Here is a 57,671-nt window from a genome sequence, read left to right as displayed (position 1 = left end):
CGGACTTACGTGATGGTCCGCTGGTCACTGCTCGCGTTTGCTCATGGGGATTCCAATAATGAAAAACCCTTATGCTCCCGCTTTCTGGTGCGTGTTCTTCGCACTGGTGTTGCTATCGGCGACTTACTTCTACGGCATCATGCTGGCCCATCAAATCGACAAGGCCATGGTGTTCCTCGACAGCGCCAGCGCGCTGATCGCGGTGCTGTCCATCGGCGTGGTGGCCTGGGCCTCCTACCAGGGCCAGCGAATCAAGCGAAGACTGCTCGAACAAGGCAAGACCCGCGTGGCGATCTGGGACACCAAGGTTGCCCTGCGTCGGGTCGAGACAGTGTTCGACCGCTACTTCTGGGGCAGCTACTGGCAGCCGGGGCGCACCTTCCAGGAAGTCATGGGCGAACTGACCGGCACACCGCTGGAAAAAAGCCTCGAAGCCCTGAAAAAACAATGCGTGATGCTTGATCGGCAAGTCGCCGACGGACGGCATTGGCTGAATAACGCCCGGGAATTATCCGACGTGGCCACTGCGATGGCGCGGGAGCGTTACCAGCTGGATTTTTATGATCCCAAGTCGGATACGCCGGGCAATGCAGTGATTCACCGTGAGTTTGAGGTGCTGGTGTATACGTGGACGGCACGGCTGAAGAGCTTCGACCATCAACTTGATGAGATCGAAACCGAGTATTCCTGAAATCTGTGGTGTCTGTACTGACGCCTTCGCGAGCAAGCCCGCTCCCACATTCGATCGAGTTCCATCTTTGGAATGCAGTCGAATGTGGGAGCGGGCTTGCTCGCGAAGGCACTTTACCGTTCAGCGCTGAAGTCTGCGCCTATTGAAAAATTGGGCTGCATACGCCAGCCAATGCTAATCTTCCCCGGATTTCGGCGGGCTTGAGCCGACACCCTTCGGGGTTCAGGGAAGACAGCCCACTTCACAGGATTTGATCAGGTCACTACATGAATAAGCCAGCAGTCGTTCTCTTGGGTATCGTCGTCGCCATTGGTGCAATCAGCGCAGGCGGTGCCTGGTACACCGGCAAGCAACTGGAGCCGGTGCTGCAAACCGCCATCCAGGACGCCAACAAGGAACTGCAGACCTCCATGGCCGGTGTCGACGGCACTGTGACCCTCGAACTGGTCTCCCTCGACCGTCAGCTGTTCAGCAGCACCGCCCACTATCGCCTCAAGGCCCAGGGCGCGGTGTTCGGCGAAAATCATCAGGACACCGAACTGCTGTTCGTCGACCATATCGAACACGGCCCGCTGCCGTTCTCGCGCCTGGTGTCGCTGAAGTGGCTGCCGGTCATGGCCACCAGTCACTACGAACTCGAGAAAAACCCCACCACCGAAAAATGGTTCGCTGCCAGCAAGGACGTGTCGCCCCTCAAAGGCGTGGCCAACATCGGCTATGACCGCTCGGTGACCGGCAACGTTGAACTGCTGCCCCTGGAACTCAAGGACGACAAGTCGGCCGTGAGCTTCTCCGGCGCCAACCTCGACTTCGACTCCACCGCCGAAGGCAAGAAGGTCAAGGCCAGCGGCTACATGGACAGCCTCAAGGTCTCGGTCATCGATGCCAACAACGCCAAGCTGGATGCGGAGCTGAGCGGCCTGACCATCGCCAGCAACCTGGAAAAAACCACCTTCGGTTTCTACACCGGGCAAAACACCGTCGAGCTGACCAACACCAAGGTCACCTTCGGCCCGCAGCAAGCAGTGCTGACTCTCAAGAACTTTGAGCAGAAAGACAGCAGCGAAACCAAGGACAACAACCTGGCCGGCCGCGTCGACTACAAGATCGACGAGATCGGTTACCAGGGCAAGCCCGTGGGCTCGGCGGCCATGGCCGTCAGCATGAAGAACGTCGACATCCCGTCGATGCTGGTACTGACCAAGCTCTACCAGGAAAAAGTACAGCCGGCCCAGGCCGCTGCCGCTGCTGGCCAGCCCGTGCCTGAGTTGCAACTGACCGAAGCCGAGCAGACCCTGGCCCAGGCCAACGTCGACCAACTGCTGGCTGCCAAGCCGCAAGTGGCGGTAGAAAACCTGTCGCTGAAAACCACCAATGGCGAGAGCCGCTTCAACCTGGTGGCGGACTTCGCCAAGCCGTCGAGCATGGACCTGCCGCCGGTTGAACTGGGCAAGCAAATCGTTGCGCTGCTGGACGCCAACCTGACCCTGTCCAAGCCGATGATCCAGGACGTTGCCGGCCTGCAGGCGCAGATCGGTGGTGTGACCGACCCGAAAGCCATCGAGCAGCAATCCCAGATGGCCAGCGAGATGATCAGCGGCATGGCCGTGGGTACTCAACTGGCGACCCTGGTGGGTACCGATATCGTGTCCAAGCTGCACTACGCCAACAATGAAGTGACCTTCAACGGCCAGAAAATGACCGTCGAGCAATTCATTGGTTTTGTGCTGGGCAAGTTCGGCGCGGTCAGCGGCGCTCAATAAGACTCGGCTCAAAATGATGTAGGCCAATTCTGAACAATTGTTCTGAATTGGCCTTTTTTGTACCCCCCTCAAGGATATTGCGCCCCGGGAAAGCTTGGCCGCGTCATCAGATGCCGGCCGCCTGGAGTGTCGTGCAGGTGAACTTATCGCTACAGCTTTCCCTGGTGAGGAAGCTGACGACATGTCGCGTAATATTCATCCGTTTATCCGCCTGGCCCTGTGCAGCCAACTGCTCTGGCCCGTCGTGGCATCGGCCGATGCGGCCTATGATTCGCTGATCAACCAGGCCCGCAGTGGCAACTATGGTCCGGCCCTCAACCTGTTGCGCCAAATGCCCGCCGAGCGCCAGACGCCGGGGCAGGTCAGCGATCACCTGTTGATTGCCAGCTGGGCGCGCCAGGACGCCGAGGTGCTGACGGTCTACGAGGCCCAGGGCCGCTCACGCACCCTCACCACCCAGGCGCTGGCCACCGTCGCCCGCACCTATCGCAACCAGCAGCGTTGGGAACCGGCGATTGCCGTGTATCGCCAGGCGTTGCTGCGCGAGCCGAATAACCCGGACCTGCAACTCGGCCTGGCCCTGACCCAGGCGGACGCCGGCCAGACCGCTGAAGCGGTGCAGCGCACCCGCGCCCTGGTGGCCGCCAAGCCCGACGACGCCGACCGCCGCATGGCCCTGGGTTACGCACTGACCCGTGCCGGTTCTACCTATGACGCGCTGTTCGAATTCGACCAGGCGTTCATGCGTGCCGGCAACAAACCTGAAGTCGCCCGCGAATACATCGTCGCCCTGCAACGTGCGCGCCTGCCGGAACCGGCCCTGCGCCTCGCTGCCCGGCGCCCTGGCCTGTTGGACCCGGTCACCCAACGCCGCCTCGAAGGCGACCTGGCCGCCGAGCGCGTGCGCATGGCCGAGTTCGCGACCCGCAGTGAAAAAGAGCGCTACGTCATCGCCGACCGTGCCCTCAAGGATTACGACCAACTGCTCACCACCTGGACACCGGATGCCAACGCCCATGACGACGTGGTGCGCTGGCGCATCGACCGTCTGGGCGCGCTGAAAGCCCGGGCGCGCACCGCCGAGGTGATCCGCGACTACGAAGTGCTGAAGGGCGAAGGCGTGCAACTGCCGACCTACGCCCTGCGCTGGGTCGCTGCCGCCTACCTCGACCAGCGCCAGCCGGAAAAGGCCGCGCCGCTGTATCGCCAGGCCCTGGCGGCAAGCGATGCGGACGCCGGCGATCACGTCGAAGACAGCACCGCGCTGTTCTACGCCCTGCTCGAAAACGATCAAGTGGTGGAAGCTCGCGAAGTCGCCGACAACCTGGCGAGCACCCAGAAACCCCGGGTCGAGCTCAAGGGCTTGCCCATCGGCAACCCCAACGACGCCTGGATGGACGCCCAACAATTGGCCGCCCAGGCCGGCACCTATGGCGCCGACCTGCCCGCCAGCGAAAAAGGCCTGGAAGCCCTGGTGCAACAGGCCCCGGGCAATATCGGCCTGCGCCTGGCCCAGGCCGATATGTACCGTGCCCGCGACTGGCCACGGCGCGCCGAAAACACCCTCAAGGAAACCGAAGCCCAGGCCCCGCGCGACATCGGCCTGGAGGTTTCCCAAGGCCACACTGCCCTCGATCTGCAGGAATGGCGTCAGCTCGATGCACTCACCGATGACGTGGTCGACCGCGCCCCGGACAACCGCCAGGTACAGCGCCTCAGCCGCCTGCGGGATGTGCACGACATGGCCGAATTGCGCGTCGAGGCCTACACCGGCAAAAGCAACGGCGGCGGCGATAACGGCGCGGGCGCGGTGTCCGGCAGCCGCGATTTCGGCATCGAAACCTTGCTCTACAGCCCGCCCATCGATGAAGACTGGCGCGTGTTTGGCGGGGCCGGCTACGCCACCGCCGATTTCGAAGAAGGCACCGGCCAACACCGTTGGCAGCGCCTCGGTGTAGAGCGGCGCACCCGCGACATGACCCTCGAAGCCGAGGTCTCCAACCACTCCTACGGCTTTGGCGACAAGCAGGGCGCACGCATCGCGATTGCCCGCGACATCAATGACCAATGGCAGTACGGCGGCAGTCTCGATTACCTCTCCGCGAGCACCCCGCTGCGGGCACTGAATGCCGACATTACTGCCAACGGCGGCAGCGGGTTTATCCGCTGGCGCGCCAACGAAAGCCGCGAATGGAAACTGGCCCTGAGCCCGTCCCACTTCAGCGACGGCAACAACCGCCTTGAAGCGCTGCTCACCGGTCGCCAGGGCGTGTACAGCTCGCCGGGGGTGCAAGTCGACCTGGGCCTGGAAGTCGGCACCAGCCGCAACACCAAGGAAGACACGCCGTACTTCAACCCGCGCTCGGACTTCAGCGTGCTGCCCACGGCCACCGTCAACCACGTGCTCTACCACCGCTACGAAACCCAGTGGAGCCAGCAGTTCCAGGTGGGGGCGGGCACCTACAGCCAGCGCGACTACGGTACCGGCGGCGTTGCACTGGTGGGCTACGGCCAGCGGTTTCGCTGGAACGACGTGCTCGAAACCGGCGCCAACCTCAGCTGGATCAGCCGACCTTATGACGGTGAGCGCGAAAGCGACCTGCGCCTGATCGTCGACCTCACCTACCGCTTCTAGAAGAGTCCGATCATGCCCGTCTTGTCCCGTTGCCTGTTGGCCCTGGGGTTAATGCTGAGCAGCGCTTGCGCCCAGCAACCCGCACCTTTCACCCCACCCGCCGAGCGGCTCAAGCCTGCCAGCGAAGCGGCGTGGCCGAAGAACCATTTCCTCGGTATCGCCTACCACGACATCGAGGACCGCGACCCCGATCAGGCTGTCGTGGCCGTGCGCACCGAACGTTTGATCGAGCAGTTGGCGTGGCTGCGGGAAAACGGCTACCAGCCCGTCACCGTCGACCAGATTTTGGCGGCCCGCAACGGCGGCCCGGAGTTGCCGGCGAAGGCGATCATGCTCAGCTTCGATGACGGCTACGCGAGCTTCTACACCCGTGTGATGCCGATCCTGCGCAGCTACAACTGGCACGCGCTGCTGGCGCCGGTGGGTTCGTGGGTGGATACGCCGCTGAACCAGCCGGTGGACTTCGCCGGTACACCTCGGCCGCGTTCGGACTTCCTGACCTGGCAGCAGGTGCGCGAAATCGCCCAGTCCGGCCTGGTGGAAATCGCCGCGCACACCGACGCCAATCACAAGGGCGTGCTGGCCAACCCACAGGGCAACCTGCAACCGGCCGCCACCACCCGACGCTTTGACCCGGCGACCCATCGCTACGAAACCGAAGCCCAGTTCCAGGCGCGGATGCGCACCGACGTGACGGCGATCTCCAACAAGATCCGCGCCGTCACCGGCAAGGCGCCGCGCGTGTGGGTGTGGCCTTACGGCGCTGCCGATGGCACCTCGCTGGCGGTGGTGGGCGAGCAGGGTTACCAGATGGCCCTGACCCTGGAAGACGGTCTCGACAGCCTCGGCAACCTGATGAGCAGCCCGCGCTTCCTGGTGGCCTCCGACCCGGACGGCGAACACTACGCCAACGCCATCGTCGCGACCCAGACTGAAGCCCCGCTGCGGGTGCTGCATGTGGACCTGGACAACGTCTACGACCCGGACCCGGAACAGCAGGTGCGCAACCTCGACAAACTGATCCAGCGCGTGGTCGACATGGGTGCCAGCACCGTGTTCCTGCAGGCTTTCGCCGACCCCAAGGGCGATGGCCTGGTGCGTTCGCTGTACTTCCCCAACCGCCATTTGCCGGTGCGCGCCGACCTGTTCAACCGCGTCACCTGGCAACTGCGCACCCGGGCCCACGTGAACGTATTTGCCTGGATGCCGGTGCTCAGTTTCGCCCTCGATTCGAAGCTGCCCCGCGTTACCCGTTGGGACCCGCAAACCGGCAAGGTCGCCATCGACCCGGACCAGTACCAGCGCCTGTCGCCGTTCGATCCGAAAGTGCGGCAGGTCATCGGTGAGATCTACGAAGACCTGGCGCGCACCAGTGCCATCGACGGCGTGCTGTTCCACGACGACGCGGTGCTGTCGGACTTCGAAGACGCCAGCCCGCTGGCGCTCAAGGCCTACGCCGCCAATGGCCTGCCGGACACCATCGAAGCCCTGCGCGCCGACCCTGCGGTGATGCACCGCTGGACGCGTTTCAAGAGCCGCTACCTGATCGACTTCACCCATGAGCTGACGGCCAAGGTCCGCAAGCTGCGCGGCCCGCAGGTGCAGACTGCACGCAATATCTTCGCCGAACCGATGCTCAACCCGGGCAGCGAAGCCTGGTTCGCGCAGAACCTCGACGACTTCCTCACCAGCTACGACTGGACTGCGCCGATGGCCATGCCGCTGATGGAAGGCCAGGACCTCAAGTGCTCCAACGCCTGGCTGGAAAAGCTCGTGGCCACCGTCAAGGCCCGCCCCGGCGCGCTGCAACGCACAGTCTTCGAGTTGCAAGCCAAGGACTGGCGTACCTCGGCCGCCCCCGATCTGGACGGTGCACAAATGGCCGAGTGGATGGGCGTGCTCAAGCGTCAGGGCGTGACCAGTTTTGGCTACTACCCCGACAACTTCCTGGAGAATTCGCCGGATCTGAAAACCGTGCGTCCGGCCCTTTCCAACCAGTGGAATCCTTGACTCATGTTCGACAGAATCCTCGCGCTTATCGTGTTGTCGCTGGTATTGGGTGTGCCCCTGGGCCTGATCTTTCTGGTCACCGGGCAGTTCCTGATGGACTTCGTCTTCTTCTATCCACTGTTCATGTCCGGCTTGTGGATCGCCGGCGGCCTGTACTTCTGGCTGCACTGGGAGCGCCACTGGCCGTGGGCGGATGACACGCCGACGCCGGTGCTGGCCGGTGAGCCGCTGATCTCGATCCTGATCCCTTGCTACAACGAAGGCGACAACGCCGCCGAGACCATCGGCGCCGCGTTGGCCCAGCAATACCGCAACATCGAAGTGATCGCGATCAACGATGGCTCCAGCGACAACACCGCCGCCGTGCTCGATGCGTTGGCCCTGAAAGAGCCGCGCCTGCGGGTGCTGCACCTGGCGCAAAACCAGGGCAAGGCCGTGGCCCTGCGCATGGGCGCAGTGGCGGCGCGCAGCGAATACCTGGTGTGCATCGACGGCGATGCGTTGCTCTCGCCGAACACCGCGGCGTACCTGGTGGCGCCGATGCTCGACAACCCGCGCCTGGGGGCGGTCACCGGCAACCCGCGGATTCGCACGCGCTCCACCTTGATCGGCCGGGTGCAGGTGGGCGAGTTCTCTTCGATCATCGGCTTGATCAAGCGCACCCAGCGGGTCTTCGGGCGGATCTTCACCGTCTCCGGCGTGGTGGTGGCGTTTCGGCGGGCGGCCCTGGACCGGGTCGACTACTGGAGCACCGACATGATCACCGAAGACATCGACGTGAGCTGGAAGCTGCAACTGGACCACTGGAGCATCTTCTACGAGCCCCGCGCGCTGTGCTGGATCCTGATGCCGGAAACCCTCGGCGGCCTGTGGAAGCAACGCCTGCGCTGGGCCCAGGGCGGCGCTGAAGTGCTGTTCAAAAATATTCGTGGCATCTGGCAATGGCGCCATCGCTACCTGTGGCCGCTGCTGTTCGAGTACTGCCTGTCCACCGGTTGGGCCTTCACCTTTTTGCTCTCGGTGATTTTCTGGGCGGTGGGCAAGGTGGTGACGCTGCCCGCCGCCATCGCCGTCGACTCGCTGATACCGCCGGCCTTCACCGGCCTGCTGCTGGCAGTGGTGTGCCTGGTGCAGTTCGCGGTGAGCATCATGATCGACCGGCGCTATGAAAAGGGCCTGTGGAAAACCCTGTTCTGGACCGTCTGGTACCCGCTGGTGTTCTGGTTGGTGAGCCTATTCACCACCCTGGTCAGCTTCCCCAAAGTGTTGTTCCGCCAACACCAGAAACGCGCGCGCTGGGTCAGCCCGGATCGCGGTATCAAAGCCCCCACTACGGATGTGCAGCCATGAACCTGATCCGAACCCAACAGCGCCCGGTGATGTGGGCCATCGACGTATTCCTGACCCTGCTGGCCTGGGCCGGGCTGATCATCCTGCTGGTGCGCGGGCTGGTGCCGATGCTCGACAGCCACGGCGGCCCGCGGATCGATGCGCCGATTTTCGCGGCGCTGGATACCTTGCAGATCTACCTGTGGATCGCCGTGTTCAACGCAGTCGTGCTGATCAGTTGGGCACGCTACCAGCAGCGACGTGGCAAGCACTTTGCCCAGCGGCGCTCGGCGGCCAAGGCCTTGAGCGACCAGCATTTGAGCGACAGCTTCAGCCTGGGGGAAGGTGACCTGGAGCAACTGCGCCGCCCGGGTGTGCTGGTGATTCATAACGACCACGAAGGGGGCGTGCAGGAAGTGACAGCCCATGTGTCCCGGCATGTGGAGCGGCCAGGGCTGAAGTTGGTAGCGGGGCAGGAGCGGACCAAGGAGGTTGGTTAACCGGGATATCGAAAAATGGGATCCAATTCACAAAATAACCGCGAACTTTTCTCATCTTTTGGCTACTAACCAGTCTTGATACCGCATTGATGGCCAAGTAATGGCAATTGTAAGCGCCACCATTAGAGGTGTATCAAAACTGTTACCGCTTGTCGGAATAAAAATTCCAATTGCAAGCAATTAAACGTTGCATGATTTATTTGTTGTTAATAATCAGCAACTTATATGCCTGTTAAACATAACTTCCCACTAAGCCAGAATCTTGGCCCACCGGAAGTTCGATGTTAGTTTGCCGGCCCCCGCTTTTTCGACGGATCGAACATGTCTTTATTATTGCCACGGACTCGGCTGCTGCTGGGCGTTTGCCTGCTGACTTGCTTCGCACTCAATAGTGCGGTGGCGGCGCCTACGCCTGGCGACCAGGACCTGATCCGCGACCGGCAAAACCGTCTGCTGGAAGAACAGCGCCGGCGCCTTGAAGACCTCAAGGAACTGCCCGGCAAAGAAGCCAAGCCCGAAGCGCCTGCCACCCCGGCCGACACCCGTTGCTTCCCGATCAAAGACATCGAACTCAAGGGTGCCGACAGCCTGCCTGCACCGGACCGCGAGCGCCTGCTCAAGCCGTATATCGGCCAGTGCCTGGGTGTCTCCCAGCTCAACCAAGTGCTCAAGTCGATCACCGACTACTACATCGACAAAGGCATGGTTACCAGCCGTGCTTACTTGCCGCAGCAGGACCTTTCCACCGGCCACCTCCAGGTGTTGGTGGTGGAAGGCAAGCTCGAAGGCTTGAAGGGCGCCGACGGCAGCAACCTGTCCCCGCGCGAGCTGGCCATGGCCTTTCCCGGCAAGGTCGGCGAGCAGCTCAACCTGCGGGAAATCGAGCAGTTGGTGGACCAGTTGAATCGCTTGCCGTCCAAGCAGGCGCAAATGGAACTGACCCCCGGCAGCCAGGTGGGCGGCAGTGAAGTGCAGGTCAAGAACGTCCCGCAAAAGCCCTGGCGCGCCAGCCTGTCGCGCAATAACGACGGCCAGAAAAGCACCGGCGAACAGCAGTGGGGCGCCGGCCTTGAGTGGGACAGCCCGCTGGGCCTGGCCGACCAGTTGGTGTTGCGCGGCGGCCACGATGCCGTCAGCGACCACCAGAAAACCTCGAAAAACAGCATGCTGTATTACAACGTGCCGTGGGGCTGGTGGAACTTCAGCTACACCTACAGCGAGAGTGATTACCGCACTTACGGCGTGACCGACGACTACAAATTCAAGCAGAACGGCGACAACGAAAACCATCAACTGCGCGCCGAGCGCGTGATCCATCGCGACGACGTCAGCAAGACCTCGGTCAACGTCGGCCTGGCCCATTTGCGCACCAACAACTACATCAACGACGCTCACCTCGAAACCAGCAGCAACCGCCTCAGCGAGCTGCAACTGGGCATCAACCACGGCCGCCGCATCGGCAATGCCTTCGTCAACCTCGACTTGGGCATGCAGAACGGCATCGGCGCCTTCGATGCCCAAGCTGAAAACGAGCGCGATCAGTACGGCAATCGCCTGCCCAACGCGCGCTACCGCAAATACACCGCCACCGTCAGCTACTTGCAGCCGTTCACTCTATGGGGTGAGTCGTTCAGTTTCTCCAGCCTGGCCACCGGCCAACGCAGTGAAGACATTCTGTTCAGCCCCCAACGCATGAGCCTCGGCGGCTCGGCCTCGGTGCGCGGTTTCAAAGACCAGCAGCTCACCGGCGACAGCGGCGGCTACTGGCGCAACGACGTGCGCTGGGCGCGCCCGGTGACCTGGGACTGGATGCGCCCGGCCTTTGCCGAATACGGCGCCAGCGTCGGCTACGACCAGGGTGTGATCAGCAATGGCCGCTACAACGACAACGTGCATGGCCGGGTCTCGAGCAACTCGTTGGAGCTGTTCGCCCGTGGCAAATACGTCAGCACCAGCGTGACCTTTGCCCATTCCCTGGAACGCCCGGCAGTGATGAGCGAGCGCGAAGCGCCGATCTACTTCCGCATGGATTTCTTCCTGTAATTCAACGCCCCGTTACATCGAGAATATGACAATGGATGTTCGCCACTTTGCCTTCCTGGCCCGCCAACCTTCTGCTGCGCTGAAACCGCGAGACTCGTTCTTCGGCCTGCCCAAGCGCGGTTTGGTGCTGATCCTGGCCAACGCGCTGTTCTGGCAGCCGCTGCTGGCCCAGGCCGAAGGCATTGTGGTCAGCGCGCCGGGCACCACCGTCGGCCAGGCCGGCAATGGCGTACCGGTGGTGAACATCGCCACCCCCAATGGCAGTGGCTTGTCCCATAACCAATTCAAGGACTACAACGTCGGCCCCAACGGCGTGATCCTCAACAACGCCAACGGCCCCATGACGAACACCCAGCTGGGTGGCTACATCGTCGGCAACCCCAACCTCAAGGGCGGCGCGGCCAGCGTCATCCTCAACGAAGTCAACGGCGGCAGCCCCAGCCAGTTGCGCGGCTACACCGAAGTGGCGGGCCAGTCGGCCAAGGTCATCGTCGCCAACCCGTACGGCGTCACGTGCAGCGGTTGCGGCTTTATCAACACCCCCAACGTGACCCTCACCACCGGCAAACCGGTGCTCGACGCCAGCGGCCAGTTGCAGCGCTACCAGGTTGACAGCGGCGCCGTGACCATTGACGGCGAAGGCTTGAATGCCAGCAACGTCGACCGCTTCGAAATCATCACCCGCTCGGCCAAGATCAATGCGCAGATCAACGCACGAGAATTGACCGTCATTGCCGGGCGTAACGACGTCGATGCCAAAAGCCTGAAAGCCACCGCGCGCGCCGATGACGGCAGCGCAAAGCCCGAGCTGGCCATCGATTCCTCGGCATTGGGCGGCATGTACGCCGGTGCGATCAAACTGGTGGGCACCGAGGCCGGCGTAGGGGTGAAACTCGACGGTACGCTGGCCGCCAGTGGCGGCGATATCCAGCTGGATGCCAACGGGCGCCTGAGCATGGCGCAGACGGCGACCACCGGTAACCTCAAGGTCACCGCGCAGAACGTGAACCTGACCGACAAGGTCTACGCCGCCGGCAATGTGCAGGTGAGCAGTGCTGAAGAACTGGTCAACCAGAAGAGCCTGGCCGCTGGCCAACGCATCGAACTCAACGCCACCACCGTCACCAACCCGGGCATCATCGAAGCAGGCGTGCAGGCCGATAACAGCCGCAATGCTACCGGCGATGTGGTGGTGAATACGCAAACCCTGAACACCAGCGGCAACGTCCTGGCCAGCCGCTCGCTGAGCGCCACGGCCACCCGGGAACTGAACAACCAGGGCGCAGTGATCCAGGGTAAAACCGTCACGCTGAACAGTGCCAGACTGACCAACCAGGGCGCCACCGCGCGGGTGTATGGCGAGCAAGCGCTGGCGATCAACGCGCCGGCCATCGTCAACCTCGGCGGGCTGATTCGCTTCGGTGCCGATCAGGCGGCAACGCTGCAAACCGATTCGCTGGATAACCGCCAGGGCCATATCCAGGTCGCGGGCGGCAGCTTGACGCTCAACAGCGGCACGCTGAATAACACCGGCGGGCAGATTGTCGCGGGCAACCTCGGTGTAACAGCGGACACAATCAACAACCAGAACGGTTTCCTGGTTGCCGACGCCGTGACGGTCAACGCCGCCCGCCTCGACAACAGTGCCAAGGGCTTGATCAGTGCCGAGAAAGGCGCGCTCAACCTCACCGTCACCAACACCTTCAACAACAGCCAGGGTCATGCCCAGGCTGGCACTGACTTGAACCTGCGCGCCGGTGACGTCGCCAACCAGGACGGCAAGCTGGTGGGTGGTCAACTCACCGCTACCCTCGGCAGCCTCAGCAACAACGACGCAGGTGTACTCAGCGCGGATGCCGGCAAGTTGACCTTGACCGTCGCCCAACAGTTGAACAACGCCAAAGGTCACTTGCAGGCCGCCCAGGGCGACATCGAACTGCACGCCGCGAGCCTGGATAACCAGGGCGGCGCCATCATCGGCAAGCAGTTGCTGCTGGATGCGCGAAGCGGGCAGATCGACAACCGCGCCGGGCGTATCGTCGGTGACCAACTGGACGTCCGCGCCGGCAGCCTCGACAACCGCAGTGCCGGGTTGCTGGCCGGTGGTGTGCCGGGTGTGAGCGTGGTGCTGAACGACCAATTGCTCAACACCCAGGGCCGTATTCAAAGTGAGGGTGACCTGCTGCTGACCGGCAAGCGCCTGGGCAACAGCGCCGGGATCCTGCTCGGCAAGGCCCTCACTGTCACCGCGCAAGACCTCGACAACAGCAGCAAGGGCGCGCTGGTCAGCAATGACGGCGACATCACCCTCAACATCAGCAACCTGCTGACCAACACCAACGGCGTGATCGACGCCGCCGAACGCAGTGTGCTGGTCAAGGCCTTGACCACCCTCGACAACCAGGGCGGCACCTTGCGGGGCAAGCGCCTGGATATCGCGGCGCAAACCCTCGACAACGACCAGGGCCAACTCCTGGCCGGCAATCAGGGCGTGAGCTACCGCGGCCAGGACCTGAGCAATCGCCAGGGCATGATCCTCAGCGGTGGTGCGGCGGTCGACCTGACGCTGGGCACCTTGAACAACCAGGGCGGCACCGTGCAAGGCGACAGCTTGACGGTGACAGCCGACAGCGTCGACAACAGCCAAGACGGTACCAAGGCCGGCGCGTTGACCGCCTTGAAGAGCGACCTGCAACTGACGGTCGAGGCCTTGACCAACCGGGGCGGCAAACTGTTCGGCAAGGAGCACGTCACCGTCTCCGGCGCCACCCTGGACAACAGCGCCAACGGCCAGATCAGCGGCAATCAGCTCAGCCTGACCTCGCGTACCCAACTGACCAACCAAGGCGGCCTGATTGAGTCCAACCAGGGCCTGACCTTCAATGGCGGCAACCTCGACAACAGCGCGGGCGGCCAACTGCGGGCGATGGAAGGCGCCAGCAGCACGCTGACGGTCACCGACCAACTGAATAACCAGAACGGCATTCTTGAATTCGGCAGCCAGGCCTTCAGCCTCAGCGCCGGGCATCTGAATAACCAGGCCGGGCAACTGCAGCACGCTGGCACCGGCGTGTTCAGCCTCAATACCAGCAGCCTCAGCGGCAGCCAGGGCAGCATCAATGGCCTGGGCACCGCCGACTGGTCGTTCGGCCGGGTCGATGGCCTCGGCCGTGTGCAACTCAATGAAGCCTTGCACTACACCAGCACCCAGGGCCTGAGCCTCAAGGCCGGCGACCGCCTGGCCAGCGCCAAGGGTCTGACCCTGGATATCGCCAGCCTGGATAACGCGGGCGAGTTGCTCAGCGACGGTGACCTGAGTGTCAACCTGACCGGCGACATGACCAACAGTGGCCGCCTTTCGGCCCAGCAAAAACTGAGCGTGGTCGCCAACAACCTCAGCCAGAACGGCGGGCGTTTGGCCGGCGGCACCACCACCCGCATCACCCTGGGCGGTACGCTGGATAACCTCGGCTACCTCACCGCACGCCAGCAACTCGACATTGCCGCCGCACACATCAACAACCGCGGCACCCTCGGTTCACAAGGCAACGTCAACCTCAGCGCCAGCAATGGCATCAGCAATAGCGCCGACACGCTGCTGTTCAGCGGCGGCGATCTGACCCTGCGCGGGAACAGCTTCAGCAACCTGTACGGCGACGTCTACAGCAAGGGCAACCTGAGTTTCGCGGCGCTCGATGGCGGCATGGCGGCGGGCTTCAGCAACCTTTCCGGTACGGTTGAAAGCGAAGGCAATATCGGCATCAGTGCGCGGAATGTGGAAAACGCCAAGGCTGAATTCGAGTTGGGCCAGACCATCACCACCGGCAGCCTCAATTGGCAGTGCGGCCAGCACTGCGGCGGGCACGACTCGTTCAAGCGCGGTCAAATCACCATCAACCAGACCTACCTTGAATCCGCGATCAAGGACTCGGCCTCTGCGCGCCTGGTGGCGGGCAAAGACCTGCTGATCCAGGGCGACAACGTCCAGAACCGCTATAGCCTGCTGGCGGCGAATGGCAACCTGAGCATCACCGCCAACGACCTGCTCAACCAGGGCGCCGCGACTCGCACCGGGCAGAACACCATCGTCATCGGCACCCCGCAGCGCATCGACACCGATGAGTGGGACCGGATGGAATACATCGACGTACCCGCCTTCAACGCAGCAGTGGCAGCGGGTAATTTCGATGAAGCACGCTTTGAGGTGCTCAAGGCCCGGTCGAGCGACTGGCGTTTCTCCGAGCAAAGCAACGTCACCACCTGGACCGACAACGGCGGCCCAGGCTACACCGCGACGATACAGGCCGGTGGCGCGGTCAACCTCAACGTTGCGCGCACCCTGCAAAATGGCACGTTGCACACCAACACCCTGGAGCAACTGACCGGCACCCTCGGTGACGACCAGACCGGCATCCCCGTCGGCGGCATCAACATCAACCTGAGCAAGCACGTCAACGACGCCACCGCCCAGGCGCCGAGCAGCGTATTGCCGGTGACCAGCATCGCGCCCGACGGCCGCTACGTACCCGTGGACTACACCGGCGAGTCCTTCACCCCGGTCGACCCCACCACCGCGCCCGGCTTCCAGTTGCCCAAGGGCGACTACGGCCTGTTCATCAAAAACGCCGACCCCACCAGTCACTACCTGATCGAGACCAACCCGAACCTCACCACTGTGGCGGGCTTCTTCAGCTCCGACTACATGCTCGGCAAGCTCGGCTACAGCCCCGACAACGCCTGGCGTCGCCTGGGTGACGGGCAATACGAGTCACGGCTGATCCGCGATGCGGTGCTGGCGCAAACCGGGCAACGCTTCCTCGCCGGTGGCCTGACCAGCGACTACGACCAGTTCCGCTACCTGATGGACAACGCCCTGGCCAGCAAGGACGCCTTGCGCCTGAGCGTCGGCGTATCCCTCACTGACCAGCAAGTCGGCGCCCTGACCCACGACATCGTGTGGATGGAAAACCGCGTGGTCGACGGCCAGACCGTGCTCGTGCCGGTGCTCTACCTGGCCCAGGCCGACTCCCGCAACGTGCGCGGCAACAGCCTGATCCAGGGCCGCGACCTCAACCTGATGACCGGCGGCGACCTGATCAACGTCGGCACCCTGCGCGCCAGCAACAACCTCTCAGTGGCCAGCAGCGGCAGCCTCTACACCGGCGGCCTGATCGAGGCCGGCAACAACCTCAGCCTGCTGGCCCAGGACAGCATCCGCAATTCCATGGCTGGCGAGATACGCGGCACCCAGGTCAGCCTCACCACCCTGAAGGGCGACATCACCAACGACAACACCGCCATCCAGGTGCGCCAGGGTGCCGGCATGCGCACCCTCACCGACAGCAGCGCCGGCACCATCACCGCCCGCGAAAACCTGGCCATCGACGCTGGCCGCGACCTCACCAACCACGGTGCACTCACCGCCGGCGGCGATGCCGACCTGAAAGCCGGGCGCGACCTCAACCTGATCGCCGTCAGCGACACCAGCGAGATCCACGCCTTCAGCGACGGCGGGCACAAATCCAGCATCACCACCGACGTGAAAAACCAAGCGGCCACGGTCACGGCCGGTGGCAACCTGAGCATGGTGGCGGGGCAAGACGTCAACATCATCGGCAGCAACGCCACCGCGGGTAAGGACCTGAACATTCAGGCCGGGCGCGATTTCAACGTGGCGTCTGTCAGCGATGTGCACAACGTCGAAGGCAAGGAAAAAGACGGCAAGAAACGCATTAAGACCGCGGATGAGCAGACCACGCAGTTAGCCAGTGTGCTGACGGCGGGCAGGGACTTTACGAGCCAGGCCGGGCGCGACACCACGCTGGTGGCGAGCAAGATCAGTGCGGGGAATGAGGCTTATCTGTATAGCGGGGATAAGTTGAATTTGCTGGCGGCGCAGAACAGTACTCATACGTTGTATGACATGAAGGAGAACGGTGGCTGGGGCGCGAAGAAAGAGCAGCGAGACGAAGTAACCCGCACCACGAACGTTGGGACCGAGATCAAGACTGGCGGCAACCTCACGTTGATCAGCGAAGGTGACCAGCGTTACCAGGTCGCGAAGCTTGATAGTGGTAATGACATCATTCTTAACAGTGGCGGGGCCATCGTCTTTGAAGGCGTCAAAGACCTTCATGACGAGAGCCATACCAAGAGCAAGGGTGACCTCGCTTGGTTCAGCGCCAAAGGTAAAGGCAACACTGACGAAACGCTGCGCCAGAGTGAAATGATCGCTCAAGGGCAGGTCGTTATCAAAGCTGTCGACGGATTGAAGATTGATGTCAGGCAGATCGATCAGCAAACCGTTAGTCAGACCATCGATACCATGGTCAAAGCCGATCCGAATCTGGCTTGGCTCAAGGATGCTGAAAAGCGCGGTGACGTGGACTGGCGCCAAGTCAAAGAGATCCACGATAGCTTCAAATACAGTAACTCCGGTTTAGGTGCGGGCTCGCAGATTGTAATAGCAATTCTGATGGCCGCATTTGTCGGGCCGTTGGCAATGACTGCGGCTGCAGGTGCTGGAGCAGGCGTCGCTGTCGCGGCAGGTGCGGGAGCCGTAGCGGCAGGCGCTGCGACCAATGCGACGGTTAGTGTCGTTAATAATCGTGGCAACTTAGGGGCGGTGTTCAAGGATGTCACCTCTTCGGATGCTTTGAAGGGGTATACGATTTCCGGTGTGACCGCTGGATTGACCGCAGCTTATTTTGATGGCTGGACCGGAACTCATACTGATCAGGCGACTAAGCAAATAACGGGGCCACAGCTCAACACATGGACTGGTGTAGGGCAGTTTGCCGCGAACCAGACATTGCAAGGCGGTACTTCAACGCTGTTGAGTAAAGCATTGGGGCAGGGCGGCAGTGGGAGTGAGGCGCTGAAAACTGCGCTATTCAATACCCTGGCAGCGGCCAGCTTCAATGCCGTCGGCGACTACACGAAAAAGTGGAACATCGAAAACGGTTCAATTCCCAAGATCGCGATTCATGCGATGGTCGGTGGCCTCTTGGCCGAAGCAACGGGTGGAGATTTCCGTACAGGCGCATTGGCAGCCGGCGCCAATGAGGCACTGGTCGTACAGCTTAACGACATCGTGAAGGGCGACAAGACATTGTTGTCCATGAGTTCTCAACTGGTCGGTGTTTTAGCTGCGGCCACACAAAAAGATGCAGATGCTAGCAAATTGGAGAAGGGTGGCTGGGTGGCGAAAAATGCCACGCAGTACAACCACCAGCTTCACAAGTCTCAAGCCGATGCGTTGGATGAACAGCGACGGTTCCATCCGGAAAAGGCTGATCGTTTGAATGCGGCGGCCTGCGCTTTGGTTAGTTGCGCAGAGTCGATCCCGACCAACGATGAAACCTATAAGGACTTCAAGGCACTTCAGGATCGCGGCGCCACTTTTAGTGAGGAGATCGCGTTACTTGAGGCGACCGGCCAGTTTGGTGGCCGTAGTTGGCAGGATTGGAGCGACGATACGCTCAATGCTCACGGCAAGGCGGTGCAGGTCGTTGGAGCAAGCAAAGACACTGCCCTTGGCCTAGTCGGAGGGGCTACTGCATATACCGGGATGGTGATGTCGTCACCCGCATGTGTTGGCGTTGTTACCTGTGCCTTACCCATCGGCTTAGGAGCGCTTGGCACCACCTCGATGGTGGGGGCATGGGATTCTGCTAGCCGGATTACGGCGGATTTTAAATCCAATGAGCCCGACCGAGTGCTAGCTTCTTTCTTTCCGGAAACCTTTCCAGGAGAGTCGAGCGTAACGTCTGACCTGGCATGGAGCACGGCGAAATCCGCAGCTCAGGCGGCTCTGTTTGGCGGCGCGAGTAAATACTTTAATGGTAAGTTAGCTGGAGAGCTTGCCAGTGGTGCAAAAGGGCTAGGTTCTGCTGGTACGGGCACGACGGCGGGTAGTAATGTTGCAAGTACGACGCCTAAAGTTGATGTTTTTTGGAATAAAACAACAGTTCTAGATAGGACTGTTTATCAACGTAACGACCTCTTTGACCCAGAGGCCCTATCGACCTGGAGAGTACGAGGTAAAACTGTTGAAGGCTCAAACCTTGAGAGGATGGCCTCGGGTCGAGCACCAATTGGGTATGATGGGAAATCAGTTGAGTTACATCATCTCTCGCAAACTGAAGTTAATGGATTCGCTGGTACTCGTGGTTCACTTGCAGAAGTTGGTTCTGTTTTCCATAGCCAGAATAGCAGTGTTCTTCATGTCCCATCCAATGCCGCTCAAAGCTTTAGGTATACTCGTTACAAAGACTCTGCAGAATACAGAAACCCTACGACTGACTATGTTTCAGTTCCTACGGATTTGAATGCAAAAACATTGACAAAGCAGGCTAAAGAGTTTAACTCTTATCAGTCGGATTATTGGAAGTTGCGGGCTCGGAGCGGGGAGTAATTAGGCGTGGATTATTCGAGAATAATTAATCTTATTAAAGAGTCGGATTACGTTGAGTTTGCTGATTATGGTGACGGGATTGCTGATGAGTGGATTTATAAAGCTGAAGCTCGTCTTGGGTTGAAGTTGCCTGATAGCTATAAATGGTGGCTGAAGTGTTATTCTGGCGGGGAAATATCTGGGGAGGAGATTTATAGTATCTACGAAATGGATTTTGATAGTGTAAGGGGGGGGGATATCGTTTATATGTCAATCGTTAACGGTCGAAATGGGTTGTGTGGGAAGGAGAGGCTATTTATCTGCGAACCGCCGGGTGCAGGGGAATCATTTTATTTTGCCACGGACGATGGTCTTAATGATGGAGAGTATCCTGTTTATAGGCTTGAACTTTCTGATCAAACTTCTAGTTTGTATGCGAAAAACTTTATCGATTTCTTAGAAAAAAGAATAATGTCTTTCAGTTGAATAACGATTCTGCGTTTAAAAAATGGTTGAGAAAGGCTCGGTGCAAAAGCGACAGGAGAATTAGCTAGTTCTGGTGGGAAACCCACTGTTGAGTTATTTGGTGGGAAGAATGCTCAAACTCCTGGTGCTATAAACGTGGATGTCCGAGCAGATATTCAGTCTGGTATTCGAGCGGACGCAACGAAACTTCCTTTCAAGGATAGTTCGGTGGGAGAGATTGTTGCTAGTAACCCATTCATTCCCAAGAGTGCAGGTGGTACTAACTCAATGATGGATTTTCTTCCGGAAGCTACTCGCGTGGTTGAGCCTGGTGGAAAGATATTTGTCAACGCAAATGCTGCGAACCCTTACGGAAAAATACCAAGTGCGTAAAGGGGACGGATTTATTTAAATATTTAAAAATCCAGATGAGTTGATTAAATAAATCCGTCCCCTTTGACCCAATGTGGTGAGTTTGAAAACGATTGATACCCGAGGTAAAGGGTGGTCTTATGACATGAGAACCCATATGGACACCTTGCAAAGTTCAAAAATTACCGTGGATGGCGTACCGGCAACGAAAATTTTGGACATCCGAGTTCAACCGGGCGGAATGGCTGACGCGAGCAAGCTTATAGAGTATGGAAAGCAACGTAATATTACTGTGATTATTAAAGAGTTCGGTGGCTAATCATATGGCTGAAATTGAAATTGTCTTTAGCGAGAGGCTACATGATGGCGCTTCAGTTGTATGGGGGCGGCTAATACAACAGCTCAAAAACTTTAATGAGGATACCGTCATTGATGGCTTTACCGGCAAGAAAATAGGGTTGGCGGACGTTTCGAATTACTTGGAGAAAAACAAGTGTCAGAGTTTTTTTATTGAGCTGGCAAACGGTTCTGTCGAGTTTTCGTATGTGGCAGATAAAGCGTTTTATCGGCTTGATATGAAACACCTGGCGAATTCGATTGAAGTTGCACAGACCTTGATTGAAGCTTTAATCGATGAGCCCGGCTTTGTTCAGGCTCGAATTTACGACGCCGAGTATGATCGATGGCAAAATGCCGAGAGTCTTACGCTCTTTGAAGTTGAGCGCGTCGAACACGCTCATCTGCCCAAGAAAAGTAATGGGCTGCCTTTTCCGCTGACCCAAGAGGTCGTAGATATATCAAAAAATCCTGGGCGTTGGGTTTTAAGAAACGGCTACATTGAGGCGGTTGGCGCTTTCATGTGGGTAAGCAAATCCTTGCTTCAGTTAGTGGGTGTCGACGAAAAGAAGTTAATGGATATCGACTGCTTTGCAGTAGAAGATTTGGGCGGCGTTTTGAAGATTGCTGCCTATAATCAGTGCTTCACTGCAGCCGTAGGGGCTCAGGCAGAGAGGCAGGACTTGCTGAGAGAAGTTTTGTTTAACGCGTGAATTAGAGCGAGAATCGGGCGCGGGAAATAGGGTTCAGGCCACGGTTTTCTAATTAAAGTATTAATAGTGGTCTGACCCCCTATTTCTCGGTCGATGATATAACAGCGTAAAGGGGGCGGATTTATTTAAATATTAAAAATTTCTTATGAGTTAATTAAATAAATCCGTCCCCTTTAACCAAATGCAAGTGGTATCTGTAATAAGTGTAGTGCAGGTTTGACGGGTAATAGTGACCTGAATGGGGTGGTTAAACAATTCAGTCAGCGCTATCCTACTCTTCTGCTAAGAGTTACCGCTGAGGGAGGGGCAGCAATGCCAAATCGTCTAACAGTCCTAGTTAAAGATGGGAGAATAGTTAATGGACAATGAAGAAGCGCTTAAAGTCATTGACAGTATGATGTGGGTAAAGAAAGCCTCAATTTTCCTTCTGTTGCTTGATTATGCTCTACGTAACCTTGACTCGGCGAGTGATACGCAAAAAAAATGTCAGGAGGCAGTTGATAAGTGTTGGCGATGGTTGTCTGATCGAGGGCTCAGTGCTGATGAATATAGCATATTATCTAGACTCCGATGATATGCAGAGCGGACCGCTGGCAGAAGGAAATTTTGCATCTGAAAGCGTAGAACAAAATAGTTTAATTTTAATATTGTTGGTGATCGGTTTTTTTGCCAATAAGGCCTATAAGATTGTAGGGCTACAAGAGCAAATGTCTGAGCCGGTATGTGAGGCGGACGAGAGCTCTGCTGTATATATTGTTGCTTATATTGAACGGATAGGCTTGTCTGATAAGTTGAGTGTTTATCTATCTGCACACGTTTTGGAAAATAGGGGGCAATCCACGTTTTAATGCTGGCAGAGTTGCTCTTTAACGTAAAGGGCAAGGATTTATTTAGGACGTAAAAGTGACGGATTTGTTTAAATATTAGATTTAAAAACTCCAGCTAGGTCAATTAAATAAATCCGTCCCCTTTGCCCAGAGTGAGTATAAAAAATGGAAAACTTGGAACTCTCCGAGTTAAAATTTCCGAGTATGAGAGAGGAGCTGGTTTCCTATCTGGCAGGTTTGTCGGACTCAGATTACCAGTTCCGTGCCTGGGTAGAACGTTCATCGCCGAATTTAGCTTATGATGAACTTGATTACACAATACATTTTTTATATGACGATACAGGGCTCGCTGAAAATGCATACACTTGGATAGGGCTAGTTTTGAAAAATGATCAGGAAGCTAGAGCCATCGAGGACGTGGTTCAAGCTATTGACGCGCTTTTTGATAAGTATGGTCCTGATCTTTCTGATAAAGAGTATTTGGAAAAAGAAGAGTGGGCACGCATAGTGTGCGTTTCTAAAGATGCTTTAAAAGTTTTGCTTCATGGTAAGTGAGGTTGTTTAACCGAGTTAAATGGGCGGCACCCAGGCCGCCCGGCTTTTACTCAGGATGGATCGGTATTGAGTCTGCGACTGATGACATCCAGCAAATCACACCCATCGCGCAGCGGAATCGCCAGCAATTGGGCGAAGTCTTGAAGCACCACAGCATCGCTGCTGAGTTGGTCGCGGAAGGCCAGGTTTTCCAGCAGTTGGGTGACGGCGCGAATCCGGTACACGGCGGCGTCGTGGAGGACATCGAGGGGCGCATGGGTGTCGATAAGCAGGGCGGGGACGGTGCAGTCGTGGCCCGTGAGGGGCATGTATCGATTCATTGTCAGTACTCTGTTGGTGGATTAAGCCACCACTCATTCGTCGCCAAACGAATGGGTGGCGGCCGTACGCAGGTTGGCGAACCGGCAACAGAGAAAACCGGCAGACCCGAAGGTCTCCCGCGCACAGCCGCCATATCATGCACAGCTTTGCGGGTGCAAAAACACCTGCATAGAAGCGGGATGCTTTTGCGCTCTGTTGTCAGGTCGCCAAACCTGAATCGCCATGTGGGCGACGGCCCGGACTATAAGCCCGCACCCAAACCCACGCAAGGCAGCAAAGTACTGGCCCACTCCCAATGCCTCATGTCTTCACCCCCATTGCCGACACCCTGGCGATGATTAAACGCATCCACCCACCACCAACATTAAAGGACTGATGTGAAAAACCTTCTCCTGATTCTCCTCTCCACCCTCATCCTCGGCGGCTGCGTCAGCCAGCCCCTCACGCCCGAGCATCGCGCACAGGTCAAGACGGTCAAAGTGCTGCCCGTAAAGTGGGAAAAGAACATGGTCTACATGGGCCGTGAACAAGCCTGGGGTGCGGCCCTGGGCGCCGGGCTTGGTGCGGGCGTCGGCATGGCCAGCGGCGCGTCCAAGCTGGGCACGGCGGCCTTGAGCGGCGCGGGGTTTGCCGCCGGCATGAAGGCAGGGCAACTGGCCGAGATGTCGACGCCGGCCGCGATCCTCACGGTGATGGACGCCGAAAATATCGACTTGGGCGTGTTGCTCAAGCAGGCCTTTATCGATGCCTTGGGTAAGACGTCATCGCTCAAAGTGGTGGGTGACGACGAGCCGGCCGATGCGCAGATTCAACTGACGGTAGGCGAGTGGGGCTTTCGCCTGACCCAGGGTTTCAGCAGCGTGGTCTACCCGACGCTAACCGTGGTGGCGCGCATGGACCGTGGCGACGAGATGCTCTGGCGCACGGTGGAGTCGATCACGCCGTTCAATGGCCAGAATGTCTACGGTTACACGCCGCTCACTTATCGCACTGATCCTGAGGCGTTGCGCCGCGCGTTGATGGGTATCACGCAGATCTCCGGGAGTTATCTGGTGAAGGAGCTCAAGTAGACCAGCGAGAGGTCGCCGCGTGGCTTGCGGTGGCTGATCCTGACGCGAGCAGTTTGATAGAACCCGCCGAGCACCTTGAACATTTTGTATATCCCAGTGTCTTTACCCCGCCCACCCGCAACCGGTCGGGCTGCATGGACTGCAGCGTTTTCAAATGACATTAAGGATTAATGTGAACCTCGCCCCCCAAGCCTCTTTTCTGTCACCGCCCGCTGTGGTGCACAGGCGCGCGCCTGCGTTTCAGGAAGGCACCCTGGGGGAATGCATTCGGATCAATTGATCCCTCGCTTAGTACACCTACTGCCGCCGGGCCTATTGGCGGCTTTTAATGTAGTTCATGGAGTTTGAAATGAAGCGTAAGCAGTTCCAGAAAAGCCTGTTGGCACTCATGGTCGGCGCAATCAGTTCGCAAGCGCTGGCGGTGGAATTCGACCTGGGGCAGGGCAAGAACATTTGGGTCGGCGAGACCTTTAATGAGTCATTGATTATCAACGGGACGTTCTCCGAAGTAGTGGTGCCGACCACCACCAACCCTGCCGGACTGGGTGTGGCCAACACCACTATCCAGGGTTCGTTGATCAACCGTGCCGACATCACTCTGGATTCCCAGGGCGCCGCCATCCGTGCGATTGCCCTGGACCCGCTGTTCTGGTCGGGCCCGCAGAACCTGAGCCCGGGAACTGTCACCGGGGACGTGGTCCAGGCGGGCAACATTCTTATGAAAAATGGGGGTTACGAGGGGCTTGAGATCGGCGCGACGACCATCGGTGGAAGTGTCATCAACTCCGGCACCATCCGTTCCACGCTGCCCCTGAGCCCGCCGGCTTCACCTTCCTACGTGGATGGCGGTGAAGGCATTTACCTGCATGGCACCACCATCGCCGGCGACGTCTCGAACACCGGTGTGATCGACATGAACGGTGATTACGCCATCGGCCTGATCCTCGACCGCCAGAACAATCTGGGGACCACTGTCGGCGGCAAAATCCTCAACGCCGGCACGCTCAAGGCGACGGGCGAGGGCGCCTGGGGCATCGAGGTGGAAACCGACACCAACCCTCTGCGCATCGAAAACAGCGGCCTGCTTTCTGCCAACGGCAATGACGCCAAGACGGTGATGTTTCTAAACGGTTCGGTCGACTACATCCTCAACACCGGCACCGTCGAGGCCACGGGCACCAACGCCAATGCCTTCGAGTTTGCCGGGGCAACCTTTGCCCAGAACAGCGCGACCGGCGCGCGCGGCATCGTTAACCGCGGCACGATCAGCGCCGATGGCACAGCCATTCATGTAGATGCCGCGGACCAGACCTCGGCGTTCGAGATCAACCAGCAAGCCGGCGAGATCCGCAGTAACGCCGGCATCGCCATCGACGCCGCCAACCTTGCCACGCTGAATTGGACCGGCGGCAAAATCACCGGCGACCTGCTCAACTTGAGCGCGGTGAATGTCGCAGGCCAGGCCGATTTCACCGGCAGCCGCATCATCGCGCCGGTATCGGTCAACTCGGGCTCGCTGAACCTGTCGGCGCCCGGTACTGCGATCACTGGCAACCTCAACGTTGCTAGCGGCGCAGGTATTGATATCCACCTGGCCGACAGCGTAGTGCCGACCACGCCGTACCTGACCGTCAACGGTGCAGCGAATTTCGCCCAGGCTTCGAAGCTGACCGTGAGCGCCAAGCCGGGCGACTTCGCCAGCACCAACAACGGCACTCAGTACACCCTGTTGCAAGCCACCAGCGTGCAAGACAATGGCCTGTCTGTGGCCAGCTCGTCCTCTCTGCTGAACGTGCTGAGCTACTCGGCCGACGCGCAAACGGTCAAGGCCGTGGTGGCGGTTAAAGACAACCAGCAAGTGCAGCAGGAGCTCGCCGCGGTGGGCGCCGGCGCTGCGTCAGCGACGGCGGTGAACACCTTTAAAAACGACGTACTGAGCGGACTCAATCAGAACGACCCAGTGTTCCAAACCCTGGCTGACGCCGGCACAGCACAGCAGCTTGCTCAGGTCAGCGAACAACTCAAGCCGGACGTCAATCGCGGCGCCCTGGACGTGGCGTTGTCGGGCCAGACCGTGGTCAACGGCGCGATCTTCAACCGCCTCACCGACCAGCGCGAAAGCCATCAAACCGGCGGCGTGTGGGTGCAGGGCCTGAGCAGCAACATGGACCAGGACGGGCGTGGCGGCAACAACGGCTACTCGGCCAACAGCAGCGGCATGGCCGTGGGTGTGGACGGGCGCTTGAACGACACCACCACGTTGGGCGTGGCGTACAGCTACCTTAACTCCAACATCCATTCCGACCTCGGCAACAAGACCGATGTGGAGGGCCATGCGCTGTCGCTGTACGGCAACTGGTCGCTGCAAAACTGGTTTGTCGACGGCAGCCTCAGCTATGGCCATAACGACAACGACAGCAAACGCCATATCGCCGGCACCACAGCCAAGGGCAGTTACGACAGCAATGTGCTGTCTGCCAGTGTGATCGGCGGCTACAGCTTCAAGCCGTCGCAGGCCGTGGTGATCGAGCCGCGCGTGGCAGCGCGTTACGCCAACGTGCGCATGGACGGTTTCAACGAGAAGGGCTCCTCGGCCGCGCTGAGCACCCAGTCGCAACGCTATGAAGTGGGCGAGCTGGGCGCTGGTGTGCGCTTGGCGGGCAACTTGCCCATGGGTGCCGGTAGCTTGCAGCCGGAAGCAACCTTGATGGCGTATCACGACCTGATGGGTGATCGCGTCGCACAAACCTCCAGCTATGTGCTCGGCGGTTCTGCGTTCACCGTCACCGGCGCTTCGGTGGCGCGTGACAGCTATGAAGCCAGTGTCGGCGTGAACTACCAGGTGTCGGACTTTACCGTGGGTGCCAGCTACACCCGCCAGGCCCGCAGTGGTTTTGATGCCGATGGGGTCATGCTCAAGGCGCGGTACGCGTTTTAAGTATTACGGCCGATAGAAAACGGCATCGGGCTGCGGTTCTCCCACGTAGCCCGAGCCAGACTTTTAAATGTGCTCAAGGAAGTAACCCATGAAAAAGACCTCACTCTTAATCCTCGCCCTGGTCTTGGCCGGCTGCCACTCCACTGCCAGGAACTCCTCGCCAAGCCTGCTGACGGACGGCGTCCAGTTGCAGCAGAAAAAGGTCGAGGTGGACGCCGAACACGCCAAGGTCATCATGAAGGCAACCGGTTTTACCTATCCGGTGCAGTTCTCCGTACGCCGTAGTTCCGATGCAGATCAGCGTCCGGAAATCCTCGGGACGGTGGTGGATTCCGGCCGTGGCAAGGTATTCGGCTGGATCGCCAAGATGAACGAAGTGGGCAACAGCGCCGTCGCCAAACGCTTCCCGCAGTTGGAAGTGCAGGCTGACCCGGGGCAGCCCTTTGAAGTGATCGGCGAGTCACGGGTCTACAACGCCAACTATGTCGGCCTCGTCAAAACCTATGTGTATGAGTGCGGCCCCATGAGTTCGACCTTCAAGCCTGAGAAGCAAAAGGTTTACCTGGTGGAATTCGTGATTATCGGGAAGGGCTGTGAGCAGCATGTGTATGACGTAACTGCGCCTAACGAGCGTGTCCCGGTGGCGACTGTGGCAGCGACGGGAAATATTCCGTCGCTCTAAGTTGCTTTAACCCGAATCGCCAGCCCCTTGCGTCTGACCTTGTGAACGGATCATTCATTCACGAGGTTCAGCCCATGTCCCGTCCTCTTCTGCTGTTACGCCCTGCCGCCCAAGGCTTCACCGTGACCCTGCTGGTGGCGCTTGCCGGGTGTGGGCTCTCTTCATCCCGTGACGTGGCCAAGCCCGCTGAGTCGGCGCCTGTCGTGGAGGTGCAAAGTGAGCCCGCCAGCGTCCAGGGGGCCATGGTCAAGCGGATGGTTGCGCCTGCACCGATGGCGTCGCGATTGGTCATGAACGACTCGATCGCCATGCAATACCAGACCGAGCCTCGGGAGCACTATCAGAACCTCCCGGACAACCCGATTCGCAGCGTTGCCGAAACACCGGTCTCCACCTTCAGCGTCGATGTCGACACCGGCAGCTATGCCAACGTACGACGCTTCCTCAATCAAGGCAGCCTGCCGCCCGAAGGTGCTGTGCGACTTGAGGAGATGGTCAATTACTTCCCTTATGACTACGCCTTGCCCACCGACGGCTCGCCCTTTGGCGTGACCACTGAAGTAGCACCGTCACCCTGGAACCCCCACACCCGACTGTTGCGCATCGGCATCAAGGCCTCGGACCGCGCGGTGGCAGACCTGGCACCGGCCAACCTGGTGTTCCTGGTGGACGTATCCGGCTCGATGAATCGCCGCGAAGGCCTGCCTCTGGTCAAGAGCACCCTGAAATTGCTGGTGGACCAACTGCGCGACCAGGACCGCGTCTCGCTGGTGGTCTACGCCGGCGAATCGCGGGTGGTGCTCAAGCCCACCTCGGGCCGCGACAAAACCACGATCCGCAATGCCATCGACCAACTTACCGCCGGCGGCTCCACCGCAGGCGCGTCGGGGATCGAAATGGCCTACCAAATGGCCCGCGAAGGGTTTATCGACAAAGGCATCAACCGCATCCTGCTGGCCACCGATGGCGACTTCAACGTGGGCGTCAGTGACTTCGACAGCCTCAAGCAAATGGCCGTCGACCAGCGCAAAAGCGGCGTGTCCCTGACCACCCTCGGCTTCGGTGTGGATAACTACAACGAACACCTGATGGAACAACTGGCCGATGCCGGTGATGGCAACTACGCCTATATCGACAACCTGCGCGAAGCCCGCAAAGTGCTGGTGGACCAGCTCAGCTCAACCCTCGCCGTGGTGGCCCGGGATGTGAAACTGCAAGTGGAATTCAATCCGGCACAGGTCAGTGAATACCGATTGCTGGGCTATGAAAACCGCGCCCTGAAGCGTGAGGATTTCAACAACGACAAGGTCGACGCCGGCGAAATCGGTGCAGGGCATACAGTGACCGCGTTGTATGAAATTGTCCCGAAGGGTGAACAGGGTTGGCTGGAGCCACTGCGCTACGCATCGGCGGCCAAGGCTGACGGTAAAACTGATGAGTTGGCGATGTTGCGGGTACGCTACAAACCAGCGGAAGGCGGCGATAGCCGACTGATCGAACACCCGATCAGCAACCAGCACAGCGGCAAACCCAGCGACGACCTGCGCTTCTCTGCCGCCGTGGCCGCCTTCGCCCAGCAACTCAAGGGTGATGGCCGCTACACTGGCAGCATGAGTATCAAGGACACGGCCGCACTGGCACGTTCCGCACGGGGCGACGACCCTTTTGGTTTGCGCGGCGAGTTTGTGCAACTGGTCGAATTGGCCCAGAGCCTCCAGGCCCCGGCCAGACACTGATCCACCTCAAAGGAGTGCGCCACCTGATGGATTCACCCAGCGACGAAGCCTTGCTGTCCCGCTACCGCAGCGGCGACGGTGCAGCGTTCGAGGCCCTGTACGCGCGGCATCGACAGGGCCTGTACCGTTTTCTCGTGTCCTTGAGCAACAAGGCCGAACTGGCCGAGGAAGTGTTCCAGGACACCTGGCTCAGCCTGATCCGCAGCACCAGCGAGCCACAGGGGCGGGCGAGTTTTCGCACCTGGCTGTTCCAGGTTGCCCGCAACCGCCTGATCGACCACTGGCGCAAGCACGGCATCCACAACCCGCTGCACGACAGCTACGATGAGCAGCTTCACGGCCAGCCCGACGACAGCGCCGGGCCTGAGCAACTGCTGAGCCTGAGCCGTGATCAGGCGCGCCTGGACAGCGCGTTGCAAGACTTGCCCGAAGACCAGCGCGAAGTGTTCCTGCTGCGCCTGCATGGCGAGCTGGAAGTGCCACAAATCGCCGCGCTCACCGGCGCCCCACTGGAAACGGTAAAAAGCCGCTTGCGTTACGCCCAGCAGAAACTGCGCCGACTGCTGGCCGAGGAGGTACCCGCATGACTGACCCCCGACATACCCAGGACTCGAACGACGAGCTGCTGATCGAGCATTTCCGTCAACACACCAGCGGCGAGCCGCCGGCTTCCCTGGACGCCTTCATCCTGGCCACCGCCCACCGTGAAGCACCGGTGCGGCAACCCGGCCTGTGGCAGCGTTGGTTACAGGCCTGCCAACGGCCGCGCTGGCAGATGGCGTTTGCCACCGTCGCGGGTGTGGCCCTGATGATTGGTTTGGTCACGCGCTCGCCGGTGCCGCAGCCGGAGTTATCCACAGGGACTTACGCGGCCGCCCCGCAGGTACTGGCCCGCCCGGCCCCGGCAGCCGCGCCGATGGCTCGATTCTCCGTGGCTCCGCAGGCCGATAGCGCACCGCAGGTGCAGGCAGAAGTCGCGGGCTCGCTGGCGGATGAGCCGGTGGCGAAGATGAGCAAGCGCTCGGCTGTTGTGCTGCCGCCATTGGAGCAAGGGCTGCAGGAAATCCTGCGGTTGCGGCAGGCGGGAGAGGCGAAGGCGGCGGATGAGAAGCTGCTGGAGTTGCATAAGCGCTTTCCCAAGGAAGACTTGCCGGCGCGGTTGGAGGCGTTGCAGAAACCCTGAATCGACGCCCACAAAAAAGCCCCAGGCCTTTCGACCTGGGGCTTTTTCATCTGTATCTGGTGCACCCGGCGGGATTCGAACCCACGACCCCTGCCTTCGGAGGGCAGTACTCTATCCAGCTGAGCTACGGATGCTTGTGCGGGCGACATCATACCCATGTCGACCTTGGGCGTCCATGCCGCTTTTCGCCCGGCCACCGGTAGGAATACGCGCCGCTGACGCCCTGTGCCGGGCATCTCGGCGCAATACGGTGGAACTCGCCCGAAACACGCTGATCAGAAAAATCGAGCAAATGCGCCGTTTTCGTTCTTTTTTTCGAACAGACTATTGCCCTGCACCCCCATTGATCCTAGGATTCGTTTGAGATTTCAAACGCTCCTGCCTGGGTGCTGAACCGCACATTTGTCCTTTCGTGCGCTATTTACGTGCTTGCGCCCAGTGAATGATTTCCCTGACGGCAGCCCTCAAGGCGCCTTTCAACAACTCTAATTCGCTCCGCGCGTGCGCGGTGCTGTTAAGGAAAGCCGACATGCAGCTCAAAGACACCCAGTTGTTCCGCCAGCAAGCCTTCATTGATGGCGCTTGGGTCGATGCGGACAACGGTCAAACGATCAAGGTCAACAACCCCGCTACCGGCGAAATCCTCGGTACCGTGCCAAAAATGGGCGCCGCCGAAACCCGTCGCGCCATTGAAGCAGCTGACAAGGCCCTGCCGGCCTGGCGTGCACTTACCGCCAAGGACCGCGCCAACAAGCTGCGCCGCTGGTTCGAGCTGATCATCGAGAACCAGGATGACCTGGCTCGCCTGATGACCCTGGAACAAGGCAAGCCGCTGGCCGAAGCCAAGGGCGAAATCGTTTACGCCGCTTCGTTCATCGAGTGGTTCGCCGAAGAAGCCAAGCGCGTCTACGGTGATGTGATTCCCGGCCACCAGCCGGACAAGCGCCTGATCGTGATCAAGCAACCAATCGGCGTTACCGCTGCCATCACGCCGTGGAACTTCCCGGCCGCGATGATCACCCGTAAAGCCGGCCCGGCCCTGGCTGCCGGTTGCACCATGGTGCTCAAGCCTGCGTCGCAAACCCCGTTCTCCGCGTTCGCCCTGGCTGAACTGGCCCAGCGTGCCGGGATTCCGAAAGGTGTGTTCAGCGTGGTCTCCGGCAGCGCCGGCGATATCGGCAGCGAGCTGACCAGCAACCCGATCGTGCGTAAGTTGTCCTTCACCGGCTCCACCGAAATCGGTCGCCAGCTGATGGCCGAATGCGCCAAGGACATCAAGAAGGTTTCCCTGGAACTGGGCGGCAACGCGCCGTTCATCGTGTTCGACGACGCAGACCTGGATAAGGCCGTCGAAGGCGCGATCATTTCCAAGTACCGCAACAACGGCCAGACCTGCGTCTGCGCCAACCGCCTGTACATCCAGGATTCGGTGTACGACGCGTTCGCCGAGAAACTGAAAGTGGCGGTGGCCAAGCTGAAGATCGGCAATGGTCTGGAAGAGGGCACCACCACCGGCCCGCTGATCGACGAGAAGGCCGTGGCCAAGGTTCAGGAGCACATCGCTGACGCCCTGAGCAAAGGCGCGACCCTGTTGGCTGGCGGCAAGGTGATGGAAGGCAACTTCTTCGAGCCGACCATCCTGGTCAACGTGCCGAAAGATGCTGCCGTGGCCAAGGAAGAAACCTTCGGCCCACTGGCGCCGCTGTTCCGCTTCAAAGACGAAGCCGAAGTGATCGCGATGTCCAACGACACCGAGTTCGGCCTGGCTTCCTACTTCTATGCCCGCGACCTGGGCCGTGTGTTCCGTGTGGCTGAAGCCCTGGAATACGGCATGGTCGGCGTCAACACCGGGTTGATCTCCAACGAAGTGGCGCCGTTCGGCGGCATCAAGGCTTCGGGCCTGGGCCGTGAAGGCTCCAAGTACGGGATCGAGGACTACCTGGAAATCAAATACCTCTGCCTGGGCATTTAAGCCCGGCAAGGCATTGTTGCAAACGCAAAGGGCACGAGAGCGCTGTCCCTTTGCGTGTTTCACCCCGTTATTCGTAGTGGCCGGGAAAGCTGTGGCAGTCGATCATCGCATGCTGCCGTAGTTGCCTCCCCGCCACGTATTCCTTGGACCACGCCACCCGATGAGTGGCGAATGAGGACTTTATGAGCAAGACCAACGCATCCCTGATGAAACGCCGCGAAGCCGCTGTACCACGCGGTGTTGGCCAGATTCACCCGATCTTCGCCGAGTCGGCGAAGAACGCCACCGTGACCGACGTTGAAGGTCGCGAGTTCATCGACTTCGCCGGCGGTATCGCCGTGCTGAACACCGGCCATGTGCACCCGAAAATCATCGCCGCCGTGACCGAACAGTTGAACAAGCTGACTCACACCTGCTTCCAGGTACTGGCCTACGAGCCGTACGTTGAGCTGTGCGAAAAAGTTAACGCCAAGGTGCCGGGTGATTTCGCCAAGAAAACCCTGCTGGTCACCACCGGTTCCGAAGCGGTAGAAAACGCCGTGAAGATTGCCCGTGCCGCCACTGGCCGTGCCGGCGTGATCGCGTTCACCGGCGCCTACCACGGTCGCACCATGATGACCCTGGGCCTCACCGGCAAAGTCGTGCCGTACTCGGCCGGCATGGGCCTGATGCCAGGCGGCGTGTTCCGCGCGCTGTTCCCGAACGAACTGCACGGTGTGAGCGATGACGACTCCATCGCCAGCATCGAACGCATCTTCAAGAACGATGCCGAGCCGCGTGATATCGCTGCCATCATCATCGAGCCGGTGCAGGGCGAAGGCGGTTTCTACGTCGCGCCTAAATCCTTCATGAAGCGCCTGCGCGAACTGTGCGACAAGCACGGCATCCTGCTGATCGCCGACGAAGTGCAAACCGGTGCCGGCCGTACCGGTACTTTCTTCGCCATGGAACAGATGGGCGTTGCCGCCGACCTGACCACCTTCGCCAAATCCATCGCAGGCGGCTTCCCGCTGGCCGGTGTATGCGGCAAGGCTGAATACATGGACGCCATTGCGCCAGGTGGCCTGGGCGGCACTTACGCTGGCAGCCCGATCGCTTGCGCCGCGGCCCTGGCCGTGATGGAAGTGTTCGAAGAAGAGCACCTGCTGGACCGCTGCAAGGCTGTGGGCGAGCGCCTGGTGACCGGTCTGAAAGCTATCCAGGCCAAGTACCCGGTGATCGGCGAAGTGCGTGCCCTGGGCGCAATGATTGCGGTCGAGCTGTTCGAAGATGGCGACAGCCATAAGCCGAACGCCGCTGCTGTCGCTTCCGTGGTGGCCAAGGCGCGTGACAAGGGCTTGATCCTGCTGTCCTGCGGCACCTACGGCAACGTGTTGCGCGTGCTGGTTCCGCTGACTTCGCCGGACGAGCAGTTGGACAAAGGCCTGGCGATCATCGAAGAGTGCTTCTCCGAGCTGTGATCAAAAGTTGACCTGATCGACAAAAAACCCGCTTAGGCGGGTTTTTTTGTGCCCGATGAACGGTATTCAGCCGTTGTTCATTGTACGCAGGCGGCTCCTTTGTCTAAGGTGCTGGTATTGCCGATGGAGCGTGCTGGATGACTGCTGTTGATTTACCGGCTGTACCCCGTGTGTTGATTGCCGAGGCCGACCCTTGGTCCCGAGATCTGCTCAAGCAGGTGTTGCTGAATGTGCGCTGTGACGCACGGCTGGATGTGTGTGCCGATGGCCAGCGGGCCACCGAGTTGCTGCGTGACAAACCCTATGACCTGATCATTGCCGATTGGGAGCTGCCCGGCGTCGATGGCCTGAGCCTGCTGCGCAGCGTGCGCCTGCAACGGCGTACGCCGCTGTTGCCGTTTATCCTGCTGAGTACCCGCAACGACAGCGCCAGTGTGCGCGAAGCCTTGCCGCTGGCACCGACCGCGTACCTGACCAAACCCCTGAACATGGAAAGCCTGACCCAGCGCCTGCAGGACTTGCTGCTGAACGAAGGTGAGACGGTGTATTGCGAAGTCCCGGCCCTGGCGCCGGGCATGACCTTGCCGGTGTTTCTGGAGCGCCGCCGGGAAGCCTCCGACGGCGCGCCGCTGCGGGTCGACGTGCAGGCTGCGGTGCAACATAGCCTGGAGCCGGAGGGCCTGGACCTCAAGCGCCTGGAAGAGCAGGTGCGCATGGACCCGCAGATTACTGCCGTGTTGATCGCCGCCGCCAACAGCGCCGGCCATCACGGTTCGCCGGTACAGACCCTGGGCATGGCCCTGCACAAGCTGGCGGCGGGGCAGAGCATGAACCTGATCCTGGGGCTCGCCCTCAAGCACAACGTGGTACTGAGCGACCCGAGCCTTGTGGATTACGCCGAGCGTCATTGGCAGCTGTCCCAGCGCACCGCCGACTACGCCCGCAGCCTGGCGCGCATGCTCGACCTGGATCACGAGCGCTGCTACAGCGCCGGCATCCTCCATCGCCTTGGCGACCTGGCCTTGCTGCGGTGCCTGCAAGACTGGCTGCTGGGCGGTGGCGAATTGGATGACGAAGCGATTGGCGAGTCCCTCTACACCTTCGGTGCGGCCTATGGCTCGGCACTGCGCACACGCTGGCGCCTGCCGCTGGAGTTGCGCCAGTTGATCGCGGCGATTTATTCGCTGGAGGGCGGGGTGTATTCCCGCGAAGCGCTGGTGATGAACCTGGCGGCGCAACTGGCGCGGCTGACCGAGCATGAAGGCGTCGAGGCATTGGCGAAAGGCAAGACGGCACGCTTGCTCAAGGTGGGTTTGCCGGAATTGACGCGTATGCGCAAAACCTAGCAGGCGATGCGTGCCAGTGTGGGAGCTGGCTTGCCTGCGATAGCATCATCCCGGTACAACCGACATACCGAGGTGCCTGCATCGCGGGCAAGCCCGGCTCCCACAGGTCATCGTGTAGCATCAGCCGGAGAGCACGCGGTTTTTGCCCTGGCGCTTGGCCTCGTACATGGCCGCGTCAGCGCGGGCAAACAGGCTGTCCACATTGGCGTCCTCGGCGGTCAGGCTGGCCAGGCCCTGGCTGACGGTGACCGCGAAGCTCTCACCGTCGTGGCTGAAGCTCAGCTGCGCAATCTCGTGCCCCAGGCGTTCGGCCACCTGCATTGCCATCTCCGGGGCACAACCGGGCAGTATGGCGGCGAATTCTTCGCCGCCAATGCGCCCGAACAGGTCGCCACGGCGCAGAACTCCCCGACCGCTCTCGGCGATACGCTGCAACACCTGATCGCCTTCCAGGTGGCCGTAGGTGTCGTTCACCACCTTGAAGTCATCGATGTCCAGCAACAGGAACGCCAGGGGCGTGCCTTGCAGGCAGGCGCGTTCAAACTCGTGGTGGGCGCACTCGAAGAAATGCCGGCGGTTGCTGCTGCGGGTCAGCACATCGGTGGTGGCCAGGCGGTGCAGCTCGAGTTCCAGCTGCTTCTTTTCGGTGATGTCTTCGGCTATGCCTACCACGATCACCGGCTGGCCGGGCTCGGCCTGCTGGTTGATGTAACACTTGTCGCTGAGCCAGCGGATCTGCCCGTCGGCGGTGATGATGCGGTACTCGCGGTCTTCCACGGCGCCGCTGTGCAGCACCTGGGCCAGGCTGTGCTCGGCGTAGTCGAGGTCTTCGGGGTGGATGCTGTTGCGCCATTCCCGATAGTCGGTCAACAACATGCCCGCCGTACGTCCGAAAACCCGCTCATAGGCCGGGCTGACGTACAGCACGCGGCGAGTGTCCCACTCGATTGCCCAGAGCACGGCATTCACACTGACCAACAGCGAACTCAGCAGTTGCTCGCGTTCACTCAGCCGTTCCACTTCGCCCTGAGCATGCATCAGGGCCAGCAACGTAGCGGCGGCTGCCGGTCGTAGGTGTTCGAGGACGGGGGTGTCGGTGAAGGTCTTTTCGTGGACCATCGGCACAACTCTCTCTGGGCATGCCGCGGGGTTGGGCAGCGGTCACAACAAGGGCCGCCGGGATGGCGAAGTGTTGATTGAGAGGGGGAATTTGCTGCGAAGTTCCTTTATCAGCGCCGATTAGAGGCGACCAAGAAATGGCGCCAGAAACATGTAGGAGCGAGTTTGTTGGGGGGAGGGGCTTGCTGTGGGGAAGGAGCTGCTATGGGGAGGGAGCTTGTTGTGGCGAGGGAGCTTGCTCCCGCTGGGCTGCGTAGCGGCCCCAAAATCTTGGGAGCGCTGCGCACTCCAGCGGGAGCAAGCTCCCTCGCCACAGAAGCTCCCCTGCCACAAAAAATCGGCTCGCTACAGCCGTATCAGGCCGCGGCAGGCCGCAGCGAATAGGTCTTCAGCTGATGGGCAAAGTCCCGCAGTGATTGAATCCCGCTCGCCTCGGCCTCGTGCACCCATTCCTTGATCGCCGCCAGCATGTCGTGGCCGTTGGTGCTGGTTTTCAGCCAGATCTGTTGCAGCGCCAGGCGCTTCTCGTAGATCACTTTCAAAGCCTGGCTGTGTTCCAGCATGCCCTGGATGCGCACGTGGTGGCGGTCATCCAGCAGGCTGGTTTCCCGCGACAGCAGGCGCTTGGCGCGATGGAATTGGTGGCGCACCGAGTGATCGACCTTTTCCAGTTCCTGCTTGACCAGCGGGCCAATCACCAACTTGCGGTACTGGGCCATGATCTGGAAGCGGTTGTTGAGGATCGCCATCGCGGTGTCCATGTCCAGGCTGCCCTTGCCTTCGACCCGGTGGGCGATCGGCGCGACCCGTTGCACCTTGGCCAGGCGCAGGAAGCTGAACACTTTGATCCAGGCCCAGCCCAGGTCGAACTCCCACTTCTTCACCGACAGCTTGGCGGAGTTGGGGTAGGTGTGGTGGTTGTTATGCAGTTCTTCGCCACCCACGATGATGCCCCAGGGAATCAGGTTGGTCGCCGCGTCGCGGCATTCGAAGTTGCGGTAGCCGATGGCGTGACCCAGGCCGTTGATTACGCCGGCAGCCCAGAACGGGATCCACATCATCTGGATGGCCCAGATGGTGATGCCGATGGTGCCGAACAGCAGCAGGTCGATCACGCCCATGATCGCCACGCCCAGCAGCGGGTACGGGGTGTAGAGCTTGCGCTCGATCCAGTCTTCCGGGCAGTTCTTGCCGTAGATGCGCAGGGTCTCGGGGTTCTCGGCTTCGGCGCGATACAGCTCGGCGCCTTTGCGCAGCACGGTGGACAGGCCCTTGATCACCGGGCTGTGAGGATCGTCGACGGTTTCGCACTTGGCGTGGTGTTTGCGGTGGATAGCGGTCCACTCGCGGGTGTTCTGCGCCGTGGTGAGCCACAGCCAGAAGCGGAAGAAGTGTTTCAGGCCAGCATTGAGCTCCAGGGAGCGGTGGGCTGAATAGCGGTGCAGATAGACCGTGACCCCGACAATGGTCACGTGGGTCATCAACAGAGTGACTGCCACCAGTTGCCAGGCCGACAAGTCAAGAAAACCGTTGTACCACATAGGCTGTATGGCCCTCAGATAAAGAAAAAACCAGCTTGCGCATTATCACTAAGCCTACAGATAAAACCAGCCGCCCTTTCAGATAGGAGTGACTGGATGTTTCTTATTCTATAATCCGTAACCTTTGTAGGGCGAATCTGGTTTTTTAGTAAGGATTACTGAACATATGCTGTTTTCATACCGAGGTGCCCTGCGTGCCGGGCTGATGTACCTGCTGGTTTCGATTGTGTGGATTCAGCTCAGCCATCAGGTATTGATCAACTTTATCGATGAACCCGTGGAGCTGGGCCGCTGGCTTCAGATACGCGGTTACCTGTGGGTCAGCCTCAGTGCCCTGGCGATCTACCTGCTCTGCGCGCACTTTGCCCGGGCGAACCTGATCCAGCAGCCACTGAAGGAAAACCGCGAGCGCCTGCGCCAGGCCGCCGCCGTGTTCGATTGCACCCGCGAAGGAGTGCTGGTCACCGATGCCCTGGGGCTGATTGTTCACGTCAACCGGGCCTTTATCGAAATCACCGGCTACCAGTGCGAAGACGTGCTGGGGCACCAGCCGAGCCTGTTCAAGTCCGGGCGCCACTCGGCCAGTTTCTACCAGGCGATGTTCGAGACGCTGGAACGTGACGGTGAATGGAGCGGTGAAATCTGGAACCGCCGTAAAAGCGGCGAAATCTACCCACAGTGGCAGACCATCCGGGTGATCCGTGATGAGCAGGGCCATATCAGCCACTACGTCGCGGTGTTCTCCGATATCAGCGCCATCAAGCACTCCGAGAGCGAGTTGGCGCACCTGGCCCATCACGACCCGCTGACCGACCTGCCCAACCGCCTGCTGTTCACCGACCGTGCCGAACAGGCCCTGGCCTCCGCGCAGATCCATAAACGTGGCTGCGCCTTGCTGCTGCTCGACCTCGACCATTTCAAGATCATCAACGACAGCCTCGGCCATAACGTCGGCGACCAGTTGCTCAAGGCCGTCGGCGAGCGCCTGCAAGGCCTGTTCGGCCCCGGCGTGACCCTGGCGCGCCTGGGCGGTGACGAGTTCGCAGTGCTGGCGGAAAGTTGTCCACAGGTGGGCCAGGCCGCCGCCCTGGCGCAACGTATTCTCGACGCGATGAAAGAACCGGTCATCTTCGACGGCCATCAACTGTTTATCAGCGTGAGCATCGGGATCAGCCTGTTCCCCAGCGACGCGCTGAGCGCCGAGCAACTGCTGCGCAACGCCGACTCCGCGTTGTTCAAGGCCAAGAGCGCCGGCCGCGAAGGCTACGCCTTGTACACCGAAGAGCTTACTGCCCACGCCCAGCACCGCGTGGAAATGGCCGGTGAACTGCGCCGCGCGCTGGATCAGCAGGAGCTGCGGGTTTACTACCAGCCAGTGCACGACCTGCAAGACAGCCGAATGATCGGCGTCGAAGCCCTGGTGCGCTGGCAGCACCCGGAGCGCGGGCTGGTGCCGCCGGGGGAATTCATCCCGATTGCCGAGCGCACCGGGCTGATTGCCGACATCGACGCCTGGGTCATGGACCAGGCCTGCCGCCAGATGTGCCAGTGGCTGGCAGACGGTGCACCGTTGACGTTTCTCGCGGTGAATGTGTCCAGCCGCCTGTTTGCCCGGCGGGAGCTGTATGAGCAAGTAGCCAAGGTGCTGCACGACACGGGGCTGGATCCGGCGCTTTTAGAGCTGGAAGTCACCGAAAGCGCGGTGATGGAAGACCCGGAAGTCGCCCTTGAGCAAATGCATCGCCTGCGTGAGCTCGGCTTGCGCCTGGCTATCGACGACTTTGGCACCGGTTATTCATCGCTGCTGCGGCTCAAGCGCTTGCCGGTGCAGAAGCTCAAGATCGACCAGGGTTTTGTCGCCGGGTTGCCATGGGATGAGGACGATGCGGCGATCGTGCGGGTAGTGATCGCGTTGGCGCAGAGCATGGGCATGCAGGTGCATGCCGAAGGTATCGAGCAGGTTGAGCAGGCGCGGTTTCTATTGGAACAGCGCTGTGACCTTGGCCAGGGGTACTGGTTTGGTCGGCCGATGCCGGCCAGTGAGCTGGATTGGGCGAGGGCGCCGACAATTCGTTAACCACTGCCTGTCCTGATTTGAAACAGGGCCAAAATGTGGGAGCGGGATTGCTCGCGAAGGCGGTGTGTCAGTCAGCAAATCTGTCACTGACCCACCGCCTTCGCGAGCAAGCCCGCTCCCACATTTGGATCTCCACACGGCTTTATTTCACGGGTCGTCCCGCAAAACCCCTCGCAACCCCTCGTCCCATCAGAAAATTCTTTCTGGTTATATAAACATTCTTAAATAGTATTTTTAAGAATATCCGCGCTTATCTACTATCGCCCTCACGCCGCAAGCAGTGCCGCCACTGCGAGGCACTTCTCATTTCAGGAGCACGACCATGAGCGCATCTCTACGTAGCGTTGACGGCCAGGACGAAGCAGCCATTTTGCGCGAGATCCAGAGCGCCCTGCGCGATCTGCGGTTTGGCGCGGTGGAAATCACTGTGCACAACGCCCAGGTAGTACAAATCGAACGCAAAGAGAAATTCCGTTTGCAGAACCCGGGCAACAAACCGAGCTGAGCAACACCGGCGATTCGATTGCAAGACCCGCAACTATAAGAAAAAAGCCAACACCCAAGAATTTCAGGAGCCTTCTATGTCGTCGATTCGCCGTTATGCCCTGGCAGCACTGGCCAGTGCCGTGTTTGCCGGTTCCGCTGTTGCCAAGGATTACGAACTGCTCAACGTGTCTTACGACCCCACCCGCGAGCTCTACCAGGACTACAACGCTGAATTCACCAGCTTCTGGAAGCAGTCGCACCCGGGTGACAACGTCAAGATCCAGCAATCCCACGGTGGTTCGGGCAAGCAGGGCCGCGCGGTAATCGACGGCCTGCGCGCCGACGTCGTGACCCTGGCCCTGGCCGGCGACATCGACGAAATCGCAAAACTGGGCAAGACCCTGCCGGAAAACTGGCAAACCCGCCTGCCGGACGCCAGCACCCCGTACACCTCGACCATCGTGTTCCTGGTACGCAAGGGCAACCCTAAAGGCATCAAGGATTGGGGCGACCTGATCAAGAAAGACGTGTCGGTGATCACCCCGAACCCGAAAACCTCCGGCGGCGCCCGCTGGAACTTCCTAGCCGCCTGGGCCTACGGCCTGAAAGCCGGTGGCAGCGAAGCCAAGGCCCAGGAATACGTGAAAGAGCTGTTCAAGCACGTGCCGATCCTCGACACCGGCGCGCGCGGTTCGACCATCACCTTCGTCAACAACGGTCAGGGTGACGTGTTGCTGGCCTGGGAAAACGAAGCCTTCCTGGCCCTGAAGGAAGACGGCGGCGCCGACAAGTTCGACATCGTTGTACCTTCGCTGTCGATCCTCGCCGAGCCGCCAGTGGCCGTGGTCGACAAGAACGCCGAGAAAAAGGGCAATACCGAGATCGCCACCGAGTACCTCAAGCACCTGTACAGCCCGGCTGGACAGGAGATTGCGGCGAAGAACTTCTACCGCCCACGCGATGAGAAAGTCGCCGCCAAATACGCCCAGCAGTTCCCGAAACTGGACCTGGTGACTATCGACAAAGACTTCGGCGGCTGGAAAACTGCCCAACCGAAATTCTTCAATGACGGTGGCGTGTTCGACCAGATCTACTCGGCGCAGTAAGCAAAATCAAACTGTAGGAGCCAGCTTTCTGTGGGAGCCGGGCTTGCCCGCGATAGCATCACCTCGGTGTAACTGATACACCGAGGTGCCGGCATCGCAGGCAAGCCAGCTCCCACAGAAGCTCGCTCCTACAGTGGTATCTACCCGCTAACCAAGGACTCTTATGTCGCGTCGTATCTCCCCCGTCATACCCGGCTTCGGGCTGACGCTGGGCTACACCGTGGTGTACCTCAGCCTGATCGTACTCATCCCCCTTGCGGCGATGTTTGTACATGCCGCTCAACTCACCTGGGATCAGTTCTGGAACATCATCTCCGCACCGCGTGTGCTGGCGGCGTTGAAACTGAGCTTCGGCACTGCGTTGTATGCCGCGATCATCAACGGCGTGATCGGTACCCTGCTGGCATGGGTACTGGTGCGCTACACCTTCCCCGGGCGCAAGATCATCGATGCGATGATCGACTTGCCGTTCGCCCTGCCCACCGCCGTCGCCGGTATTGCACTCACCGCGCTGTACACGCCCACTGGCCTGGTAGGCCAGTTCGCCGCCGACCTGGGCTTCAAGATCGCCTACACCCCCCTGGGCATCACCCTCGCGCTGACCTTCGTCACGCTGCCATTCGTGGTGCGTACCGTGCAGCCGGTGTTGGCCGATATCCCCCGGGAAATCGAAGAAGCCGCCGCCTGTCTCGGCGCCAAGCCCCTGCAAGTGTTCCGCTACATCCTGGTACCGGCGCTGCTGCCTGCCTGGTTGACCGGCTTCGCCTTGGCGTTTGCACGAGGTGTCGGTGAGTACGGTTCGGTGATCTTCATCGCCGGCAACATGCCGATGAAAACCGAGATCCTGCCGTTGCTGATCATGGTCAAGCTCGACCAATACGACTACCACGGCGCCACGTCCATCGGTGTGCTGATGCTGGTGGTTTCCTTTGTCCTGCTGCTGCTGATCAACTTGCTGCAGCGGCGCATCGAACACCCATAAGGAGGCGCGGAACATGTCCCAATCGTCTATTTCCGCCGCGTCCTCGGCCAACGCTGCCCGTCGTGGCAGTGCGGTGTCCCGACGCATCCTGATCAGCCTTGGCTGGCTGGTGTTCTTCCTGTTTTTGTTGCTGCCGCTGTTTATCGTGGTGTCCCAGGGCCTGAAGAATGGCCTGGGTGCGTTCTTCACCGCGATCCTTGAGCCGGACGCGCTGTCGGCATTGAAACTCACGGTGATCGCCGTGGTGATTTCGGTACCGCTCAACGTGGTGTTCGGCGTCAGCGCCGCCTGGTGCGTGAGCAAGTACTCGTTCCGTGGCAAAAGTATCCTGGTGACCCTGATCGACCTGCCGTTCTCGGTATCGCCGGTGATCGCCGGCCTGGTCTACGTGTTGATGTTCGGCGCCCAGGGCTTCTTTGGCCCGTGGCTGCAAGACCATGACATCCAGATCGTGTTCGCCTTGCCGGGCATCGTGCTGGCGACCATCTTCGTCACCGTACCGTTCGTGGCCCGTGAGCTGATCCCGCTGATGCAGGAGCAGGGCACCCAGGAAGAAGAGGCCGCGCGCCTCCTGGGCGCCAACGGCTGGCAGATGTTCTGGCATGTCACCGTGCCGAACATCAAGTGGGGCCTGATCTACGGCGTGGTGCTGTGTACCGCGCGGGCCATGGGTGAGTTCGGTGCGGTGTCGGTGGTGTCCGGCCACATTCGCGGCGTGACCAACACCTTGCCGCTGCACGTCGAGATCCTCTACAACGAATACAACCACGTCGCCGCGTTTGCCGTCGCGAGCCTGTTGCTGATCCTGGCGCTCTTCATCCTGCTGCTCAAGCAGTGGAGCGAGAACCGTATCAACCGCCTGCGCAAAAGTGCTGGTGAGGAATAAGTCATGTCGATCGAAGTCCGTAATGTCAGCAAGAATTTCAACGCCTTCAAGGCCCTGAACAGCATCAATCTGGACATCCAGAGTGGCGAGCTGGTGGCGTTGCTGGGCCCGTCCGGCTGCGGCAAGACCACCCTGCTGCGGATCATCGCCGGTCTCGAAACCCCCGATGCCGGCAACATCGTGTTCCATGGTGAAGACGTCTCCGGCCACGACGTGCGTGATCGCAACGTCGGCTTTGTGTTCCAGCACTACGCGCTGTTCCGCCACATGACCGTGTTCGACAACGTCGCGTTCGGCCTGCGCATGAAACCGAAAAACCAGCGCCCCACCGAAAGCCAGATCGCCGTGAAAGTCCACGAGCTGCTGAACATGGTGCAGCTCGATTGGCTGTCGGATCGCTACCCGGAACAACTCTCCGGCGGCCAGCGCCAGCGTATCGCCCTGGCGCGCGCCCTGGCGGTAGAGCCGAAAGTGCTGCTGCTGGATGAACCCTTCGGCGCCCTCGATGCCAAGGTCCGTAAAGAACTGCGCCGCTGGCTGGCGCGCCTGCACGAAGACATCAACCTGACCTCGGTCTTCGTGACCCACGACCAGGAAGAAGCCATGGAAGTGGCGGACCGCATCGTGGTGATGAACAAGGGCGTGATCGAGCAGATTGGCTCACCGGGCGAAGTCTACGAAAACCCGGCCAGTGATTTTGTTTATCACTTCCTCGGCGACTCCAACCGCCTGCATTTGGGTGAAGACAAGCACGTGCTGTTCCGCCCGCATGAAGTGTCGCTGTCGCGCCATGAACTGGAAGACCACCACGCGGCTGAAGTGCGTGATATTCGCCCGCTTGGCGCGACCACCCGGGTGACCCTGAAGGTCGAAGGCCAGAGCGAGTTGATCGAGGCTGAAGTGGTGAAAGACCACGACAGCCTGACGGGTTTGGCGCGGGGCGAGACGTTGTTCTTCAAGCCCAAGGTCTGGCAAAAAGCCTAAAAGTGCCGCAAAACCCATGTGGGAGCGGGCTTGCTCGCGAATGCGGTGGTTCAGTCGGTACATCCGGTGACTGACACTCCGCTTTCGCGAGCAAGCCCGCTCCCACATTTGGATCTCCAGTGTTGCTCAGGCCGTGGCGTTCTTGTGCCGCACGGCCACGGGCCCCGAGCGCTCTTCAATCTGCCGCTTCAGGTCATGCCGCAGCCCCACCAGGAACGCCAACTCCGCCACCACAAACAACGGCCCCACGATCAACCCGGACACGTCATCGACAAACGCCGGCTTGCGCCCCTCGTAGTAATGCCCCACAAACTGGATCACCCAGCCCACCACGAACATGCCGATGCCGCTGCTCAGCCACACCAGCGTGCTTTGCGCCGCCAGCACATGCCCGGCCCACACCGACAGGCCCATCAGCACCGTCATCAGCACGCCGAGCGCCAGTTCCAGGCGCAGGTAGAACCATGCCGAAAGCAGCGCCAACACCACCGCGGGCGACAGCCACAGCCCGGCCACCGTCCATTCGGGGCGTGACAGCAGCACGGCCACGGCCACCACGATCAGCGGGATGCCGATAAAGTGGCTGGCGATATTGCGCGGGTCGCGGTGGTAGGCGGCGTATTGACTGAGATGGTCGACGAGGCTTTTCATTGTTGTTCCTCCTGTAGGATGTTTGATCATGCCCTGTAGGCCCACGACACACTGTCAACTGGCCGACAATCTTCGGAGTTCGCATGGATGTAGAGAAATGGCACCCACGGCTGGCCACCGGTCACTGGTACAGCCATCTGCCTGCTGACTTACAGAATAGCTTGCTGGCCAGCGCCCGGTTGCGGCAGCTGACGGCGGGGCAATACCTGTTCAAGCGCGGCGATCCGCCGTGTGGGTTGTATGCGGTGCTGGAGGGCTCCCTGCGTATCAGCGCGGTGAACGAGCAGGGCAAGGAGGCAGTGTTGAGCCTGGCGGAGTTGCCATACTGGTTCGGCGAAATCTCATTGTTCGACGGGTTGCCCCGCACCCACGATGCCTGCGCCGTCGGGCCGTGTACGTTGCTGCAGGTACCGCAGCCGGCGTTGCTGCACATTCTTGAACAGACTCCGCGTTACTGGCGCGACATGGCCCTGTTGATGAGCCAGAAACTGCGCCTGACCTTTATCAATATCGAGCAATTGAGCCTGATGCCGGCGTCGGTGCGGGTGGCGCACCGCCTGCTGATGATCGCCGAGGGCTATGGCGACATCGAGCAGGCCCGGCAGGTGCTGCAACTGCCCCAGGAAGACCTGGCCGCGATGCTGAGCCTGTCGCGCCAGACCACCAATGCGTTGCTCAAGGACCTGCAAGGCCAGGGCATCGTGCGGCTGGGCTATGGCGAGATCGAAATCCTCGACCCGCAACGTTTGCGCGAGGCGGCGCATGCCTGAGGGTGGTAGCCTGCGTTCACGATTATTCGAGGTGTGTTATGCGCGTCCTGCTAGTGGAACACGAGTCAGAGGCGGCCGAGGCGATGGGCCGCAGTCTTGAAGAGGCCAGCTACACGGTGGAGGTGGCGGCCAATGGCATGGCGGCCCTGCGCTTTGTGGAAAGCACCGAATACGACCTGGTGATCCTGGATGTGATGCTGCCGGGGCTGAATGCCTGGAAGCTGCAGCAGGCGATCCGGTTGAAGGGTGAGACGCCGATGTTGTTTTTGACCACGCCGGACGGGATTGAAGACCGGCTGCGTGGGCTGGAATTGCATGAGGATGATTATTTGCTCAAGCCCTTTGAGGCCCGGGCCTTGGTGGCGCGGGTGAAGAAGGTGTTGCGGCGGGACCGGGGGCGCTGACTGCCACTGGCTTTTGGGGTGTTTGATCGACCGCTTTCGCGAGCAAGCCCGCTCCCACATTTGACCGAGTACATCCTCTGGAATGCGGTCAAATGTGGGAGCGGGCTTGCTCGCGAAGAGGCCCTCACAGCCACCGCAACTCCAGCTACCTCAACCCATCCCGAAACTGCCCCGGCGTGATCCCGGTCCAGCGCTTGAACGCCCGGTTGAAGCTGCTGGTATCGGCAAACCCCAGCAAATGACTGATCTCCGCCAGCGAACACTCGGGGTCCCGCAGATGCAGCAGCGCGAGGTTCTCCCGGCATTCGTTCAGCAGCGCATCAAACCGGCAGCCCTCATCCGCCAGATGCCGCTGCAAGCTGCGCAAGCTCAGATGCAACGCCTGGGCGATGCGCTCGGCGCTCGGCTCACCGTCAGGCAACTGCGCCTCAATGGCCGAACGCACCTTGCGTTCCCAGGTCAGCGGCCGCAGTTGCGCCAGGGTGCGCTTGAGCACGGTTTCATTGTGCTCGGCCAACTCGGGGTTGGCATCGTCCAGGTGGCTGTCAAAGTCCCGGGCCGCAAATTCCAGACGGTCTTCCTCGGCGGCAAAAAACACCGGCGCGCGAAATACCGTGTGCCACGGTTTGGGATCAGCCGGCTCGGGCCGCCGCAGGTACACCGCCAGCGGCGCGTACTCCCGGCCCAGGCGATTGCGGCAGGTGCGCACGTAAATCGCGGCGAACGCATCAATCGCCTCAAACGCGGGTGCGGGTGTACCGGCGGGCTGTTGCAGGCGAAAGCGGTAACGTTCGCCCTCCCGGCTAAGCTCCAGGCTCAGTGCGTCGCTGACCACCTGGTGATAGCGCACGATCCGCTCGAACACTTCCCGCAGGCTGCCGCTGGCCACCAGCGCATATCCCAGCGCGTGAAAGGTGGTGGGGCTGACAAACCGCGACACCCGCAAGCCAATCGCCGGGTCGCCGCTGGCCTGTACCGCCAGTTCCCACAGGCGCGTGGTGGCCGATAGCGGGTAGCGCGCGTTCGGATCTTCCATCAACTGCGGGTCGAGCCCGGCCTGGGCGCACAGCGCGGCGCTGTCGAGGCCCAGGGCGTCGAGCTGCTTGCGCAGGGCGCGGGTCCAGCTGGCGAGAGAGGTCGGTTCGGTCATGTTGATTGGCGCTTGCGGTCAACAGGTTGGCGTGTGGGGCTAGCGTCCCGCCAGATCGCATAGGGCAGGATGTACGCATCAATAAGACAGAGGATGGAAGCATGGACCGTACTTCTGCAAGCCCCCGGCAGATGAACGCACAACAGCGTTCAGCGCATATTCGTGAAGTGGTGCTGGCCGAGGGGCTGTTATTGCGCCAGCGCCACCCCTGGCTGCTGCATCAGGATGCGTTGGGCGCGGGCATCCTGGCCTTTGCCCTGGTGGGCATGCTGGGTTCGGCGGCGCTGTATATCACCGGGCACATGGCGTGGTGGGTGTGCCTGCTGCTCAACGCATTCCTCGCGTCATTGACCCACGAACTGGAACACGACCTGATCCACAGCATGTACTTTCGCAAGCAGCGCCTGCCCCACAACCTGATGATGGGCCTGGTGTGGCTGGCGCGGCCCAGCACCATCAACCCTTGGGTACGGCGCCATATCCACCTCAATCACCACAAGGTTTCCGGCAGCGAAACCGATATCGAAGAGCGCGCAATCACCAACGGTGAACCGTGGGGCCTGGCACGTTTGCTGATGGTCGGCGACAACATCATGTCGGCACTGATCCGGGTGCTGCGGGCACCGTCCTGGAAGCACAAGCTGGGCATTCTCAAGCGCACGGCGCTGGTCTACGCACCGCTGGCGCTGCTGCATTGGGGCGCGTGGTATGTGTTCCTCGGCTTTCATGCCGCCAATGGCATCGCCAGCCTGCTGGGCGCGCCGATCGACTGGTCGGCCAACACGCTGGCGGTGATGCAAGTCATCGACATCGCCGCCGTGGTGATCATCGGCCCCAACGTGCTGCGTACCTTCTGCCTGCACTTTGTCAGCTCCAACATGCACTACTACGGCGACATCGAGCCGGGCAACGTGATCCAGCAAACCCAGGTACTCAACCCGTGGTGGCTGTGGCCGTTGCAAGCGTTCTGCTTCAACTTCGGCAGCACCCACGGGATTCATCACTTTGTGGTCAAGGAGCCGTTCTACATCCGCCAGATGACGGTGAAAACGGCGCACAAGGTGATGGCGGAGATGGGCGTGCGCTTCAACGATTTTGGCACGTTTGCCCGGGCCAATCGGTTTGCGCGCCAGGAGGGACGGCTGAGCGAACTCAACCCGGTGGAAAGGACAGCGATCTGAGCAAGCATCCCGGTCACCCTGGGGTGACCGGGTGCGATTTACTGAATGGCCTGGTAGAAGTTCACCTGTGCTTCATCCAGGTACGCGAGGATTTTCGCCGGCAGGCGCTCGGTGGGTTTCGCCGGGCCGAAGGCTTTGTAGAGCGTTTCGAAATGCGCGTGCAGGTCCGCGACGCTTTCCCACTGTTCGTTGAGAAAGAACCGGTTGGGGTTCTCTTCATCCTTATGCCATTGATAGACCACGGCCTTGTCGTGCTGGTGGGTGAGCTTTTGTGAAACGGCCGCTACATCACGATAGAACTCGGCCTGTTTGCCTTCTTTGATGGTGCCGCTGAAAACCAGGTAGAGCATGTTGGAATCCTCGGTTTGGGGAGATTGCAGAACATCTGCATCGCCAAACTAGCCTCAGTGAGCAGGCGCTTGTAGCCAGCCTGCCGCGAATTCAGAATTCGTAAAAGGCCTCGGAATCGAACGGCCGTCTTTGTCCGGTCAGGCCCATGCGTTGCAACACCAGCGCTACCACCGCAGCGGTAACCCGATGGAACGACAAGTCTGTCACCCCTATTCGAACGACGCGTGGGCCGCTCGCGAGATTTGTTCTGCCTGCAGCTTGGTGAGTCACCGTCATGATTTTTTCCCTATGCTAAAAATCGCCCTGGAACTCGGCGATCATGAACTCGACGAAAGCCCGAGCCTTGGATGAGATCAACCGCGCGCTGGGGTAGATCGCCCAGATATCCCGGGTTTGCTCCAGGACACAGGACGGCATGATTTCCACCAATGCGCCGCTTTCCAGTGAGGGCCTGGCGTTCCACTGTGAAACAGAGACGATGCCGAGCCCACCCTCCGCGGCAAGCCGTGCGCTTTCGCCGCAATTGACTCTGAGCGAACCACTGATTGCCGTGACTTCGTGTGACTGGGCACCCACGAAACGCCAATGGTCCTCGTCGCCCAGCAGGATGCAGGAATGATTGACCAGCTCCGCAGGTGAAGTCGGTTCGCCATGCGCCTGGAGGTAGGCGGGTGCCGCACACAGGATGCGTCTGTCGCAGCCGAGCTTGCGCGCCACCAGGGATGAGTCCTTCAGGGCGGCGATGCGGATTGCCACATCAATCCCGATCTCGGTCAGGTCCTGCATTTGATCGGACAGTATCAGGTCGATCTTCAGCTTCGGGTTGGCGTGCAGGAACCGGGTAATGGCCGGCATCAGGCACATCCGCGCGAAGGACCCGGGGGCGGATACTCTTAACACCCGCTTGGCCACGTCCTTGCCTTTCACCGCGACCAGATAGGCCTCGTCCACGGCTGCCAGCACCCGGATTGCATGGGGCAGAAACAGCGCACCGTCTTCGGTCAGGCTGACCTGGCGAGTGGTGCGATGCAGCAGGCGCATGCCCAGGTATTCTTCAAGCTTCGCCAGTTTGTGGCTGGCCACCGAGGGCGCGAGTCCCAGCTCCCTGCCGGCTGCGGTGATATTGCCCAGCTCTGTTGATCGCATGAACAGGTTCAACGCATCAATATTCATGCTTCGGCGCCGCTAGTGTGTGGGCGCCGGCGCGGCATCGATCTTCACGCGCAGCAGGCTGTAGGGTTTCTGGCGCAAGTCTTTGCCTGCGTGAAAGATGCTTTGGCGGTGCAGCTGATTGGCGATGAAGTACAGGTAGCCATCAGGACCGATTGACAGTGTGTCGGGCCAGAGCACACGCGGATCATGGACGATGGTCTGCCATTGCCCGTTCGCCAGCCGTTTGCGCACGCTGTTGTTTTCGTAGTCGCCGGCATACACGGCCCCCGAGGCGTCGGCTTCAAGCCCGTCCGAGGCGCCTTTTTCCCCGAGGTCTTTGACCGCCATTTCGAGCCGTGCTTCGCTGACTGTCTCGTCACGCAGCAGTGCCGTGGGGATGGCGTACAGGTGCCGACTCGACAGCGGGCAGAAATACAAGGTCTGCCCATCAGCCGACAGGGCGATGCCGTCCGAAGCCACGGCAAAAGGCTGGGTGCCGCCTTTGGCATCCCGCACTTTCAGGACCTGGCCTTCGACCGTGGGTACGAAGTTCGGGTCGACCGAGGTCGAGGGTGCACCACTGAGCCGGCGTATGGCCGTGCCACTGGCGATGTCCATGACGATGATCGCGCCCGGGCCGGTAAGTGAAGAGTCGGTGATATAGATCACGCCTTGGTCACCCACGCGAAAATCAAAGCGCATGTCGTTGACGTAGGTGCCGGGCAGCATGACGTTTTTCGGGAATACGAGGGTCTTGACCACCTTGTTGGTGGCGAGCTCAACTGCGACGAGCTTGGCACCACCTGGCTGTGGAGGCGAGAAGCCAGGCGCCGCGGTGTCCAGTATCCAGAGGCGTCCGCGCCCGTCGGCCACCACGCTTTGTACGCTGATAAACCCTTTGGCCGGGTCTTTGGGGTTGGCCTGATTTATCGCCTGGTCAGGGTAGGGTACGACTTTGCCGTCGCGCAATTCTGCGACGGTAAACGGCACCTCGTCGCCCCAGCGAGGAAAGTTGACAAAGATGCGTCCGGTCTCGGTAACGCTCACGCCGGTGGGCATGGCATCGTGGAAGGCGTGCACCTGCTCGATGGCGCCAACGCTCTGATCGGCGGGCAGGTTCGCCGGCATGGAAGCCTGGGCGGCGGTGCCGGTGAGGGCCGCTGCCAAGGCAAGGGCAGTCCAACTGATTGGGTATTTCAAGTACATGGCAGGGCTCCAGGTTTTTCTGTTCTGGAGCCAATGGTGTCGGTTCCCGGCAGGCGAAAAAACCCGCTGATTGCCGATAACAGTTTCATTGAAATCAAGAGAATGGGCTGCCGCGCGCAAGCCTGGTTTTTTAATTGCGGGCGAGCAAGCTTGCTTCAGCAGAGGGGGTATCCACGGTGATCAGGGTTTCGATCATCGCCTTCGCCGCCGGCGACAAGCGAAACCCGGTACGGCTGATGATCCCGCAGCGGTTGTTCAAACTGTCGAGGCTGTGAGGCACGTTGCGCCAGTGCAGCACCGTCAGTGCGCCACGGGCAAAGTCTTCGGCAAACGCATCCTCTGCACCCAGGCCAATCGCATTGGACTGGTGCACGATGGCCGCCAGCGCCGCAAACTGCTCCAGTTCGATAGCGGGAGAAAAGTCGACACGCCCGCTCAGGTTGGCCAGTAGCTTGCGTACCCCGGGAGCGATCAGCGGTGTGGCCAGCGGGTAGTCAAACAAGTCGTTGGTCGAGAGGCTGTCCTTGGCCAGTAACGGGTGCCCGGCGCGGCAGAAAAATACGTTGCGCCGGGGTGTCAGGGCCTGGGTCTGGAAGTTCGGATCGGCCTCGAAGTGGCGCACATCGGCGATGAAGAATTCGATCTCTTCGCGACTCAAACTGCGTCCGAGTTTTTCCCAGTTATCCACATGCAAACCGCTGCGTACTCGTGGATGAGCGCCGACAAACCGTGCGATCGCTCCAGGCACCAGGTTCACCGCCGCCACGGCATCGCAGCCAAAGCGCAATTCGCCGGCGTCGAGCTTGGTCATGCGGGTGACTTCGTGGCTCAGCCGCGCCGCGCCCTGAACGAGCGACAAGGCATGTTGCAACACCACCTGACCCTCCGGAGTGGGGCGCAGGTCTTTGTGGGCGCGGTCCACCAGCACACAGCCAAACTCCTGTTCCAGGCTTTGGATGCTGCGGCTGAACGCCGGCTGGGTAATGCCCATGGCGTCGGCGGCGCGCACAAAACTGCGGTACTCATTCAGAGCAATGAAGTAGCGCAGTTGGCGAAGGTCCATGGAGTTTTCCGGCGTCCTGAAGGAAACCGCGATTCTAATCGCCTCGCTTATTCCGCAAAAGAATGTTCATTGTTTTATCTAGATTCAAATTGCATATCCATAGAGCCTGTGCGGTAGGTGCCCGGGCTGAACACCCGGGTGAGTATCAGCATCGCCACCACCGTCAGCGTCAGCACCATCCAGGCGCTTACGAAACTGCCAGTCAATTCCCGCAGCCAGCCGGTCAGCCACGGTGATACGGCGTTGATCAAAAAGCCCACGCCCTGGACGAACGCCGCCAGTTGGCCGGCCTCCCGAGGGTCGCGGCGGTGATCCAGGGTCAACAACAGGCTCAGGGCGAAACACGCTCCCAGGCCGAAACCGATCAACGCCACCCACAGGTGGGGGAATTCCAGCGGCGCCGTCAGCAGGCCGATATAGCCCACGGTCTGGGCCAGCAGGCTGATGCTCAGTAACGGTCGACGATCAATGCCACGTTGCGCCAGGGCCGGCATCAGCAGCGCGGCGATTACCTGGAAGATCGTCATGAACGCCAGCAGCGAACCACTGGGCAGTACGCCCCAACCCAACTGCTGGTAGTAGGCCGGCAGCCACGCGACCATGCTCATGTAGCCGCAATTCACCAGGCCGAAATACAGCGCCAGCAACCACGCCCGACGGTTGCGCAGGCCCTGGAACGACGCCGTCACCTGCGGGTTTTTCGCCGCACCCAATGGCAGCCACGCCCACAACAATAGTGCGCCCAGGGCCGGTAGCAGCCAGATCCCGAGCCCCGCCTGCCACTGCTGGAAATGCCCCGCCACCAACGGGCTGAGCAGCGCGGCCAAGCCACCGCCGCCCATCAGCGAAGCCGAGTAAACCCCCATCGCCAACGGCACGCGCTGGTGAAACTGGCGCTTGATCATCGCCGGCACCAGCGCCTGGATCAGCGCCACACCCGCACCGCCGAACAATGCCGTGGCCAGCAGCGCCGGCGCCTGGCCAAACAGCCAGCGCGCGAGGCACGCCAGCAGAATCATCATCAAGCCCAGGGCGATTCCGCGACGCTCCCCCAGCTTCGCCTCCAGGCGCACACCTACCAGCGCCACCAGGCCCATGCAGATCACCGGCAGGCTGGTGAGCAGGGCGCTGCTCTGGAAACTCAGGCCGGTGGCCAGACGGATTTCCCCCAGCAACGGGCTGATGGAACTGAGGATCGGTCGCAGGTTTAGGCCCAGTACTACCAACAAACCCCAACCGGCGAGCTTGCCTGCGAATGAATTATTCAGCGTCATGCAGGGCCTGCCACTCGCGGTAGAGGGCTTGCATCGCTGCCTGCGGCAGGTGCTGTACGGGCAATTTTTGCTCCGCCAGCGGCAGCGCCAGTTGCTGGTAGATCGCTGCTGTGGACAAACCAAAGGGCGCCGCCACGTCGTTGCTGGCAGCGAACACCACACGGGATATGCCGCACAGGTGCATCGCACTCAGGCACATCGGGCAGGGCTGGCCGCTGGCGTAGATCACACAACCGTCGAGGCGCGGGCCGAGTTGTTGGCTGGCGGCGCGGATGGCGAGCATCTCGGCGTGGGCGGTGGGGTCCTGGCTCAAGTGGATTTCGTTGACCGCTTCCACCAGCACCTTGCCGTCGCGCACCAGGACCGCACCAAACGGGCGGCCACCGGCGGCTACGTTGGCCTTGGCCAGTTGCACGGCGTGATGCAGATGCTGTTGATCGTCAGTCATGGAAAACCCCTCGTGCGCAATGAGGCGTGAAGTATGGGTAGCCGCAGGGGTATTCTGAAATTAAATATAACCATACCAATCAGTGGCAAATGGAATGGTGAGCCCATGTTCGATCCTGTGTTGTTGCGCAGCTTTGTTGCCGTCGTCGATTGCGGCAATTTCACCCGCGCGGCCGAGCGGCTGCACTTGACCCAGTCCACGGTCAGCCAACAGATCCGCCGCCTGGAAGATGCACTGGGCAGCCAGGTACTCGACCGGGATCAGCGCCGCGTGGTGGCCACGGTGGAGGGTGAGCGGTTGCTGGCGTATGCGCGGCGCATCCTGGCGCTGCACGAAGAGGCGGCCGACGTGCTGATCAATCAGCAGAGCGATGGCGTGTTGCGCCTGGCGGTGCCCGAGGATTTTGCGGCCGAGCGTCTGATGCCGCTGCTGTCGGCGTTTGTGCAGGCTTATCCCCGGGTGCGCCTGGAGGTCACCAGCGGCTTGGGGCCGGAATTGTTGCGGGATTATCGCGGCGGTGAATTCGACGTGCTGCTGGTCAAGCAAATGGGTGACAGCGATGACTGCCTAGTGTCCTGGCCGGAGCCGTTGTGTTGGGTCGACAGCCGCAGTTCGCCGTCCCTGGGACGTGATCCGCTGCCGTTGGTGGCGTTTCCCGCTGGCGGCCTGTACCGCAATGAAATGCTGCATCACCTGGAGGTGGGCGGCTGGCGCTGGCGCATCGGTTATTCCAGCGCCAGCTTGGCCAGCGTGTGTTCGGCGGTGGCGGCGGGGCTGGGGATCAGCCTGTTGCCGGTGCGGGTGGTGCAGCCCGGGCACGTGGTGTTGGGCGCGGACAGCGGTTTGCCCGCGGTGCAGGGCGTGCGGCTGGCGCTGTATGGCCGTAACGGCCTTGGTGCGGCCGGGCAGGCGTTGCTACGCCAATTGCAGGATTTGTGTGCCGGTAATCCACGCTGAGCCATGCCTTCAGTGAATATTTTGTATGCCTCAAAAGCATTGAGATTTTCCCCCTCGGCGCCAGGCCGCGCAGGACGTGGCTTCGGCGTATCCGGATGTTTCGGTTATTCAATTTAGATCTATCTATAACTTTAAAGATTACTTTAAGAGATAAGCGTCTGCCCCCGATGATTCAGCCCTCGACGGCCGCCAAGGCAGGCCCGTCGGTTTTTTTGCTTAAGACCGCAGGGGAGTTAATCAATGGGCAATGTCCAGACCGCCGCCAGTGCACAAGAGGCGCAGTGGCGCCACGCACCGGGTGGTGAGTTGGTCGACCTTGGCCGGCCGCATCGCGCGCCGTTGGGGCAGTTGCGTACGCAGAAAACCCCGAAGGGTGTGTTGAGTCGGCGTGAAGCGATCCTGTTGGGGATTCTCGCGCTGGCCTTGCATGGCGCGGTGATCTATTGGGTCAGCCAGAAGCCAACCCCGGTGCTGCCGATTGTGCCGCCGGAAATCCCGCCGATGACGATCGAATTTTCCCAGCCGGCTCCGCCGGTTGTGGAGCCGCCACCGCCTGTACCACCGCCGCCGCCGCCACCGGTTGTCGAGCCACCGCCGCCGGTGGTTGATGAATTGGCCGCCAAGCCGGCGCCGAAAAAGATTCCGAAACCCAAGCCGGTGCCAAAGCCTGTGCCCAAGCCCGCACCGAAACCGGTAGCCGAGCAGCCGCCCGCGCCGCCTGTACCCGCGCCACCGGCTCCAGCACCGCCGGCACCGCCTGCGCCCGCGCCGGTGACACCGGCCTCGGCCAACGCCGCGTACCTGAAGAACCCGGCGCCCGAATACCCGTCACTGGCCCAGCGCCGGGGTTGGGAAGGCACGGTGCTGTTGCGGGTGCATGTATTGGCCACCGGCAAGCCGGGTGAGATCCAGATTCAGAAAAGCAGTGGTCGCCAGCAACTCGACGAAGCCGCACTGGCTGCCGTGAAGCGCTGGAGTTTTGTACCGGCCAAGCAGGGTGATGTGGCCCAGGACGGCTGGGTCAGCGTACCGATCGATTTCAAGATTCATTAATTATTGGATGCGGTGTGTTGGACACATCGCGACCTGCACAGAGGGAAAACATCATGGCATTAGCATCTCCAACTGAATCCATCGAAAGCGCGGTGATCTGGCTGCTGGTGGTCTTTTCGGTCGCTACCTGGGGCCTGGCCCTGCTCAAGGGCGTCCAGTTCGGCCGCCTCAAGTCCCAGGATCGCAAGTTCCACAAACAGTTCTGGGCGGCATCCAGCCTGGACTCGGCCGCTGAGTTGGCCGAAACCAAACCCGGCGCCGCCGCTCGTGTGGCCCAGGCTGGTTACGCCGCGATCCAGGTCGGTGAAGCGCCACACGCTGCTGACTTGAGCCAGGCGATCAACCATCAGGACCGTCTTGAACGCGCTTTGCGCCAACAGATCGTGCGTGAGCGTCGCTCCCTGGAGACCGGCCTGGCCGTGGTTGCGAGTATCGGCAGCACCTCGCCGTTTATCGGCCTGTTCGGCACTGTGTGGGGGATCATGGAAGCCTTGAAAGGCATCAGCGCCGCCGGTTCCGCCAGCCTCGAAACCGTGGCCGGGCCGATCGGTGCGGCACTGGTTGCCACGGGTGTGGGTATTGCCGTCGCGGTGCCGGCGGTGCTGGTCTACAACTACTTCCTGCGTCGCCTGAAGCTCACGGCTGCTGACCTGGACGACTTCGCCCACGACTTCTACAGCCTGGCGCAGAAGAACTCCTTCCGCGTGCTGCTGCACCCGACGCTGAGCAAGGCCGGTGCCCAGGGTGGCGCGCAAAAAGTGAAGGAGGCGTCCTGAGATGGCCTTCTCCACGCAAGACAGTGATGAGGTGCTGAGCGAGATCAACGTTACGCCGCTGGTGGACGTGATGCTGGTGCTGCTGGTGGTGTTTATCGTCACGGCGCCGTTGTTGACCAATGCGATTCCGATCAACTTGCCCAAGACCGAGGCCGTGGCCCCGGTGGAGCAGAAGGACCCGCTGGTGGTGAGCATTGATGCGGCCGGCAAACTGTTTATCAACAAGGATGAAATCCAGCCGGATTTGCTGGAATTCAACTTGCAGTCGGCCAAGGCCAAGGACCCGGATGTGCGGGTGCAACTGCAGGCTGATGATGGAGTGAACTATGGCGAAGTGGCGCGAGCCATGGCGTCGATCGAGCGGGCGGGGATTACCAAGCTGTCGGTGATTACTGCACGTTAGTTTCAAATGCCTCGACAATTTTTTTGGCCGTCTCCTTGGCAGGGTGCGGCCTTTTTTTTGGGCTGTGGTTTTGGGGGGCTGGGTACATATCCGTTATTTAGGTAACGGCGGCTTATGGTTCCGCTCTTACAGCGGGTCACTTTTGGCAAACGCCCCAAAAGTAACCAAAAGGTCTTTGCCCCACCACTCGGTGCCTCGCCCAGGCTCGGCATGCCCGCACTCAGCAACGGCTCCCCGGGCCGCCGCGCCGGCCCACCCATGGCCCGGCGCGGCTAAATCGCCATCCTTGCCATTTTACCCCCTCCCCCG

The 57,671-nt window shown here is 60.6% G+C and carries 48 protein-coding genes and 1 tRNA gene; 37 read left to right on the top strand and 12 right to left on the bottom strand.

Annotation, left to right across the window (positions count from 1 at the left end; translation table 11 throughout):
• Positions 1-58 precede the first annotated feature (58 nt).
• The 15 genes from HX824_RS31345 (at position 59) to HX824_RS31280 (ending at position 22,634) form a co-directional block, all read left to right on the top strand.
• Positions 59-691, top strand: a complete 633-nt coding sequence (locus HX824_RS31345) for a hypothetical protein (protein ID WP_003218188.1) — start codon at positions 59-61, stop codon at positions 689-691.
• A gap of 266 nt (positions 692-957) precedes the next feature.
• Positions 958-2,454, top strand: coding sequence for a YdgA family protein (locus HX824_RS31340; protein ID WP_023659325.1), 1,497 nt, complete (start codon positions 958-960; stop codon positions 2,452-2,454).
• A 181-nt stretch (positions 2,455-2,635) separates the two neighbouring features.
• A complete protein-coding gene (pgaA, locus tag HX824_RS31335; RefSeq protein ID WP_177022636.1) occupies positions 2,636-5,089 on the top strand; it encodes a poly-beta-1,6 N-acetyl-D-glucosamine export porin PgaA in 2,454 nt (817 codons plus the stop codon).
• 12 nt (positions 5,090-5,101) lie between these two features.
• Positions 5,102-7,099, top strand: a complete 1,998-nt coding sequence (gene pgaB / locus HX824_RS31330) for a poly-beta-1,6-N-acetyl-D-glucosamine N-deacetylase PgaB (protein ID WP_177022635.1) — start codon at positions 5,102-5,104, stop codon at positions 7,097-7,099.
• A 3-nt stretch (positions 7,100-7,102) separates the two neighbouring features.
• Positions 7,103-8,449: a poly-beta-1,6-N-acetyl-D-glucosamine synthase gene (pgaC, locus tag HX824_RS31325; protein WP_177055998.1), complete on the top strand. Its 1,347-nt coding sequence runs from the start codon at positions 7,103-7,105 to the stop codon at positions 8,447-8,449.
• Positions 8,446-8,928: a poly-beta-1,6-N-acetyl-D-glucosamine biosynthesis protein PgaD gene (pgaD, locus tag HX824_RS31320; RefSeq protein ID WP_003218178.1), complete on the top strand. Its 483-nt coding sequence runs from the start codon at positions 8,446-8,448 to the stop codon at positions 8,926-8,928. Before pgaC ends, pgaD begins: the two co-directional genes overlap by 4 nt.
• 321 nt (positions 8,929-9,249) lie before the next feature.
• Positions 9,250-10,971: a ShlB/FhaC/HecB family hemolysin secretion/activation protein gene (locus tag HX824_RS31315; RefSeq protein ID WP_177055996.1), complete on the top strand. Its 1,722-nt coding sequence runs from the start codon at positions 9,250-9,252 to the stop codon at positions 10,969-10,971.
• A 31-nt stretch (positions 10,972-11,002) separates the two neighbouring features.
• Positions 11,003-19,387 (top strand): DUF637 domain-containing protein, encoded by an 8,385-nt coding sequence (locus HX824_RS31310; RefSeq protein WP_177055995.1) that lies wholly within the window; start codon positions 11,003-11,005, stop codon positions 19,385-19,387.
• A gap of 6 nt (positions 19,388-19,393) precedes the next feature.
• The gene (locus HX824_RS31305; protein WP_008433668.1) at positions 19,394-19,852 is read left to right on the top strand and encodes an SMI1/KNR4 family protein; all 459 of its coding nucleotides are present in this window, start codon (positions 19,394-19,396) and stop codon (positions 19,850-19,852) included.
• A gap of 135 nt (positions 19,853-19,987) precedes the next feature.
• Positions 19,988-20,224, top strand: a complete 237-nt coding sequence (locus tag HX824_RS31300; RefSeq protein ID WP_256579544.1) for a methyltransferase domain-containing protein — start codon at positions 19,988-19,990, stop codon at positions 20,222-20,224.
• A gap of 136 nt (positions 20,225-20,360) precedes the next feature.
• On the top strand, positions 20,361-20,522 hold the full coding sequence (locus HX824_RS31295; RefSeq protein ID WP_008433669.1) for a hypothetical protein: 162 nt from the start codon (positions 20,361-20,363) through the stop codon (positions 20,520-20,522).
• Positions 20,523-20,526: 4 nt separating this feature from the next.
• Positions 20,527-21,252, top strand: a complete 726-nt coding sequence (locus HX824_RS31290; RefSeq protein ID WP_008433670.1) for a hypothetical protein — start codon at positions 20,527-20,529, stop codon at positions 21,250-21,252.
• A 358-nt stretch (positions 21,253-21,610) separates the two neighbouring features.
• Positions 21,611-21,826 carry an Imm6 family immunity protein gene (locus HX824_RS32765; protein WP_371319427.1) on the top strand — a complete coding sequence of 72 codons (216 nt, stop codon included), beginning with the start codon at positions 21,611-21,613 and terminating at the stop codon, positions 21,824-21,826.
• Positions 21,795-22,100 (top strand): hypothetical protein, encoded by a 306-nt coding sequence (locus HX824_RS32760; protein WP_256347070.1) that lies wholly within the window; start codon positions 21,795-21,797, stop codon positions 22,098-22,100. The genes HX824_RS32765 and HX824_RS32760 overlap by 32 nt, the downstream gene beginning before the upstream one ends.
• Before the next feature lie 144 nt (positions 22,101-22,244).
• Positions 22,245-22,634, top strand: a complete 390-nt coding sequence (locus tag HX824_RS31280) for a hypothetical protein (protein ID WP_008433672.1) — start codon at positions 22,245-22,247, stop codon at positions 22,632-22,634.
• Between the two features lie 50 nt (positions 22,635-22,684).
• Here HX824_RS31280 and HX824_RS31275 read toward each other — a convergent pair whose 3' ends face one another.
• Complete coding sequence (locus tag HX824_RS31275; protein WP_008433674.1) at positions 22,685-22,942, bottom strand: hypothetical protein; 258 nt, start codon at positions 22,940-22,942, stop codon at positions 22,685-22,687.
• 390 nt (positions 22,943-23,332) lie between these two features.
• Between HX824_RS31275 and HX824_RS31270 the strand changes: the two genes are divergently transcribed.
• From HX824_RS31270 to HX824_RS31245, 6 genes are all read left to right on the top strand, one after another.
• The gene (locus tag HX824_RS31270; RefSeq protein ID WP_008433676.1) at positions 23,333-24,025 is read left to right on the top strand and encodes a hypothetical protein; all 693 of its coding nucleotides are present in this window, start codon (positions 23,333-23,335) and stop codon (positions 24,023-24,025) included.
• 349 nt (positions 24,026-24,374) lie between these two features.
• Positions 24,375-26,963, top strand: coding sequence for an autotransporter outer membrane beta-barrel domain-containing protein (locus HX824_RS31265; RefSeq protein ID WP_008433678.1), 2,589 nt, complete (start codon positions 24,375-24,377; stop codon positions 26,961-26,963).
• An 88-nt stretch (positions 26,964-27,051) separates the two neighbouring features.
• Positions 27,052-27,645: a hypothetical protein gene (locus tag HX824_RS31260; protein ID WP_008433680.1), complete on the top strand. Its 594-nt coding sequence runs from the start codon at positions 27,052-27,054 to the stop codon at positions 27,643-27,645.
• A 74-nt stretch (positions 27,646-27,719) separates the two neighbouring features.
• Positions 27,720-29,381 carry a VWA domain-containing protein gene (locus tag HX824_RS31255; protein WP_008433683.1) on the top strand — a complete coding sequence of 554 codons (1,662 nt, stop codon included), beginning with the start codon at positions 27,720-27,722 and terminating at the stop codon, positions 29,379-29,381.
• Positions 29,382-29,407: 26 nt separating this feature from the next.
• Positions 29,408-29,968, top strand: a complete 561-nt coding sequence (locus tag HX824_RS31250; RefSeq protein ID WP_008433685.1) for an RNA polymerase sigma factor — start codon at positions 29,408-29,410, stop codon at positions 29,966-29,968.
• Complete coding sequence (locus HX824_RS31245; RefSeq protein ID WP_177055993.1) at positions 29,965-30,564, top strand: hypothetical protein; 600 nt, start codon at positions 29,965-29,967, stop codon at positions 30,562-30,564. Before HX824_RS31250 ends, HX824_RS31245 begins: the two co-directional genes overlap by 4 nt.
• A gap of 57 nt (positions 30,565-30,621) precedes the next feature.
• On the opposite strand, the gene HX824_RS31240 is transcribed toward HX824_RS31245, so the two are convergent.
• A tRNA-Arg gene (locus HX824_RS31240) sits at positions 30,622-30,698 on the bottom strand.
• Positions 30,699-31,093: 395 nt separating this feature from the next.
• Here HX824_RS31240 and gabD point away from each other — a divergent pair.
• The 3 genes from gabD (at position 31,094) to HX824_RS31225 (ending at position 35,342) form a co-directional block, all read left to right on the top strand.
• The gene (gabD, locus tag HX824_RS31235) at positions 31,094-32,536 is read left to right on the top strand and encodes an NADP-dependent succinate-semialdehyde dehydrogenase (RefSeq protein WP_003218155.1); all 1,443 of its coding nucleotides are present in this window, start codon (positions 31,094-31,096) and stop codon (positions 32,534-32,536) included.
• 182 nt (positions 32,537-32,718) lie between these two features.
• A complete protein-coding gene (gene gabT / locus HX824_RS31230) occupies positions 32,719-33,996 on the top strand; it encodes a 4-aminobutyrate--2-oxoglutarate transaminase (protein WP_003218153.1) in 1,278 nt (425 codons plus the stop codon).
• Positions 33,997-34,133: 137 nt separating this feature from the next.
• Positions 34,134-35,342, top strand: a complete 1,209-nt coding sequence (locus HX824_RS31225) for an HDOD domain-containing protein (protein ID WP_003218151.1) — start codon at positions 34,134-34,136, stop codon at positions 35,340-35,342.
• Positions 35,343-35,462: 120 nt separating this feature from the next.
• Here HX824_RS31225 and HX824_RS31220 read toward each other — a convergent pair whose 3' ends face one another.
• Together HX824_RS31220 and desA are read right to left on the bottom strand one after the other, a co-directional pair.
• Positions 35,463-36,461 (bottom strand): sensor domain-containing diguanylate cyclase, encoded by a 999-nt coding sequence (locus tag HX824_RS31220; RefSeq protein WP_177055991.1) that lies wholly within the window; start codon positions 36,459-36,461, stop codon positions 35,463-35,465.
• A gap of 356 nt (positions 36,462-36,817) precedes the next feature.
• Complete coding sequence (gene desA, locus HX824_RS31215; RefSeq protein WP_177055989.1) at positions 36,818-38,002, bottom strand: delta-9 fatty acid desaturase DesA; 1,185 nt, start codon at positions 38,000-38,002, stop codon at positions 36,818-36,820.
• A 166-nt stretch (positions 38,003-38,168) separates the two neighbouring features.
• Here desA and dibA point away from each other — a divergent pair, with 166 nt between their 5' ends.
• The 6 genes from dibA (at position 38,169) to HX824_RS31185 (ending at position 44,523) form a co-directional block, all read left to right on the top strand.
• Complete coding sequence (gene dibA, locus HX824_RS31210; protein ID WP_008433689.1) at positions 38,169-40,079, top strand: phosphodiesterase DibA; 1,911 nt, start codon at positions 38,169-38,171, stop codon at positions 40,077-40,079.
• 322 nt (positions 40,080-40,401) lie between these two features.
• Positions 40,402-40,584 carry a sulfur starvation response protein OscA gene (gene oscA, locus HX824_RS31205; RefSeq protein ID WP_003170956.1) on the top strand — a complete coding sequence of 61 codons (183 nt, stop codon included), beginning with the start codon at positions 40,402-40,404 and terminating at the stop codon, positions 40,582-40,584.
• A gap of 76 nt (positions 40,585-40,660) precedes the next feature.
• Positions 40,661-41,671 carry a sulfate ABC transporter substrate-binding protein gene (locus HX824_RS31200; protein ID WP_003218143.1) on the top strand — a complete coding sequence of 337 codons (1,011 nt, stop codon included), beginning with the start codon at positions 40,661-40,663 and terminating at the stop codon, positions 41,669-41,671.
• A 163-nt stretch (positions 41,672-41,834) separates the two neighbouring features.
• Positions 41,835-42,653, top strand: coding sequence for a sulfate ABC transporter permease subunit CysT (cysT, locus tag HX824_RS31195; protein ID WP_003218141.1), 819 nt, complete (start codon positions 41,835-41,837; stop codon positions 42,651-42,653).
• 13 nt (positions 42,654-42,666) lie between these two features.
• The gene (cysW, locus tag HX824_RS31190; RefSeq protein ID WP_003218139.1) at positions 42,667-43,539 is read left to right on the top strand and encodes a sulfate ABC transporter permease subunit CysW; all 873 of its coding nucleotides are present in this window, start codon (positions 42,667-42,669) and stop codon (positions 43,537-43,539) included.
• A gap of 3 nt (positions 43,540-43,542) precedes the next feature.
• Positions 43,543-44,523 carry a sulfate/molybdate ABC transporter ATP-binding protein gene (locus tag HX824_RS31185; protein WP_003218138.1) on the top strand — a complete coding sequence of 327 codons (981 nt, stop codon included), beginning with the start codon at positions 43,543-43,545 and terminating at the stop codon, positions 44,521-44,523.
• A gap of 126 nt (positions 44,524-44,649) precedes the next feature.
• On the opposite strand, the gene HX824_RS31180 is transcribed toward HX824_RS31185, so the two are convergent.
• The gene (locus HX824_RS31180) at positions 44,650-45,174 is read right to left on the bottom strand and encodes a DUF962 domain-containing protein (protein WP_177055987.1); all 525 of its coding nucleotides are present in this window, start codon (positions 45,172-45,174) and stop codon (positions 44,650-44,652) included.
• A gap of 83 nt (positions 45,175-45,257) precedes the next feature.
• Between HX824_RS31180 and HX824_RS31175 the strand changes: the two genes are divergently transcribed.
• Both HX824_RS31175 and HX824_RS31170 read left to right on the top strand, forming a co-directional pair.
• Positions 45,258-45,944, top strand: coding sequence for a Crp/Fnr family transcriptional regulator (locus HX824_RS31175; protein ID WP_003218134.1), 687 nt, complete (start codon positions 45,258-45,260; stop codon positions 45,942-45,944).
• A 38-nt stretch (positions 45,945-45,982) separates the two neighbouring features.
• Positions 45,983-46,348, top strand: coding sequence for a response regulator (locus tag HX824_RS31170; RefSeq protein ID WP_003218132.1), 366 nt, complete (start codon positions 45,983-45,985; stop codon positions 46,346-46,348).
• 145 nt (positions 46,349-46,493) lie between these two features.
• Here HX824_RS31170 and HX824_RS31165 read toward each other — a convergent pair whose 3' ends face one another.
• A complete protein-coding gene (locus HX824_RS31165; RefSeq protein WP_087693638.1) occupies positions 46,494-47,498 on the bottom strand; it encodes an AraC family transcriptional regulator in 1,005 nt (334 codons plus the stop codon).
• A 101-nt stretch (positions 47,499-47,599) separates the two neighbouring features.
• Here HX824_RS31165 and HX824_RS31160 point away from each other — a divergent pair, with 101 nt between their 5' ends.
• Positions 47,600-48,679 carry a fatty acid desaturase gene (locus tag HX824_RS31160; RefSeq protein ID WP_177055985.1) on the top strand — a complete coding sequence of 360 codons (1,080 nt, stop codon included), beginning with the start codon at positions 47,600-47,602 and terminating at the stop codon, positions 48,677-48,679.
• Between the two features lie 38 nt (positions 48,680-48,717).
• On the opposite strand, the gene HX824_RS31155 is transcribed toward HX824_RS31160, so the two are convergent.
• The 6 genes from HX824_RS31155 to HX824_RS31130 form a co-directional block, all read right to left on the bottom strand.
• A complete protein-coding gene (locus HX824_RS31155) occupies positions 48,718-49,029 on the bottom strand; it encodes a putative quinol monooxygenase (protein WP_003218128.1) in 312 nt (103 codons plus the stop codon).
• Between the two features lie 292 nt (positions 49,030-49,321).
• Positions 49,322-50,203 (bottom strand): LysR family transcriptional regulator, encoded by an 882-nt coding sequence (locus HX824_RS31150; RefSeq protein ID WP_177055983.1) that lies wholly within the window; start codon positions 50,201-50,203, stop codon positions 49,322-49,324.
• Positions 50,204-50,215: 12 nt separating this feature from the next.
• Complete coding sequence (locus HX824_RS31145) at positions 50,216-51,388, bottom strand: L-dopachrome tautomerase-related protein (RefSeq protein ID WP_003218125.1); 1,173 nt, start codon at positions 51,386-51,388, stop codon at positions 50,216-50,218.
• A gap of 130 nt (positions 51,389-51,518) precedes the next feature.
• Positions 51,519-52,451 carry a LysR family transcriptional regulator gene (locus tag HX824_RS31140; RefSeq protein ID WP_003218124.1) on the bottom strand — a complete coding sequence of 311 codons (933 nt, stop codon included), beginning with the start codon at positions 52,449-52,451 and terminating at the stop codon, positions 51,519-51,521.
• Between the two features lie 74 nt (positions 52,452-52,525).
• Complete coding sequence (locus HX824_RS31135; RefSeq protein WP_177055981.1) at positions 52,526-53,725, bottom strand: CynX/NimT family MFS transporter; 1,200 nt, start codon at positions 53,723-53,725, stop codon at positions 52,526-52,528.
• Positions 53,712-54,173: a nucleoside deaminase gene (locus HX824_RS31130; protein ID WP_102606281.1), complete on the bottom strand. Its 462-nt coding sequence runs from the start codon at positions 54,171-54,173 to the stop codon at positions 53,712-53,714. The genes HX824_RS31135 and HX824_RS31130 overlap by 14 nt, the downstream gene beginning before the upstream one ends.
• Positions 54,174-54,278: 105 nt before the next feature.
• Between HX824_RS31130 and HX824_RS31125 the strand changes: the two genes are divergently transcribed.
• The 4 genes from HX824_RS31125 (at position 54,279) to HX824_RS31110 (ending at position 57,362) form a co-directional block, all read left to right on the top strand.
• A complete protein-coding gene (locus HX824_RS31125; protein ID WP_008433713.1) occupies positions 54,279-55,130 on the top strand; it encodes a LysR family transcriptional regulator in 852 nt (283 codons plus the stop codon).
• Between the two features lie 240 nt (positions 55,131-55,370).
• Positions 55,371-56,183, top strand: coding sequence for an energy transducer TonB (locus tag HX824_RS31120; protein ID WP_003218120.1), 813 nt, complete (start codon positions 55,371-55,373; stop codon positions 56,181-56,183).
• A gap of 50 nt (positions 56,184-56,233) precedes the next feature.
• Positions 56,234-56,959 (top strand): MotA/TolQ/ExbB proton channel family protein, encoded by a 726-nt coding sequence (locus HX824_RS31115; RefSeq protein WP_085984637.1) that lies wholly within the window; start codon positions 56,234-56,236, stop codon positions 56,957-56,959.
• Position 56,960: 1 nt separating this feature from the next.
• Positions 56,961-57,362: a biopolymer transporter ExbD gene (locus HX824_RS31110; RefSeq protein ID WP_003218118.1), complete on the top strand. Its 402-nt coding sequence runs from the start codon at positions 56,961-56,963 to the stop codon at positions 57,360-57,362.
• The last annotated feature ends 309 nt before the right edge of the window (positions 57,363-57,671 follow it).

It is taken from the genome of Pseudomonas sp. D4002 (assembly GCF_013385665.1).
Taxonomy (GTDB): Bacteria; Pseudomonadota; Gammaproteobacteria; order Pseudomonadales; family Pseudomonadaceae; genus Aquipseudomonas.
The sequence above is the reverse complement of the archived record's forward strand: the minus strand, read 5'-3'. Positions and strand labels throughout refer to the sequence as shown.

Excerpts from the sequence above, each read along its gene's own strand:
- HX824_RS31345 (WP_003218188.1), top strand. The coding sequence starts at position 59 with ATGAAAAACCCTTATGCTCCCGCTTTCTGGTGCGTGTTCTTCGCACTG.
- HX824_RS31340 (WP_023659325.1), top strand. The coding sequence starts at position 958 with ATGAATAAGCCAGCAGTCGTTCTCTTGGGTATCGTCGTCGCCATTGGT.
- pgaA (WP_177022636.1), top strand. The coding sequence starts at position 2,636 with ATGTCGCGTAATATTCATCCGTTTATCCGCCTGGCCCTGTGCAGCCAA.
- pgaB (WP_177022635.1), top strand. The coding sequence starts at position 5,102 with ATGCCCGTCTTGTCCCGTTGCCTGTTGGCCCTGGGGTTAATGCTGAGC.
- pgaC (WP_177055998.1), top strand. The coding sequence starts at position 7,103 with ATGTTCGACAGAATCCTCGCGCTTATCGTGTTGTCGCTGGTATTGGGT.
- pgaD (WP_003218178.1), top strand. The coding sequence starts at position 8,446 with ATGAACCTGATCCGAACCCAACAGCGCCCGGTGATGTGGGCCATCGAC.
- HX824_RS31315 (WP_177055996.1), top strand. The coding sequence starts at position 9,250 with ATGTCTTTATTATTGCCACGGACTCGGCTGCTGCTGGGCGTTTGCCTG.
- HX824_RS31310 (WP_177055995.1), top strand. The coding sequence starts at position 11,003 with ATGGATGTTCGCCACTTTGCCTTCCTGGCCCGCCAACCTTCTGCTGCG.
- HX824_RS31295 (WP_008433669.1), top strand. The coding sequence starts at position 20,361 with ATGGACACCTTGCAAAGTTCAAAAATTACCGTGGATGGCGTACCGGCA.
- HX824_RS31290 (WP_008433670.1), top strand. The coding sequence starts at position 20,527 with ATGGCTGAAATTGAAATTGTCTTTAGCGAGAGGCTACATGATGGCGCT.
- HX824_RS32765 (WP_371319427.1), top strand. The coding sequence starts at position 21,611 with ATGGACAATGAAGAAGCGCTTAAAGTCATTGACAGTATGATGTGGGTA.
- HX824_RS32760 (WP_256347070.1), top strand. The coding sequence starts at position 21,795 with ATGAATATAGCATATTATCTAGACTCCGATGATATGCAGAGCGGACCG.
- HX824_RS31280 (WP_008433672.1), top strand. The coding sequence starts at position 22,245 with ATGGAAAACTTGGAACTCTCCGAGTTAAAATTTCCGAGTATGAGAGAG.
- HX824_RS31275 (WP_008433674.1), bottom strand. The coding sequence starts at position 22,942 with ATGCCCCTCACGGGCCACGACTGCACCGTCCCCGCCCTGCTTATCGAC.
- HX824_RS31265 (WP_008433678.1), top strand. The coding sequence starts at position 24,375 with ATGAAGCGTAAGCAGTTCCAGAAAAGCCTGTTGGCACTCATGGTCGGC.
- HX824_RS31260 (WP_008433680.1), top strand. The coding sequence starts at position 27,052 with ATGAAAAAGACCTCACTCTTAATCCTCGCCCTGGTCTTGGCCGGCTGC.
- HX824_RS31255 (WP_008433683.1), top strand. The coding sequence starts at position 27,720 with ATGTCCCGTCCTCTTCTGCTGTTACGCCCTGCCGCCCAAGGCTTCACC.
- HX824_RS31250 (WP_008433685.1), top strand. The coding sequence starts at position 29,408 with ATGGATTCACCCAGCGACGAAGCCTTGCTGTCCCGCTACCGCAGCGGC.
- HX824_RS31245 (WP_177055993.1), top strand. The coding sequence starts at position 29,965 with ATGACTGACCCCCGACATACCCAGGACTCGAACGACGAGCTGCTGATC.
- gabD (WP_003218155.1), top strand. The coding sequence starts at position 31,094 with ATGCAGCTCAAAGACACCCAGTTGTTCCGCCAGCAAGCCTTCATTGAT.
- gabT (WP_003218153.1), top strand. The coding sequence starts at position 32,719 with ATGAGCAAGACCAACGCATCCCTGATGAAACGCCGCGAAGCCGCTGTA.
- HX824_RS31225 (WP_003218151.1), top strand. The coding sequence starts at position 34,134 with ATGACTGCTGTTGATTTACCGGCTGTACCCCGTGTGTTGATTGCCGAG.
- HX824_RS31220 (WP_177055991.1), bottom strand. The coding sequence starts at position 36,461 with ATGGTCCACGAAAAGACCTTCACCGACACCCCCGTCCTCGAACACCTA.
- desA (WP_177055989.1), bottom strand. The coding sequence starts at position 38,002 with ATGTGGTACAACGGTTTTCTTGACTTGTCGGCCTGGCAACTGGTGGCA.
- dibA (WP_008433689.1), top strand. The coding sequence starts at position 38,169 with ATGCTGTTTTCATACCGAGGTGCCCTGCGTGCCGGGCTGATGTACCTG.
- oscA (WP_003170956.1), top strand. The coding sequence starts at position 40,402 with ATGAGCGCATCTCTACGTAGCGTTGACGGCCAGGACGAAGCAGCCATT.
- HX824_RS31200 (WP_003218143.1), top strand. The coding sequence starts at position 40,661 with ATGTCGTCGATTCGCCGTTATGCCCTGGCAGCACTGGCCAGTGCCGTG.
- cysT (WP_003218141.1), top strand. The coding sequence starts at position 41,835 with ATGTCGCGTCGTATCTCCCCCGTCATACCCGGCTTCGGGCTGACGCTG.
- cysW (WP_003218139.1), top strand. The coding sequence starts at position 42,667 with ATGTCCCAATCGTCTATTTCCGCCGCGTCCTCGGCCAACGCTGCCCGT.
- HX824_RS31185 (WP_003218138.1), top strand. The coding sequence starts at position 43,543 with ATGTCGATCGAAGTCCGTAATGTCAGCAAGAATTTCAACGCCTTCAAG.
- HX824_RS31180 (WP_177055987.1), bottom strand. The coding sequence starts at position 45,174 with ATGAAAAGCCTCGTCGACCATCTCAGTCAATACGCCGCCTACCACCGC.
- HX824_RS31175 (WP_003218134.1), top strand. The coding sequence starts at position 45,258 with ATGGATGTAGAGAAATGGCACCCACGGCTGGCCACCGGTCACTGGTAC.
- HX824_RS31170 (WP_003218132.1), top strand. The coding sequence starts at position 45,983 with ATGCGCGTCCTGCTAGTGGAACACGAGTCAGAGGCGGCCGAGGCGATG.
- HX824_RS31165 (WP_087693638.1), bottom strand. The coding sequence starts at position 47,498 with ATGACCGAACCGACCTCTCTCGCCAGCTGGACCCGCGCCCTGCGCAAG.
- HX824_RS31160 (WP_177055985.1), top strand. The coding sequence starts at position 47,600 with ATGGACCGTACTTCTGCAAGCCCCCGGCAGATGAACGCACAACAGCGT.
- HX824_RS31155 (WP_003218128.1), bottom strand. The coding sequence starts at position 49,029 with ATGCTCTACCTGGTTTTCAGCGGCACCATCAAAGAAGGCAAACAGGCC.
- HX824_RS31150 (WP_177055983.1), bottom strand. The coding sequence starts at position 50,203 with ATGAATATTGATGCGTTGAACCTGTTCATGCGATCAACAGAGCTGGGC.
- HX824_RS31145 (WP_003218125.1), bottom strand. The coding sequence starts at position 51,388 with ATGTACTTGAAATACCCAATCAGTTGGACTGCCCTTGCCTTGGCAGCG.
- HX824_RS31140 (WP_003218124.1), bottom strand. The coding sequence starts at position 52,451 with ATGGACCTTCGCCAACTGCGCTACTTCATTGCTCTGAATGAGTACCGC.
- HX824_RS31135 (WP_177055981.1), bottom strand. The coding sequence starts at position 53,725 with ATGACGCTGAATAATTCATTCGCAGGCAAGCTCGCCGGTTGGGGTTTG.
- HX824_RS31130 (WP_102606281.1), bottom strand. The coding sequence starts at position 54,173 with ATGACTGACGATCAACAGCATCTGCATCACGCCGTGCAACTGGCCAAG.
- HX824_RS31125 (WP_008433713.1), top strand. The coding sequence starts at position 54,279 with ATGTTCGATCCTGTGTTGTTGCGCAGCTTTGTTGCCGTCGTCGATTGC.
- HX824_RS31120 (WP_003218120.1), top strand. The coding sequence starts at position 55,371 with ATGGGCAATGTCCAGACCGCCGCCAGTGCACAAGAGGCGCAGTGGCGC.
- HX824_RS31110 (WP_003218118.1), top strand. The coding sequence starts at position 56,961 with ATGGCCTTCTCCACGCAAGACAGTGATGAGGTGCTGAGCGAGATCAAC.